The sequence below is a fragment of the Pseudomonas sp. AMR01 genome (assembly GCF_041946035.1).
In the GTDB taxonomy this organism is placed as follows: Bacteria; Pseudomonadota; Gammaproteobacteria; order Pseudomonadales; family Pseudomonadaceae; genus Aquipseudomonas; species Aquipseudomonas antarctica_B.
In genome coordinates this window covers 1-55,328 of record NZ_JAUTYR010000031.1, presented here as the reverse complement: position 1 = coordinate 55,328, position 55,328 = coordinate 1, and the positions used below count along the sequence as shown (strand labels likewise).

Sequence of the window (55,328 nt, the reverse complement as noted above, 5' to 3'; positions counted from 1 at the left end):
TAAATCGCGCAGGTATTGATCACCGTCGCCAGCCCCAAACAGGTGCTCACACAGGCTCACGTTGAAACGCGGCAGATGGGCCAGCACGCGCCAGGCGTCGGCCAGTTCCGCCGGCAAGGTACCGAGCAGCTCGTGTTGCAGATAATCGAGCAAGGTCTTGTCGGGGTGGCCGTCGCCGAGCATCGCGATGCGCACACCCGCGCACCAACCGGCGCTGAACTGCATGACGCTGTCGACGGTTTGCCCAGGGCTCAGCAGCTGTTGAATGTGCGCCGGGCTGAATGACAATTCGCTGCACTCCAGCAACTCATCGTCGAGCAACAGGCGCGGCCAATTGCACAGCGGTCGTCGTCGCGCGCCCAGCCACCAGGTCAGCGCGGGACTGGCGGTGGTGAGCAAACGGTCGAGCAAGGCGTCCAGCTCGGGGGCGGGCTGGCGGCAGAAATCATCGAGAAACACCCAGGCCGTGGCTTGCCAGCGGCTAAGGTCGAGCAGCAATGTGGCTTCATCCACAAAGGGCAGGCTCAGGTGGTGCGCCAAGCGCTGGCAGAAATCAGCCGGGCTGAGCGTGCCGCCATTGAGGGGCAGCCAATACACCGGGCAGCCGGCCGGCGCCTGCAACGCACACTCGGCGAGCAAGGCGCTCTTGCCACTGCCGCCCGGCGCACACAGCAACCTCACCCTGGCGGGCGCGGCGAGCAACGGCTCGGTCAGATGGGGGCGCAACACATGGTGGGCGGACAGCCGAGGCATGAATCCAGGACGATCCAGGAGGGGTGTCATGGCGGTCATTGCTGCATCCTGCTTTTTTATTGTTATGCAACCTGATGCCTACCCTAGTCCTGTGGTTGGCGGTTGTTGAAGAAGTATTCAGCGCAATGATTGAAAGGCATGCACAAAACTAAATGTGGGAGCCAGCTCCCACACAAGCCAGCTCCCACAGGTTGATTGCATTTCAAATGAAGATCAGCGAACGCCCTCGGACCTCAGCGCCGCAGGAGTGTAATCCGCCGCCTTTGCCGCAAAGCCAAACACGAAACTGTGCTTCTCCTCGTTCTTCATCCCCAGCGCGATGTAGCGCCCGGCGATGATGTCGTACAGCGTTTCCACGGTGTACGCCGGCACTTGATGGTCGTAGTAAAACTGCGCATGGCCCTCAGCGATGCGCCACAGTTGGCCACGGCCGTCGTAGTGATCCACCAGCGCAACCTGCCAGCTGTCTTCGTCGATGTACATGTGGCGCTTGGCGTAGATATGCCGCTCGCTCGGTTTCACGGTGCCTACCACTTCCCACACGCGGTGCAGCTCATAGCGGGTGAGGTCCTGGTTGATATGCCCGGCCTTGATGATGTCGTCGTATTTGAGCGTCGGCGAGTCGAGCTTGTAGCTGTTGTAGGGGATGTACATCTCCTTCTTGCCCACCAGTTTCCAGTCGTAACGGTCGGGGGCGCCGGAGAACATGTCGAAGTTATCGGTGGTGCGCAGGCCGTCCGAGGCGGTGCCCGGCCCGTCATACGACACTTGCGGCGCGCGGCGCACACGGCGCTGGCCGGCGTTGTAGATCCACGCCAGGCGCGGCTCCTTCACCTGGTCCAGGGTTTCGTGCACCAGCAGCACGTTGCCCGCCAAGCGTGCCGGCGCGGTAACCGATTGCTTGAAGAAACTCAGCACGTTGGCCGCCTTGGCCGGGTCGATATCCGGGATGGCCTGGGGCACCGCCACTTCTTCCTCAAAGCGGATTGGCGTGTAGCTGCCGTTGGTCTGCGGGGTGGCCTGGATGATGATGCGGCGCAGGTTGCCGCCGTGATAGCGGGTGATGTGGTTCCACAGCACCTCCACGCCAGTTTTCGGAATCGGAAACGCGTAGTAACGGTTGCCGGTGAAGTTTTCCAGGCCGTTGCCGTCGTTGATGGTTTTGACGTTCAGCGCGCTGCGCTTGATCGACTCGTAGATGTCCGGCGGCAGGTTGACCGTGCGGTGGCTCGGGTACACCGGGATCTTGTAGGTTTCGGGGTAGCGTTTGAACATCGCCACCTGGCCGTCGGAGAGCTTGTCCTTGTACTTGTCGACCGTGGCGGCGGTGATTACGAACAGCGGTTTCTCATTGGCGAACGGGTCGGCGAGGAAGCCCTTGCTGTCCACGGCGCCGGCGTTTTTCGGGATACCGCCGGTCCAGGCCGGGATCGAGCCGTCGGCGTTGCCGGCTTTTTCGGCGCCGACCGGGGTCAAGGTGGTACCGAGCTTGGCAGCCTCTTCGGGTGAGACCGCCGCCATTACCTGAGCGGCGAGCAAGCTCAGGGCCATCACTGCAAATAGCTTACGCATAGATTCTTGTCCTTGTTTAAGCCAGATCAGAAGTTCACGCCGAAGCTGAGGGCGAGGAAGTCGCGGTCGGTCAGGGTGTTGTAGTCGCCGCCAAAAAAGTCGGTGTAGCTCAGGCTCGCGGTGTAGGTGTTGCGGTAGTCCGCGTCCACACCGACGCTGATGGCCTTGGAGCCCTCGTTGAAAATGCCGTTGGGGCCATAGCCGCTGACGTCATGGGACCATGACAGGTTGGGCTTGAGGTTCACCCCGGCAAACACGTTGTTGTAGTCAAGGATGGCCCGGGCGCGATAACCCCAGGAGTTGGCCGTGACGAAACCGTCGGTATCGCCCTGAAACCCGTAGGCGCCGTACACCGAGTCGCGGCCGTAGCGCAGTTGGGATTTGTCTTCCAGCCCACCGACGTGCACGAACGCCGCCTCGCCCACCAACGTCAGGCGTGAGGCGCCCAGGACCTGGTCGAAGAATTGGGTCATGGTGCTCTGGATCTGGGTGATTTCCTTGCGGCGGTAACCGGCGTTATCCGAGCCGAACGAACTGCGGATTGGCGAGGCGGTGTTGCCGGAGATCGGGTTGACCAGCGCCAGAGTCAGGTCGGTGGTGTTGAGCTGCACCGGCGCATTCGGCCGATAGCTGATTTCGCCGGTCCATGCCGTACCGGTAGGCAAGGTGGTGGAGAAGCTCGCGCCGTACAGGCGAATGTCTTCCGGGTAATCGAGGTAGTACTGGCCACGCCCGAGCATGGTGCTTTGAGCCAGGCCTGCGCCGGAGCCGGGCGCGATGGCATTGGCGGTGGCGGCAATACGCCCGATGGTGGCCAGGCTGGTGTTGGCGGTGAGGGTGCCCACGGTGGGCGTGCGGCTGTGGTAATTCATGAAGTACAGGCCGTACTCGGTGTCATCGCCGAGCCAGCGCAAGGCCGCGCCGAACTGGCCGCCATCGCGCGCGTCGCGGTCCTTGGCACGCTGCACCACCACGCCTTCACGGGTGACCTGAAAGCCCTGGCCGAAGGCGGCTGCCACCGGTTGCAGCGGCGCAATCGCCGGGCTGCCGACGGTGTAGTTGTCGTTGCAGCCGTGGGCAGCCACATCGCCACCAAAAAAGGTGCCGCAGTTATCCAGTACGGTGTTTTCCCAGTTCAGTTGGTAGAACCCTTCAACGGATAACTGGTTGGTCAGACTTTGGGAAGCGAACAGCATGTTGACCGGAATCAGGCCTTCCTTGATTTCGGCGCCCGGGCGGCGAAACGCGGAGACGTCGATGGGGTTGATGCTGTTGATCGAGTTACCGATAAACGTACTCTCACCCCAGCTCACCACCTGCTTGCCCACGCGCACGTTGCCCGGCTGGTCGCCGATGGAATAGTTGTGATAGACGAAGGCGTCGAGCAGCTCGTAGCCGGACGAGCGCGCGCCCTCGTCGCGGTGGTTATTGCTGATTTGTTTGAATTCGCGGTCTTCGTCCTGCAACTCGAAGTCGTACCAGTACTTGCCGCGCACAAACACGCCGCTGTCGCCGTACTTGAGCTCCAGGTCGTGAATGCCTTTGAAGATTTTCGAGAAGGTCTCACCCTTCTTGAAGTTCAACCGCCCGTCATCCCCGGTGGACGCCTGCCCCGTGCCGCCGTTGGGAGTGCCCACCAACTTCTTGTCGGCATCGCGCATGCCCCAACTGGCGCCGACCGACAGCGAAGAATCGAATTGCCCTTCGATCTCGCCAATGTTGAACGACACAGCCTGCGCCTGGGCACAGCACCCCAGCGCAACCGCCGCAGCGAGCGCCTGTGGCGTGAAGATGGCGCGCATTGTTGTTTTTGTCATGCGTCTTCCCCGGTGAGTGACAGAAGGCCCCACCCTACTGCCGCCTTTCGGGAGGGATAAGCGCACCAAGGAGGTATTCGTGTTGTCGCTCGAAAGGATTAACAGGCCCTCTGGCCGGGGTTTGGGCGGGGCCATGGACCGGATAGATGAACCGGTATCAGGAGAATGGATAGCGCGCGCATGACCGCGCGCTGCCACGCCGTGCACGGGAACGATCGTTACGAATTGCGTAATAGTCCTTGTCCTGAACTGCTATTACTCATTTTGTTACAAGCGGATATTCTTGCCGGGCTTTCAGGGCAAATGGCCCGCTGGCACAACTGCCGGAAAAGTCTGATTCCAATAGATTGATCCATTTTTCAATCTATTACCGCTGTTCACTGACGTTGATTTGTCGCTCCTTGATCCAACGTCTTACTTCGGCCGCTGCCTTTGCAGCGGCCTTTTTTATGCCTGAAATAAAACGGGGCGCCATCAGCGCCCCGTGGGATTCAACATCGTTCAAGCAACGATCAAAAGCTGAATTTCTGCAAGTTGGCCATCATCTCCTTCAACGCTTCGATGGTGTCCTTGGGGTGAGCCGCGCCTTCAAAATCGCAAATCTGCGCCCAATGCGCCGCCACGTCATCCGGCGAGAAGCCCGCCTCAGGGTCAAACCCCACACCGAGGCTGCGTTCCCAGCGAGTCTTGCCGATCCAGCCACCGCCCACTTCAAACAGCCCTGAAGTTTCCTGGCAGGCTTCGCTGCCCAGGAACACCACCAGCGGGCTGACCAGTTCCGGCTTGAGGCGTTCGAACACTTGCGGCGGGATCAGGCCTTCGGTCATGCGCGTGCCGCCAGTGGGGGCAATGGCGTTGACCAGGATGTTGTTCTTGCGCCCTTCCAACGCCAGGGTGCGGGTTAAACCATACAGGCCAAGCTTGGCCATGCCGTAGTTGGACTGGCCGAAGTTGCCGTAGATGCCAGAGGTGGACGCGGTAAAAATCACCCGGCCATAACCCTGCTCGCGCAGGTGTGGCCAGGCAGCGCGGGTGACTTTGTACGCGCCTTCGACATGCACCCGGTAAACCAGGTCCCAGTCACCGTCTTCCATTTTGTGGAAGGTCTTGTCGCGCAGGATGCCGGCGTTGTTGACCACAACGTCGATGCGGCCGAACACGTCGAGGGCGTTCTGCACGATCTTGTCACCGTCGGTGACGGAATCGTGGTTGGCTTCGGCAATGCCGCCTGCCTCACGGATTTCAGCCACTACGCGGTCAGCCGCCGAGGCATTGGCGCCCTCGCCCTGGGTAGAACCGCCAAGGTCGTTGACCAGCACTTTGGCCCCGTGCCTGGCGAACAGCAGCGCATGGGCCCGGCCCAACCCGCCGCCGGCACCGGTGACGATCACGACCTTATCCTTGAACTGCACTGACTCACTCATACCGAACTCCGCTGGCGACAATGGGAATGGGGTGAGTGTCAGGCACACAGGCGCTGGTCACAATAAAGTCGGCCGAGGCTGAATGGTGCTTGATAAGGCAGCGGGATGATTGGGTGGGGGCCGCAATCAGGCATCACAAATACGCCAACTCCCTCACAGGCCCCGCGATCCGCTCGCGAAACGCCAGGTAATGCTTGAGCACCAGCACCGGCGCTTCAATCTGCGGGTAGTGGCCGATGTTCGCCAGCAATACCGTATCGGGATGCGGCACCAGCTCGTGATAACGCTCAACCATGTGCGCACCGGAGATCGGATCAACCTCGCCATCGATCACCCGCAACGGCACTTCGCCGCGCTGCATGGCGGCCACCCAGCGCTCACGCATCTGCCGGCGCTGAGGGATGTAGTTGATGAGTTTATGCAGGATGCGCGTCCCGTCGTTGCAGTTGATCAAACTCCAGAAATCATCCAGCGCGCTCTCGCTGGGCCGCGTATTCGGGCCGAAAATCTGGCTGAAGCTGTCCGATAACGCACTACGCCTGAAGGCGCGTCCGATCATCCAGCCCAGCGGGCTGAGCAACAGTTTTTGCACCAGCACCGAACGATGGGTTTCCGGAAACAGCCCCCCGTTAAGGAACACACAGCTGGCCATTTGAAAGCGGCCCTCGTAATGACGCGCCAACAATTCCTGAGCCACGCTGTCGCCGTAGTCATGGGCCAACACATGCACCGGTTGCTCCACGCGCAGGTGCTCGAGCAGCGCCTGCTGCAGGTCGGCCTGTTCCAGCAGGCAATAGTCGTGATCCACCGGCTTGGCCGACTCGCCGAAACCGAGCATGTCGCAGGCGATCACCAGGTTGCGCTGGGCCAGGGGTTGCCACAGGTAATGCCAGTCCCAGCTGGCCGTGGGGAAGCCATGGATCAACAGCAGCGGCTCGCCCTGCCCGGCCACCCAGTAACGAATGGTGCGACCACGAAAGACGAACGCCTGGCTGCGTTTGCGCCAGGCTCTGAGCGGAATTTCGGCGAGTGGCATCAGCTTTTATACCCGGGGTCTTGGCTGTCCAATTTACGCAGCAACGCCGGCCAGGCCAGCGCGCCTCCCATACCTTGAGCGCTCTTTGTGACAGCAGCCACCATTGCCCTGGCGCCGGCGAGAATCTGCGGCTCGATGGCGATCAACGCTGCCCCACCGTTCTGCGCCAGTACCTGGATATCGCAGGTGCGCTGGAAGGTGAACATCATCAGGAAGGTATCGGCGATGGTGCCGCCACAGGTCAACAGCCCGTGGTTGTGCAGCATCAGGAAATTGTTGTCGCCAAGGTCCGCCTGCAGGCGCGCCTTTTCTTCAGGGTTCAGCGCCACACCTTCGTAGGCGTGATACGCCAGGCTCGACAAGACAAAAATGGATTGCTGACTGATGGGCAGTACGCCCTGCTTCTGCGCGGAAACAGCGACGCCGGACGCCGTGTGGGTGTGGATGACGCACGTCACGTCGTGGCGCACTTCATGGATAGCGCTGTGGATGGTGTAGCCCGCCGGGTTGATCTCGTAGGGGCTGTCCATCAGTTTGTTGCCGGCCTGATCGACCTTGACCAGGCTCGATGCGGTTATCTCGTGAAACATCAGCCCGTAGGGGTTGATCAGGAAATCATCGGTGCCCGGCACCTTGGCCGAGATGTGCGTGAAGATCAGGTCGTCCCAGCCGTGCAACGCCACCAGGCGATAGCACGCGGCGAGGTCGACACGCGCTTGCCACTCGGCAGCGCTGACCTGATCTTTGACATTCTGTGACAACAGGATGGGGGCTAGACTCACGGCAACGACCTCCTTGGTGCTCGTTCTTATTGTTTTTTTGAGTGAGGGGTCAGTCTAGACAGGCGCCGTCACGCAAAGTAGTCGCCTTCGCAGCCAGCTTGATGACTGAGCGAGTCATCCATGAGCGTAGTCCATATAACGTCAGAGAAGCGCCGCCAATAAAGGCGCGGCGTGCCAGCGGCGTACGCAAGTGCAGCCACTTGAGCAACACGCTGCCCAGCATGGCTGGCATTGCTGCGCGAGTTTCCGGTCAACCGCGCAGTGCAGTAACCAGTTCAGCCAGCCACGGCTCGGCGTCGGACTCCGGGGTGACGCTTTCGCTGGCGTCCAGGCGCAGCATCGGCAGCACTTCACGCACGCCCAGCTCACCGAATAGTTCGCGCATCTGTTCGCCACCGCCACAGAAGGTGTCGCCGTAGCTCGCATCGCCCAGGCCGATCACGGCGCCCGGCAGGCCACGCCAGGCGGCGGGCAACTGGTCGCGAATCGTCGAATAAAGCGGTTGCAGGTTGTCAGGCAGCTCGCCCATGCCGGTGGTCGACGTCACCGCCAGAAATGCCTCTGGGGCGAAGGCATGCACATCAGCCAGGGTAGCGCGAGGGTTGTGCCAGGCTTCAAAACCGGCCGCGTTGAGGATACCGGCGGCGTGGCGGGCGACTTCTTCAGCCGTGCCGTAGACCGAGCCGGAAAGGATGGCGACTTTCATCAATCTGATCCTGTGGTTGAGCGAAAGCGTGGGATATTAGCAGCTGACGCAAATATTTCAGCGCGCTCGGCGCAACATTCAATAGTTGCCATACACTCCAAGCGCCGACACATGCAATGGACCGCTTTATGATTAACGCCACGCTGATGCAAATCGTCATTAACGCTTCCAACGACGGCATCGTCGTCGCCGAACGAGAAGGCCGGGACAAGCCGGTGATCTACGTCAACCCAGCCTTCGAGCGAATGACCGGTTACACCCTCGACGACATCCTGTATCAGGACTGCCGTTTTCTGCAGTCCGGTGATCGCGACCAGGTCGCTTTGAACGCCATTCGTGAAGCCCTCGACAAGGGCGGTTCCTGCCGGCAAACCCTGCGTAATTACCGCAAGGACGGCACGCACTTCTGGAACGAACTGTCGCTTTCGACGGTTTATAACGAGGCTGACAAGCAGACGTACTTCGTCGGCGTGCAAAAAGACGTCACCACACAGGTGAAGGCTCAACAGCGCGTGGCCCAGCTGGAAGCCCAGGTGGCGGAGCTGCAAGAGCAACTGGCAGCCCTGCAAGCGGCGAGCGCGATTAACAAGTTGTAGAAAATTCGGCCTTTACAGCGATAATGGCTTTTTAACGCCCACAGCCTTGAGCTACGTCAATGCACCGCGACACTCTCTTGACACAGGACGAACTGGATTTCATCCAGGACATGCAGCACAACCCGCAGCTTAACGTGCGGGATGCGTGGTCGAGCCTGACCGTCAACGGCGGTGCACAGATTCGCGATTTGCTCACCCGGCTCGCCGCTCACGACCACGTCACTATTCAAGCCCAGTTCGACAACCAGCAGCTCACCTTCCCGTTGCATTTGGTGGAAGACGAGTTTCATGCGGTGCATTTGCGGTTGGGCGTGCCGAGCATTTTCGAAGACGGGCCGATGATTCGGCCCTGGCGCCTGGTGCTGGAAACGCCGGTGGCTCTGGAGAACGTCAGGGGCAACCCGACGGCGCTGTGGGTGCATGAGGTGTCATTCAAGGGCGTGCTGATCGAGATTCGCGGCCGGATCAAGGCACCACAAACCTTTTCCCTGTGGTTTAGCCCGTCCGGGTACGAGCGCATTGCGCTGCGCGGCACACTGGAGCGGGAAACTGCGCGGGGTTTGTTTGCCTACCGCCTGAGCCAAAGTGATGCCGATGAAATCGAGCGCTTGCGCCAGTTCATCCTGCACCAGCATCGTTTGGTGCACCCGCACGTCCATGCCTGAAATCAGGTATCCAGTTGGCCATTCAGAAATTGCTGCAAACGGTGCTGCATTAACCGCGCGTCGTTGCCCAGGCAGCCAATTGATGACCCCGCCAGGCTGTCTTCTGCCAGGTCCGACGCATCCCCAGCCAGCAGTAACGGGCAATCCAGTGTTATTGCCAGACGCTTGAGCCGCGTCGGCAACTCGCTGACGGGGGCTCGATTGGAAAACAGCACAAGCGCTTGCGGCCGTGTCTTCTCACAGACCAGCGTCAACTCATCGAACGGCTGGCCAACCCCTAACACTTTGACGGCGAGCTTTTCGCTGCCGATCAATAAACCCGCAACCAGTAATTCCAGCTCACGGCACTCCCCGGCGATGGCAGCCAACAACACCCGCGGTGCCGCCGAAGCACAGGCCATTTGCAGACGATAGGCGGTGCGCGAGCGCAGGAAGTTGTCGAAGAACAGCCACTCGCTGGCCTGACCGAAGCCGCCGTGATGGCGCAACAGTTGCTGCCACAGCGGCATGAGGATGTCTTGAAACACCACGGCCGTTGAGTACGCAGAGAAAATCTGGCCGTACAACCGGTCGAGCTGGCGGTCATCGAATGCGTTGATCGCCAGGCGCAATTGCGTTTGCCACTGCTGCCACTCCAGTTCGGTATCAATACGCGAGGACGTGGGCGATTCGCTGTGCAATTCATCACGTGCGAGGATCTTGCCCACCTTGCTCACCGACACGCCGCGCTCGATCCAGTCGAGAACACGGTGCACGGTGTCGATATCGGCGCTTGAATACAGCCGATGCCCACTTTCGGTGCGCGTGGGCTGAATGAGTCCATAACGGCGCTCCCAGGCACGCAATGTCACGGGGTTGACGCCGGTCAGACGTGAAACCTCGCGAATAGGAAAGAGCTGTTCAGCGTCGAAGACACTGTCATGCGTCTTTTCACGCCGGGGAGCAATAATTTCGGCCATCAGAGATCGGATACGCTGGAGTCGGAGTGGGTGCTATTTAGCGCAGTTTCCGGCCTTCCATTCAAGGCCCAACGCCAATCGACGGATGCCGCTGGCGTATTTTGTCAAAACAGGAATAATCCTTGCCTGTCTTTTCCACGTCGCTGCAACACCCCGCAGCGTCGTTCGTGCGCCACCTACCCGGTTCAGCGCACCCGTCTTATATGGAGATACACAATGTCTACCTCCCCCGTCACTTTGATGGTTGCGCGCCGCGTGGCAAAAGGGCGCTACGAAGAACTGATGGCCTGGCTGCGCGAAGGCGAGCAATTGGCCACTGACTTCCCCGGCTATTTGGGTTCCGGTGTGCTGGCTCCGCCGCCCCATGACGATGAATTTCAGATTATTTTCCGTTTCGCCGACGAAAAAACCCTGCATGCCTGGGAGTTCTCCGCCTCGCGCAGTGCCTGGTTGAGCCGTGGCAGCGAGTTGTTTGCCGACCCGTCCGAGCACCGCGTCAGTGGCATCGATGGCTGGTTTGGCGCAGCAGGCGTACGCCCACCGCGCTGGAAGCAGGCGGTGGCAATCTGGCTGGCGTTTTTCCCGGTGTCGCTGCTGTTCAACTTCGGTCTGGGTTCATTGCTCAACGAACTGGACCTGTTCAGCCGCGTACTGGTGAGCACACTGGCACTCACGCCGCTGATGGTTTACTGCTTCATCCCGCTGTCCACGCACCTGTTGGCGAGCTGGCTGCACCCTGCGCCACCACCGGCCAAGGTTACCGAAGCCGCCGCTTGAGTACAGGGCCGCATGTCGCTGGTATAGTTTCCACCTGCCAGCGACGTGAGCCTCCCATGACTGCAACAGACGCCCCGATCCTGATCACCGGTGCCGGCCAGCGTGTCGGCCTGCACTGCGCCGAGCGCTTGCTCGACGAGGGCCACTCGGTGATTTTCAGCTACCGCAGCGAGCGCCCAGGCGTTGAAGCCCTGCGCAAGCGTGGCGCGGTCGGCGTGTTTGCCGACTTCTCCAGCGAAGCGGGAATTCTCGCGTTCATTGCAACGCTTAAAACCCGGACCGACAGCCTGCGCGCGATTATCCACAATGCCTCGGCGTGGGTCGCAGAAACGCCGGGCGACGAAAGCCGTGCGTTCACTGACATGTTCAGCGTGCATATGCTTGCGCCTTACCTGATCAACCTGCATTGTTCACCCTTGCTGCAACGCTCAACACCCGCCGATATCGTGCATATCAGCGACGACGTGGTGCGCAAGGGCAGCCGCCAGCACATTGCCTACTGCGCCACCAAGGCCGGGCTCGACAGCCTCACGTTATCGTTTGCTGCGCAATTCGCGCCGTTGATCAAGGTCAACGGCATTGCACCGGCGATGGTGATGTTTAATGAAGGCGATGACGCGGCTTACCGCGCCAACGTCCTGGCCAAGGCGGCACTGGGCATCGAGCCCGGGCCCGAGGTGATCTACCAGAGCGTGCGTTACCTGCTGGACACCCCCTATGTCACCGGTACCACCCTGACCGTTAACGGCGGGCGGCATATCAAGTAAGCCGTTTGTGAGGATGTTGTATGACCTTGACCCTGCCCCAACACTACCGCGAAATCCTCAAGGGCCTGGGCGAAGACCCGGAACGCGAAGGCCTGCTCGACACTCCCAAGCGTGCTGCCAAAGCCATGCAATACCTGTGTCATGGCTACGAGCAAAACCTGGATGAAATCGTCAACGGCGCGCTGTTTGCGTCCGACAATGACGAGATGGTGATCCTCAAGGACATCGAACTGTATTCGCTGTGCGAGCACCACTTGCTGCCCTTTATCGGCAAGGCCCACGTGGCCTATATTCCGACCGGCAAAGTGCTGGGCCTGTCGAAGCTGGCGCGCATTGTCGACATGTACGCGCGGCGCCTGCAGATCCAGGAAAACCTCACGCGGCAGATCGCCGACGCGATCCAGCAGGTCACCCAGGCCGATGGCGTCGCGGTGGTGATCGAAGCCAGGCACATGTGCATGATGATGCGCGGTGTGGAAAAACAGAATTCAACCATGAACACCTCGGTGATGCTCGGCGCGTTCCGCGAGTCGAACACCACGCGCATGGAGTTCCTGCAACTGATCGGACGGAGCAAGTAGCAATGCCACAACTTCAACCAGGCATGGCGCGCATCCGGGTCAAGGACCTGTGCCTGCGCACCTTTATCGGCATCAACGAAGACGAAATCCTCAACAAACAGGATGTGCTGATCAACCTGACCATCCTGTATGCCGCCCAGGAAGCCGTGCGCGACAACGATATCGACCACGCGCTGAACTATCGCACCATCACCAAGGCGATCATTGCTCACGTCGAAGGCAACCGCTTCGCCCTGCTGGAGCGCCTGACCCAGGAATTGCTCGACCTGGTGATGAGCAATGAGTCGGTGCTGTACGCCGAAGTCGAAGTGGACAAACCCCACGCGCTGCGCTTTGCCGAGTCGGTTTCGATTACCCTGGCGGCCAGCCGCTAACCCCGAATTTTCAGTGAGCCTTATGAACGATCAACAACGCCTCGAACTCGAAGCCGCCGCCTTCCGCCGACTGGTGGCGCACCTGGACAGTCGCAAGGACGTGCAGAACATCGACTTGATGAACCTCTCCGGTTTCTGCCGTAACTGCCTGTCCAAGTGGTACAAGGCCGAGGCCGACCAACGCCAGATCGAACTGAGCCTCGATGACGCCCGTGAAGTGGTGTACGGCATGCCGTACGCCGAGTGGAAAGCTCAATACCAGAAAGAAGCCAGCGCCGACCAACAGGCGGCGTTTGCCAAAGGAAAAACCCATGACTGATTTGAATGCCCTGCGTGCCAGCCTCAACAGCGGCGAACATGTTTTTGCTGACACACTGGCTTTTGTGGCCGCAGGTTACGACTACCAGCCGCAAGCCTTCACCAACGGCGACGTGGAAAATGCTGCCGGGCAGAACGAAGGCTCGTGCAAGACCCTGGGCCTAGCCCTGCTGGAGGGTTTGAGCGATCAGGAAGCGTTGCTGGCGTTTGGTGAGCATTACCGTTCTGTCGTGGCAACGCCGGAAGGTACTGACCACGCGAATATCCGCGCGCTGATTGCGCATGGTTTGGCCGGTGTGAAATTCACTGCACAACCCCTGACCCGAAAATCCTGAGTCAAACACACATCAAAATGTGGGAGCGGGCTTGCTCGCGAAGGCGGTTGATCAGTCGACTTATTCAGTGACTGACACTCAGCATTCGCGAGCAAGCCCGCTCCCACATTTGATCTGTGTTGGTCATCAAATCCCACACATAAAAAAACCGGCCTCTCAGCCGGTTTTTTTATTTCAACGGTTTAGAACGAAGCGTCCTTCAACCCGTCGAGGTAACGCTCGGCGTCCAGTGCCGCCATGCAACCGGCGCCGGCCGAGGTGATGGCCTGGCGGTACACGTGGTCAGCCACGTCACCGGCAGCAAAAATACCTTCGATGTTGGTCGCAGTCGCGTTGCCTTCACGGCCGCCCTGCACCACCAGATAACCGTCTTTGGCTTCCAGCACGCCCTCGAACAGCGAGGTGTTCGGGGTGTGGCCGATGGCGATGAACACGCCATCAACGGTAAGCTCGTCGAAGCTGCCATCGTTGTTTTTCAGGCGAGCACCGGTCACGCCCATGTTGTCGCCCAGGACTTCGTCCAGGGTGGCATTGAGCTTGAGGATGATCTTGCCTTCAGCGACACGGGCGTGCAGCTTGTCGATCAGGATTTTCTCGGCGCGGAAGGTTTCGCGGCGGTGAACCAGGGTCACGGTGCTGGCGATGTTGGCCAGATACAGCGCCTCTTCTACGGCCGTGTTGCCGCCACCGACTACAGCGACGGGCTTGTTGCGATAGAAGAAACCGTCGCAGGTCGCGCAGGCGGAAACGCCTTTGCCCATGAACGCTTCTTCCGACGGCAGGCCCAGGTAACGGGCGCTGGCGCCAGTGGCGATGATCAGCGCGTCACAGGTGTAGACGCCGCTGTCGCCGGTCAGGCTGTAAGGCTTCTTGGAGAAATCGACCTTGTTGATGTGGTCAAAGACGATCTCGGTCTCAAAGCGCTCGGCGTGTTCTTTCATGCGCTCCATCAGCACCGGGCCGGTCAGGCCGTGGACGTCGCCCGGCCAGTTGTCGACTTCGGTGGTGGTGGTCAATTGACCGCCCGCCTGCATGCCAGTGATCAGCAGCGGCTTGAGGTTGGCCCGGGCAGCGTAGACGGCAGCGCTGTAACCGGCAGGGCCGGAACCGAGAATAATCACTCGCGAATGACGGGTATCAGACATGACTCACTCCTATCGACCGCCCGGACAACAAGGCGGCTGGAATAAAAAAGGACCGCGAAACACTTGGGGAAGTGCTTGAACTCGCAGGCCCTGAAAAATAATGGGTGCAGCGTATCGAGGGGGGCAAGATTAAGGAAATACGCAATAACAATCCAGCTCATAGGCGGTCTCTATGCCGTCGGCCCCGTTAATCGAGGCCATTGTTACCGTTGATGTCGCCGCTTCCACCGCCAAGGCAAAGCCGGTAAGGTCGGCGCGTTCGCCCCATTGCTCGGAGTTATCCATGCCTGCCCCTGTTCTTTCCGGCCCGCAATACCTGCGCGAAGGCCTCAAACTGGTGTTGAGCCCCGGCCTGCGCGCCTTTGTGCTGCTGCCGCTGGCGATCAACCTGATGCTGTTCGTCGGCTTGATCTATTTCGCCGGCCACCAGTTCAGCCTGTGGGTCGACCACTTGATGCCGACGCTGCCGAGTTGGCTAAGCTTTTTGAATTACCTGCTGTGGCAATTGTTTGTGGTGCTGGTAGTGCTGATGGTGTTTTTTACCTTCACCATGCTGGCCAATATCATCGCGGCGCCGTTCAACGGCTTTCTCTCGGAGAAAGTTGAAGTGGTGGTGCGTGGCACCGACGATTTCCCGGCGTTCAGCTGGGGCGAATTGATCGCCATGGTGCCGCGTACTCTGTCCCGGGAAATGCGCAAACTGGGCTACTTCCTGCCACGGGCCATCGGCCTGTTTATCCTGTCGTTCATTCCGGTGGTCAACCTGATCGCGGCGCCGCTGTGGCTGCTGTTTGGCGTGTGGATGATGGCGATCCAGTACATCGACTACCCGGCGGACAACCACAAGCTGGGCTGGAACGAAATGCTCGCCTGGCTGCGCCAGAAGCGCTGGCAGAGCATGAGCTTTGGCGGCATCGTTTACCTGGTGTTGCTGGTGCCGGTGGTGAACCTGCTGATGATGCCGGCGGCCGTTGCTGGCGCCACCTTGTTCTGGGTGCGTGAGCAAGGGGCCGAGGCGATGACGCGGCAGGCTGTCGCCAAGTCATAAATCCATCATCCCGATGACACAATGACGACATGGCCCACAGTGACACTGTGGGTCATGACGACAGCCTCGCTCCACATCACCCTGATCACCGAAACCTTCCCGCCAGAGATCAACGGGGTGGCCAATACCCTTGGCCGCCTGTGTGACGGCTTGCGCGCACGCGGCCATCAGGTCGAACTGGTGCGCCCGCGACAGGGTGTCGATCAGAGCCGCCCCAGCGATGATGGCTTGCTGCTGTGCCGCGGCTGGCCGCTACCGGGTTACCCGGGCCTGCAATGGGGCCAGTCGTCGATGCACAAATTAATGCGACGCTGGACCCGTCAGCGCCCGGACGTGCTGTATATCGCCACGGAAGGGCCGCTGGGCTTGTCCGCCTTGCGTGCGGCACGGCGCCTGGGAATAGGCGTGGTCAGTGGGTTTCACACCAACTTTCAGCAGTATTCGAATCAATACGGCTTGAGCATGCTGAGCCGCCTGGTGACCCACTATTTGCGTTGGTTCCATAACCGCTCGACCTTGACTCTGGTGCCGAGCACGAGCCAGCGCCTGGAGCTGGAGCGGCGCAGTTTCGAGCGTCTGGGCATGTTGTCTCGCGGGGTCGACAGCCAATTGTTTCACCCGGCCAAGCGCGATCATGCGCTGCGTGAAAGCTGGGCGTTGAACAGTGAGCAAATCGCTGTGCTGCATGTAGGAAGACTGGCACAGGAAAAGAACCTGGGGCTGCTTAAACGCTGCTTCAAGACCTTGCAAGACACCTATCCCCAGCGCCAGATGAAACTCATCATCGTCGGCGATGGCCCGCAGCGGTCGATGCTGGAGAAGGAGTTGCCGGAGGCGATTTTCTGCGGCACGTTGCGCGGTGAAGAGTTGGCACGGCATTACGCGTCGGGCGACGTGTTCCTGTTCCCCAGCCTGACCGAAACCTTCGGCAACGTGGTGCTGGAAGCCATGGCTTCGGGTTTGGGCGTGGTCGCCTACGACCAGGCGGCTGCGACCCAGCATATTCGCCACGGCTACAACGGTGTGGTGGCGATGCCGGGGGATGAGGGGGCTTTTTGCGATGCGGCCAACTGGCTGCTGGAAGATGCGGAAGGCTTGCGCCGCATGCGCTTGAATGCTCGCCAACATGCGAGCCGTCAGGGTTGGCCGGCGATTATCGAGCAGTTTGAACGGCAATTGCGTGGCGTGTGCAAGGACGGGCACCCGGTGCCCGTCCTTTCGCCCCTTACACCAGGGTCGTCAACGCCTCACGACTGAAGGGCAGGATCTCGCCTTCACGACCTTCGCGCACCTTCACCGCCCAATCCGGATCCACCAGCAGGGCACGGCCCACTGCAACCAGGTCGAACTCGTCGTTGTTTAGGCGCTCCAGCAGTTTTTCCAGACTGGCCGGTTGCGCTACCTTGTCGGTATTGACCATGAACTGCAGGAACTCGCCGTCCAGGCCGACGCTGCCGACGGTGATGGTCGGCTTGCCAGTGAGCTGACGGGCCCAGCCGGCCAAATTGAGGTCGGAACCTTCGAATTCCGGCTCCCAGAAACGGCGCGTGGAGCAGTGGAAAATATCCACACCGGCGTCAGACAAAGGCTTGAGGAATTCACCCAAGGCTTGCGGGGTTTGCACCAGGCGCGCGGTGTAGTCTTGCTGCTTCCATTGGGAGAATCGGAAAATGATCGGGAAGTCCGGGCCGACAGCGGCGCGGGTGGCCTGGATCAGCTCGATGGCAAAACGCGAACGGTTGGCCAGGCTGCCGCCGTATTCGTCGGTGCGCTGGTTAGTGCCTTCCCAGAAGAACTGATCGACCAGGTAGCCGTGGGCGCCGTGAATCTCGACGCCGTCCATGCCAATGCTTTGGGCATCCTTGGCGGCTTGGGCGAAGGCGTTGATCACGTCTTTGATGTCTTGGGTGGTCATGCCGTGGACGACGACAGTGCCGTCCTTGAGTTTTTCCATCGGGCCGTAGGCCGGCACGCTGGCGTCCGGTTCAGTGCCGATACGGCGCACGCTGCCCACGTGCCACAGCTGCGGGACGATCTTGCCGCCTTCGGCGTGCACCGCGTCGACCACTTTCTTCCAGCCGGCCAGCGCGGCCTCACCGTAGAAATGCGGGACGTTCGGGTAGCCGTTGGACGCCGGATGGCCGACCACGGTGCCTTCGGTGATGATCAGGCCCACGCCTGCCGCGGCGCGGCGGCGGTAGTACTCGATGACCTTGGAATTGGGCACGCCACCTGGGGAGAACGAGCGGGTCATCGGCGCCATGACCACGCGGGTCGACAGTTGCAGTGCGCCGAGCTGGAAGGGTTTGAACAAAGCTTGGACAGACATGGGGGCACTCCACGGAACAGGGGTTTATGATGTGGATAATATGGTGAGCGCAGCGCGCTTGATAGCACTATTGATCTGGGTGATTAAGGGGTAAAAGCAGGAGAGCCCGGTTGGCATTGACTTGTGGAGAGCGGGCTTGTTGTGGCGAGCGGGCTTGCCCCGCGTTGGGGCGCGAAGCGGCCCCGAAAGCATGCACCTTGGAGTGTCTGGAGAATCGCGGTGGGTTTATTGGGGCTGCTGCGCAGCCCAACGCGGGGCAAGCCCGCTCGCCACAACAAGCTCGCTTGCCATACCAAGCCCGCTCGCCACAGCAAGCTCGCTTGCCAAAGCAGGCCCGCTGCCACGGCAAATCCGCTATTCAGGCCAGGGCTTTGTCGATGGCCTGGATGATGGTGAGATCATCCGGGGCAGTGCGGGGTGAGAAACGCGCCAACACGCGTCCGTCCTTGCCCAGCAGGAATTTCTCGAAGTTCCAGGTGATATCACCGGGAAACTCGGCGCCCTCGCCCGCCAGCAGGCGGTAAAGCTGGTGGCGATCAGGGCCATTCACGTCGAGCTTGCTGCCCAGCGGGAACGTTACGCCGTAATTCAGGCTGCAAAACGCCTGGATCTCTTCCTCGCTGCCTGGCTCCTGGCCGGCAAACTGGTTGCAAGGCAGGCCCAGCACGGTAAAGCCCTTGTCCTTGTATAGCTGGTAGAGGGTTTCCAGCGCCGCGTATTGCGGGGTCAAGCCACATTTGGAGGCCACGTTGACCACCAGCATAACTTGCCCCTTGAAGGGCGCCAGCGGCAGCTCATGACCGTCTAAAGCTTTGAGTTTCAGGTCGTGGAAAGCACTCATGACGAACTCCAGATATCCCATGTTCTTCGCATTGCGGCCTGTCGAGATTACAGACCACAAGCCTGCAATCATAGACGCCGAGTGAAAAACTCGCCCACCGGTTACTGCGCGGTTGGCCAAGGCAAAATAGGAATCGCAGTCACGGCGTTCTGTGGGCTGCCTTCGATCAAACGGTCGCTGTAGACCAGGTAAACCAGAGTGTTGCGCTTCTTGTCGAGGAAGCGCACCACCTGCATGGTCTTGAACACCAGCGACGTGCGCTCCTTGAACACTTCGTCGCCGTCCTTGAGTTCGCCCTTGAAGTGGATCGGACCTACCTGACGGCAGGCAATCGAGGCTTCAGCGCGGTCTTCAGCCAACCCAAGGCCGCCTTTAACGCCGCCGGTCTTGGCGCGCGAAAGGTAGCAGGTCACGCCGTCAACCTTGGGGTCATCAAACGCTTCAACCACAATCCGGTCGTTGGGGCCGACAAACTTGAACACCGTCGACACCTGGGCAATCTCTTCAGCCGACGCCAGCAAGGGCATCGCCAACAGCAGTCCGAGCACTAACTTCAATGAACGCATGGTTTATTCCCTTTGTTTTCAGACCAGGATCAGGTTGTCGCGATGAACCAGTTCCGGTTCCGCCATGTAACCCAATAGTCCGACAATCGCTTCTGAAGATTGTCCAATGATTTTCTGCGCTTCAAGGGCGCTGTAGTTGGCCAGGCCACGGGCAATTTCACGGCCGTCGGGCGCCACGCACACCACCATCTCGCCACGGCGGAAGCTGCCCTGCACCAGCTTGACGCCCACCGGCAGCAGGCTCTTGTTGCCCTCAGACAGCGCAGACACAGCGCCAGCGTCCAGCACCAGAGTGCCGCGGGTTTGCAGATGACCGGCCAGCCATTGTTTGCGCGCCGCGAGCATGCCGCGTTCCGGCGACAGCAGCGTTCCAATGCGTTCACCCGCCTTGAGGCGATCCAGCACGCGCTCAAGGCGCCCGCCGACGATGATGGTGTGCGCACCGGAACGTGCCGCCAAACGTGCTGCACGCAGCTTGGTCTGCATGCCGCCACGGCCCAGGGCGCCGCCGACACTGCCAGCCACGGCGTCCAGCGCCGGGTCATCGGCACGCGCCTCATAAATAAGCTGGGCTTGGGGGTTATTGCGCGGGTCGGCGTCGAACATGCCGTCGCGGTCGGTGAGGATCACCAACAGGTCGGCTTCGACCAGGTTGGCCACCAGCGCTGCGAGGGTGTCGTTGTCGCCGAAACGGATTTCGTCGGTGACCACCGTGTCGTTTTCGTTGATCACCGGGATGACCTTCAGCTCCACCAATGCGCGCAAGGTACTGCGGGCGTTAAGGTAGCGCTTGCGGTCGGACAGGTCGTCGTGGGTCAGCAGAATCTGCGCAGTGTGGCGGCCGTGCTCGGCAAAGCTGGATTCCCAGGCTTGCACCAGGCCCATCTGGCCGATGGCGGCGGCGGCTTGCAGCTCGTGCATCGCGCTGGGTCGCGCGGTCCAGCCGAGGCGGCTCATGCCGGCAGCAACGGCCCCGGACGACACCAGCACCAATTCCACACCGGCTTCATGCAAAGCCACCATCTGCTCAACCCAGACGCTCATGGCTGCGCGATCCAGACCTTTGCCATCCGCCGTCAGCAGCGCACTTCCGATCTTTACGACCCAGCGCTGCGCACCTGTCACTTTGCTCCGCATCATCTTCAACCTTAGAGTGAGGGCTGCGCGACCCAGCGCCGCCCAAAACGTTATTCGTGGCTACCGAATCCCAGATACCAAAACGCCGCTCCAGAGAGCGGCGCTTAAGTTTACTGCAACGAATCAGTCGCGCACGTAAATGATTTCCGGACCGTCTTCATCATCTACGTCTTCTTCGTCCCAATCGTCGTCACCGATGTCATGGACCGACTTCACGCCGCTGCGACGCAGGGCACGCTGGTCGTCCAGCGCCTGCAACTGGGCGCGGGCTTCGTCTTCGATCTGTTGGTCAAGCTCAGCCAGTTCGGCCTTGAATACCGGGTCAGCCGCCAGGCGGTCAGCACGGTCTTCGAGGTAGCGCATGATGTCGCGGGTCAGGCGCTCGGTGCCTTCTTTGGCGATGGCCGAGATCACGTAGACCGGGCCAGTCCATTCCAGGCGGTCGACGATTTCCTTGACGCGCGCGTCGTGCTCTTCTTCGAGGATCTGGTCGCACTTGTTCAGCACCAACCAACGATCACGCTCGGCCAGGGCCGGGCTGAACTTGGTCAGCTCGCTGACGATTACTTCGGCGGCATCCGGTGCACTGGTGTCATCCAGCGGCGCCATGTCCACGAGGTGCAGCAGCAAACGGGTACGCGACAAGTGCTTGAGGAAGCGAATGCCCAGGCCTGCGCCGTCGGAAGCACCTTCGATCAGGCCGGGAATATCGGCGATCACAAAGCTTTTCCAGCGGTCTACGCTGACCACGCCCAGGTTTGGCACCAGGGTGGTGAACGGGTAGTCGGCGACTTTCGGCTTGGCGGCCGAGACCGAGCGGATGAAGGTACTTTTGCCGGCATTTGGCAGGCCCAGCAGGCCTACGTCGGCGAGTACCTTCATCTCCAGCTTCAAGTCACGCTGCTCGCCCGGCTTGCCTGGCGTGGTCTGGCGTGGTGCACGGTTGGTACTGGACTTGAATCGGGTGTTACCCAGACCGTGCCAGCCGCCCTGCACAACCATCAGCTTCTGGCCAGCCTTGGTCAGGTCGCCAATGACTTCCTGAGTGGCCGAGTCGATGATCGTGGTGCCGACCGGTACGCGCAGCACCATGTCTTCGCCTTTTTTACCGGTGCAGTCGGTGCTGCCGCCGTTGGAGCCACGCTCGGCATCGAAGTGCCGGGTGTAACGGTAGTCGACCAGGGTGTTGAGGTTTTCGTCGGCCATCATGTAGATGGAACCGCCGTCACCGCCGTCACCGCCGTTGGGGCCACCGTTTTCGATGAATTTTTCGCGGCGGAAACTCATGCAACCGTTACCGCCGTCGCCTGCTTTTACTCGGATGGAAACTTCATCAACGAACTTCATAACAAAACGCCTCTCGTCGCACGGACGAGCTTAAAAAAACCAAGACATAAGACTCTTGCAAAAATGAGCGCAGCGACCTCAGAAAACGACCGCCTATCCAGCGCCTGAGCCCATCACAAACAGCTTTGCAAGAGACTCACTCCACAAACGAAAAAGCCCCGTCGCGAGACAGGGCTTTTCCAGCGATCGCGCAATTAAGCGGCGACAACGCTCACGTAACGGCGGTTGAAAGCGCCCTTTACTTCAAACTTGATCACGCCTTCGATTTTAGCGAAGAGGGTGTGATCTTTACCCATGCCAACACCGTAACCGGCGTGGAATTGGGTGCCGCGCTGACGCACGATGATGTTGCCCGGAATGATTTTCTGGCCGCCATACATCTTAACGCCAAGGCGTTTGGCTTCTGAGTCGCGACCGTTACGGGTACTACCACCAGCTTTTTTGTGTGCCATGAGTCAATTCTCCTAGTGAGGAATTAGGCTGAAATTAAGCCTGAATACCGGTGATTTTGATCTCGGTGTACCACTGGCGGTGGCCCATACGCTTCATGTGGTGCTTACGACGACGGAACTTGATGATGCGGACTTTATCGTGACGACCTTGGGAGATCACTTCAGCCACAACGGTAGCGCCAGCAACGACTGGAGCGCCGATGTTCACGTCATCGCCATTGGCGACCAACAGAACGCGATCAAAGGTAACGGATTCGCCGGTAGCGATTTCCAGTTTTTCGATCTTCAGGTATTCACCTGGGGCGACCTTGTATTGCTTGCCACCAGTAACAATTACTGCGTACGACATGGTATTTCTCCGATAATCCTGCTCACCCAGCTCTTTATAAGAAGAGGTATTGGCTGGCATGGCTGCATGGGATGGACGTCCCTAATGCAATTGCGTAAGGCAGGTGCTGCCCAGGAAGTTCAGGGTGCGCGATTGTACGCAAGGTAACGAAGCCTTGCAAGGGGCCGTCCATCGCGCCTTGACAGTGCCGGGCGTGGGTCCTAGCATGCCGCGCAACCCTTCTGGAGCGACTGTCGCTGATGCAACCCCAAGCCTTCTACCGCGCGGTCGCGGACGATTTTAGCGCCGTCGATGTCATCATCAAGAAGCAGCTGACTTCTAAAGTGCCGCTAGTCTCCAAAATTGGCGACTACATTACATCGGCTGGCGGCAAACGCCTGCGTCCTTTATTAGTGTTGCTGTGCGGCAAGGCCCTGGGCCGCGAAGGCGATGACCTGCGCCTGCTCGCCGCCACCATTGAATTCCTGCACACCGCCACCTTGCTGCATGACGACGTGGTCGACATGTCGGGCATGCGCCGTGGCCGCGAGACTGCCAACGCGATGTGGGGCAATGCGCCCAGTGTTCTGGTCGGCGATTTCCTGTACTCGCGCTCGTTCGAAATGATGGTCGAACTGGGTTCGATGCCGGTGATGAAAATTCTTTCACAGGCCACGCGCATCATCGCTGAAGGCGAAGTGTTGCAGCTGTCGAAGGTGCGCGACGCCAGCACCACCGAAGAAACCTACATGGAAGTGATCCGCGGCAAAACCGCGATGCTCTTCGAAGCCTCGACCCACAGCGCCGCGGCCCTGTGCGAAGCGACGCCAGAGCAACGCGAAGCACTGCGTACGTTCGGCGATCACTTGGGTGTTGCGTTCCAGCTGGTAGACGACCTGCTCGATTACAAAGGCGACGCCGAGACCCTGGGCAAGAACGTCGGTGACGACCTGGCCGAGGGCAAACCGACCTTACCGCTGATCTACACCATGCGCGAAGGCACGCCGGAACAGGCTGCCCTGGTGCGCAAGGCGATCCAGAAAGGCGGGATCGAAGACTTGGAAGCCATCCGCGCTGCGGTGGAAGCCTCGGGTTCCCTGGAATACACCGCACAACTGGCGCGTGACTACGTAGCGCGTGCCATCAAGTGCCTGGACGCCCTGCCTGCAAGCGAATACCGGGATGCACTGGTTGAGCTGAGTGAGTTTGCGGTCGCGCGTACTCACTGATACTCCCCTGCTTCATGTGGAAGCTGGCTTGCCTGCGATGACTTCAGTGAATTCACTGCCGCTATCGCAGGCAAGCCAGCTCCCACATTTAACCCCGTCCCACCCCGCCGGAATCTAAAACCCTATATAATGTGCGACTTTTAGCCATCCTGACTCTCAAGGAGCTTTAGTGAGCACGTTGCCACCCTGCCCGAAATGCAATTCCGAATACACCTACGAAGACGGCGCCCAGCTGATCTGCCCGGAATGCGCCCATGAGTGGTCCGCCAATGGCCAGGCCGAAGCAGCCAGCGATGAGACCGTGAAGAAAGACTCTGTGGGCAACGTCCTGCAGGACGGCGACACCATCACCGTGATCAAAGACCTCAAGGTCAAAGGCACTTCGCTCGTTGTGAAGGTCGGCACCAAGGTCAAAAATATCCGCCTGTGCGATGGCGACCACGATATCGATTGCAAGATCGACGGTATCGGCCCGATGAAACTCAAGTCCGAGTTCGTGCGAAAAGTCTGAATCTGCTGCCTCCATCCCGCGCCCGCCGCGGGATGGCGTTTCGCCCTCCGCCTTGATCGAACGCAATATCCACACAGAAAACTCAGGAAACCGCCAATAGGCACTTGCTATTCCACGAATAAGAATTATTCTCATTGAAACCCATCAAGGAGAATGCACCATGACGTATTTGATCGATGCCTGGCTGGACCGCCCACATCCTTACCTTCGAATCCTGCATCGGGAAACCGGCGAAGTTTGTGCGGTGCTGGAAGAAGAGGCGCTGAATGAACTGCAGGATCAGGGCGACCTGGATGTGAATGGCCTGAGTTCCAGCGAGCCTGGAGTGCTGAAGGAAGTAGTACGTAACCTGTTTCTGTTCTGCTATGCCCGAGCGTTGCGCCCGGCGACGGAGCTTAATGGCAAGTTTCATCCATGAGCGACCGCGCAAAACCTGAATGCACCGGCTCCCACAGGGAGCCAGGTGCAATTGTCAGCAGGTCTTACAGAACGTCGAGCAGCTCGACGTCGAACACCAGAACGCTGTGCGGCGGGATGCTGCCAACGCCTTGAGCGCCGTAAGCCAACTCGCTCGGCACGTACAGGCGCCATTTGCTGCCGGCATTCATCAGTTGCAGGGCTTCGGTCCAGCCGGCGATCACGCCACCCACCGGGAATTCTGCAGGCTGGCCGCGCTCGTAGGAGCTGTCGAACACAGTGCCGTCGATCAGGGTGCCGTGGTAGTGAGTGCGCACCTGATCTTCGCGGGATGGCTTGGCGCCGTCACCGGCAGTCAGCACTTCAAATTGCAGGCCGGAAGCCAACGTGGTGATGCCGTCACGCTTGGCGTTTTCAGCCAGGAAGGCCAGGCCTTCGCCAGCCGCTGCTTCAGCTTTGGCAGCCGCTTCGGCTTGCATGATTTCGCGGATAACCTTGAAGCTGGCAGCCATTTGCTCTTGATCAACACGGCTTGGCTTACCGGCGAAAGCGTCAGTCAGACCAGCCAGGATCGCGTCGATGCTAACGCCTGGTGGCGGGTTGTCGCGCAGTTGGTCGCCCAGTTGACGGCCAATGCCGTAGCTGACGCGGGTTTCGTCGGTGGACAGATTAACGTCGGACATGAAGGTGCTCCGCTGTAGGAAGGCATTCAAACCGCGCACAAGTGCCGCGCGTTGCGTGCCATCCAGAACTAAAAGGGCCAGCAGACTAGCACACAACACCCGGCGTTGATGAACACCCGGGCATACCTATCTACTGCCAGCCCCGGCCCGCACGTCTCCATGCTGGTGATTCAACTCATCACCCTTGGGGCTGTGCCAATGAGTACGCCGAACACCCTTCAATCTGCACCCACGCTTGATCAGATTCATGCCCATTTGATGGAGATTGACCCCAGCCTGCGTGCGCTCGGCAAGCAGACGGTCGCCTTGCCAGAAGAGCGCTTGGCGCTGGAGCAGATCAACACCACCTTGAAGCGCATCAACGGCGCATTCAAGAACAAGGCGCGCGACCTGTATCGAGACCTCGACAGAGCAGACCTCACCCAGCCTGCGGGTCAGCAATACCTTGCCCAACTAAAAACCAACCTGAACAAAAACCTTGAGGCCCTGGATGAAACAAGCGCCGTCGATGGCCAGAGCCGTAAAACGTACCTGGCCTTCAGCGCCGGCATCAGCGCCCTGGAGCAGGAGACCCGACTCAACGTCAGTGACTACCTGCTCTCCCCCGCCGACCTGCTGATGCTTGAAGACTGCTCCCGCGGGCCAGGTTTCCGGCCGGGCATGTACGCGCTCACGTTCAGCTACCAGGCGCATACCGTGGCATTCGCCGGAGCCTTCGTACTGACGCGCAAAGCCAGCCCGACCGTCGACAGCCTGAGCGCCACCGAGCCCGTCGGCCCGGTGTTGCTGTTCACGCCGTCACGCGGCCTGGAGGCTTTCTACTCGCTGCACGAACTTGAGAGAGGCTTGCAGTCAACGCTGGCGACGCGCGCCGGCCTGGCAGAATTCAACACTCACCTGCCCGTGCAGTATCAGCACCTCGACGCCATTGGCATTTTCCCGCTGGAACTGCTGCCCATTGAGGGCGAACCGCTGTTCGAATACACCTACCAGGCTCTGCTCGACAAACGCGCGAAAGACATCGAGTTCGCCCTGAGCCTTGCAGAAGACAACCTGTGCAACGCGGCTCAACTCAAGCAACACCTGGACAACGCCATCGACGCCGCCTTGCCCGACCTGACCCAACGCCTGGAACTCAGAGCTCAGCAGTTACTTGAGCGTCATTTATTCAACGCATTGCCCGACTGGTACCGCAGCGCGAGCAGCGTCCAACGAACCACGCTCGACCAACACCTGGTCCGCTATAACAGCGCCCGACAAACATTCCTTGACCTGTTTGGTCCTGCCGCAACGCCCCAGGCCCTCGCCCGCCATCAGTGGGCTGAGCAACTGGCGGATGAAATGGACATTCACGACCTGGACCCTGACCTGCTGCACATCACGACCCGTCGCACAGTGCCCCACGTTGGCACGTATGAGCAGAAACGCTCACTGGTGGAGCTTTCCCTGCGCGGCCTGCACACAGATGACAGCACGCCGGGCTCGGCCTTCCTCGAACACAGCACGCTGAGTTATGCCGACGCGCCGCTCAAGGCTGAACACGCCGAACTGACTGCGCAGAATGTGGTGACTCACGTACAAGCGCTGCAACCTCGCCTGGACTTCGCCACTGGCCAAAAAACCGCCCTGGCGACCCCGCAAATCAAACAGGCCGCGCGCGATTTTTTTGACCAGCGCCTGGTAACCCTCGCTTATGTCGCCACACTCAAAGGCCATCTGAGCCAGACCGATTTCGAACTGTTTGAACACCTGCGAGAAAAACCGCGCCCGCAGTTGTGCGCCCAAACCGTGCTGCTGCACGGTGCACAGTTCAAAGACCTGTGGCTGTTGCGCGAGAACGACGCCAGCGGCAAGGTCAAACGCCTGTTACTGTGCGCGCCGAACGCGCCGGGCACACAAGAGTTCTTCGCGTTCGACACCCTGCACGCCTGCCAAACGCACATCATCGGCTGGCTCGACAACACGCCCCACAGCAGCAAACCGACGATGCGCGATTACCTGCTGGAGCAATTGCCCCTGCGCTTTCGCCCAAAAATGCGCGCGTTCATGCAAGGCATCAGTTTGCGGCCCGATGCCGAGGAGCATCAGGAAGTCACCTTCGGCAAACCTCGCACTCACGCGGACTGCCTGGACGCTCTGGCTGCGCATCAGTTGGCGGTGCAGGGTGACGACTACGAGCAAAGCTCGCCAGCCTGGTATCGCGCGGCGTCCGCGGCAGACCGCGCGCGCCTGACGACCCTCGCGGATGATGCCGCCGGGGCGCTGCGCACCTACGATGCGAGGCCGGATGCCGAGGCTAGCTTTCCGACATTCGAACGTTACCTGCACCAACAGGCCACGCTCAGCCTGAATAAATTGTTGGGCCGCTCCCGGAACGATATCGACCCGGACAGCATCTTCGCCTACGCACCCAAGCCCTTGGTCGGAACCTCTGCGCTACCCATCTCCTACACCACCCTGTACCGCGATGGGTACGAAGACGGTATCGGGTTTCTCAACGAAAAATTCTCCGCAGCGGCCACCTTTCGCGGCCCGCCGGAAGTCGACCTGACACCCTTGACCCCACAGAACGTCGCACGCTCCGTTACCGGCGTCTGGATCGGCCGGCGCTATACCGACGAAGTGCGCCAGCGCCTGCAAAGCAGCACCAGCCCGGGGTACGCCGAACGTCGCGACGCCGTGCTGGCGATCCAGCAACTGCAGATGAAAAGCGCCGCATTGGAGTCGCGCCTGCAAGGGCATATCGCCAGCGTGGACCTGGCCTGGCTTGAACTGGCCATCGACAGCCTGGCGGCAACCGACGGCACCACGCGCACCCTGTATAAAGTCCATCGGCTGGTGATTGATGGCGACTGGGTGCTTGGCAATTACCTGTTCAGCCACGCCGACAAACCGGTGTTGCTGTACACACCCGATGCGCCGGATGGCGTGTGCTTTCGCGAGGCCAGGTTGTTCAACTACCTGTTGAAACAGGTTGAAGGCATGATCGGCTACTGGGCTGCACGGATGCCACAGCAGGCCATTTCGCGCGTCAGCGGTTTTCTTCAGAACGCCAAAAAGAGCCTGCCGGAGGATATCAACCGCACCACACCGAGCCCCGCCCGGCACGACGGGATCAGCCACATCAAGCCTCTGAGCGATTTGCGGCATGAGTTCTACAACATGCGCCTGCAGCGCAAGATTGATGACGTGCACGCCACCACGGTCAATCGCACCCAAATGATTACCGGCATCCTGTGGACCTGCATTGAATGGGTGACCGCCGTGGCAACCATGCCATTTCCTGTACTGAGCCTGGCCCTCGGCGGGTTGCTGGCCTTCAAGGACGCCATGCTCGCGCTGAATGCCTATCATCAGAACGACAAAGGCGCCGCCCTGGACCACTACATTGGCTACTTGGCGAACTTAGGGGGCGGCTTGTTATTTGATCTTCGCCCCGCATTTAAAACTACCTTCAAGGCGCTGCGTCCGACGATTCGCACCGGCCCCCAGGCGGCAAAAAGCGCATTTATCAGCCAACTCGACACGCTCGACCCCGAAGGCATGCAGCATGTGCTGTTTGACGGGCAATCGTTATGGGCGCCACAACAGCCCGATGCCTTGGGCCGCTACGTGCTGTATCGCCACGATCCACTGACCGGTCAGTTGCATTCAACCGCACGCCTGGCTAATCGCAACGCTGGCGGCGAGTGGGTGCGCACCGGAATGGCCGGTGGCGGGCGCAAGAAATATGAACAATTATTGGCCGATGACACCAGCCCACTGGACGCCTTTGACGTGGCGCCCGATGACGCCAAAACGTTTCGCACGTTGCTTGACCCTGAGTTCAAAAACAACCTGCTGTACAACGACGATTCCATTGAAGCCGCCATTCAAACCAATGCGAGAGTCGAGGTAGAACCACTGCGTCTGGCCTACAGTCAGAAAGTCGAGCAACTGCGCCTTAGCGCCGACGCCTTCTTCCAGAACCAGCCACTCCCTGGGCCTAAAGCGCAACTGCCGATGCTCGCCACCGATGCGACTCACGGCGATATCCTCAAGACGCTGTTCAGTCGGGATAAACGCTTGATCATCGGGGCCGCCAACAACTCCATCGCCAGCAAGCAGCTGCTGATAGAGCAACTGCCATTAATGGTCGAACAGGGACTCAAGCGGGTATATATCGAAAACCTGCCCCGCGACCTGTTCCACCGCAAGCTGAAAATCCTCAATAACCAACTTGAGGGTGATAAGGCACACGCGCTGAAGCAGATCAGCCATCATCTGAAATGGATCGACGAGACCTTGGAGCTCACCGAAGAGGCGCCCTTTACCTACCGCAAGCTGCTGCACGAAACCCAGCGTTTGAACATCGCAATCGACGGCCTGGATGCTGCCGCCTCCTACCATATGGAACATGTACTGGCCCTGGGTGATGGACCGCGCTTCATCCCCCGCAACAGCAAACTGCGCAACTTTTACTCACACACGGTCATTCAGCACAGGCTGAGAGACAACCCGGGTGAAGGCTGGATAGCCCTGGTGGAATCGAATCGCCTGGGCTCGTATGAACGGATTTCAGGGCTCGCTGACCTGCAAAATGCCCCGGCCCTGCGCATCAAGGATGCAGCGCCGGGACAGCCCACAGGGCTGCATCCCGACAGCGCCTCCAGCGGGCAATCCCGAGGGGATTACGCGTTATCGATATCGGCGCACACCGTGACGCTGCCAACATCGCGTACCGTTTCACCTGTGAGCGTTGCCGCGTCGCACTTCGCCGAGTTCGACATACCCCACGCCATTTACGCCCCCATTGAGGAAATGACGCAAATCCATCGCGGGCTGGATACGCGCTACACGCCGACCAAACCCGACCATATCGGCGCACAACGCAAGTTCTTCGAAATACGGCAACGCTTGGCGACGGCTGCAGAAAACGCCTTTGCCGACTTCACCCTGGCTCCGCGCGCACCTCTGACTCAACTCTCGACCCAGAGCGAGCAGGTCTTTATCGAGCAGCTGTATCGGCACAAAAACGGATTGATCATCGGCGAAATCCACATCCAGCAATCAGCCAAGCAGTTGTTGATCGGCGCCATGAAGCACCTGAAAAAACAGGGCGTGAAAACGTTGTACATGGAGCACCTGCTCACCGACCTGCATCAGGCAGCACTGGACACCTTTCACCGCACCTCGAAAATGCCGCCAGGCTTGAGAAGCTACCTGATGGCCCTCGATGCCGGACAAATGCCGGGGTACAAGGGCGCCCACACGTTTACCAACGTCGTCAAAACAGCGAATAAATACGGGATTCGAGTCAGGGCACTGGACTGCACGGCCAGCTATCACGTCAAAGGCCTCATCGGTGATATGAGCCGTAGTGAGTTATTCAACTATTTCGCCAACGAAGTGATCAAGGCCGACCAGCTGGCGGAAGGCGCCCATAAGTGGGTGGCCTTCATGGGCAATTCCCATACGGATATGCACCGGGGAGTACCAGGAGTTGCGCAGTTGCAGGATGCGGTCAGCCTGCATGTGCGCGATACCTACCCGGAGCAGGCCAAGAAGCTGCGCATCGGCGGTTGGCAATCACTCGGAGAACACTCGATTGTGGCCCTGCGCAGTGACTTCAGAATTGATGTGGGTAACCTCAAACAGCCAGTGCCACGACGCACGCCGCTGCCCGACCGTACTCGGCTGACCGAAGCGGGTTTGTTCTTCATCGAGCGCCCCAGTGAATTCGAAGTCAACCTGGTTCACCGCTCACGCAGCAATGACATCATCGCCACGCCGATTCAGATCAATGACAAAGGCCAGTACTTTATCGAACGGTGGGATGCACTCAAAAATGAACGTTTCTTTGACCTTTCGGAGCTGATCAACATCCTCAAAGCGAACCCTCCTGCAGGCATCGGGCTACGAGCAATCACCTGACCCACACCGCCTCACAACCCCGCCCGGTAATCGGGCGGGGTTCACCGTTCATCAGCCCACAAAAAAATAATTTCAGATCCACGCCTAGCCGCCGATACCAACCTACATACTTTGGCTGGCTCAAACAACAACACCGTCCAGCAGACAAACATCACCTTATGGAGCTTTCGATGAATAGCTGGTTCGGCAACATTAGCGTCAACCTAAAACTGGGCCTGGGCTTTGGCCTGGTACTCGTCCTCACTTCGATCCTGGCCCTCACCGGCTGGACCAGCCTGGGCGGCCTGATCGATCGCAGCAACTGGATGAGCGACATCACCCAGCTCAACGCCTCATTGACCAAGCTGCGCATCGTGCGCCTGCAGTACATGCTGGCCAACGGCGACGAAGCCGTGGCGCAAAACGTACAAACCAGCCTCGACGCCTTCGCTGCCAAGCAGCAAAAGCTGCTGGACAGCTTCAAGAGCCCGGAAAACCTCAAGCTGCTCAACCAGCAGAAGGCTGTGATTACGGCGTATCAGCAGTCATTGAACAAAATGCGCGAGGCCTACCGTAACGGCACCAGCGCACGCCAAGTGATGGGCGACAAGGCCGACATTGCCAATACCCAGATCAATGCACTGGTAGACAGCGTGCAGCAAATGCCCGAGAGTCCTGAGCGCTTCGCCCAGTACCAGGCCGTGAGCAATGCCAAGGAAGACTTCCAGTTGGCGCGCTACGAAGTGCGTGGCTACACCAATAACGTCAACGCCGAAACCGAAGCCCGCGCCGCCGCGCAAATCGACAAAGCCATCGCTAGCTTGAAAGGCCTCAACGCCACCTTTGGCAGCAGCCAACAAAGCGCGTTGGCCTCGCTGGACACCGCGCTCGGCGACTATCGCAGCGCCGTGCAAAGCTACAAGGCAGCCAACGCCAACATTGTCACCGCCCGTGCCGAAATGACCACCCAGGGTGGCGATATCGTGACGATCAGTGAAAAACTCTACGACATTCAACTGGACCGCCGTGACGCCGAAAGCGCCCAGGCCCGCAGCCTGCAATTAATCAGCACGCTGCTCGCCCTGCTGGTCGGCATCATCGCAGCGTGGGTCATTACCCGCCAGATCACCCGTCCGATCAGGGAAACCCTGGCCGTGGTCGAGCGCATTGCCTCCGGTGACCTGAGCCACAACATCCAGGTCACCCGCCGTGATGAACTGGGCGTGCTGCAACAAGGTATCCAGCGCATGGGCACCACCTTGCGTGAACTGATCAGCGGTATTCGCGACGGTGTGACGCAAATCGCCAGCGCCGCCGAAGAGCTGTCTGCCGTCACCGAGCAAACCAGTGCCGGTGTGAACAGCCAGAAGATCGAGACCGATCAAGTCGCCACCGCGATGCATGAAATGACCGCCACCGTGCAGGAAGTCGCACGCAACGCCGAACAAGCCTCCCTCGCCGCTGCCGACGCCGATAGCCAAGCCCGTGCAGGCGACAAAGTGGTGGCCGAGGCCATCGCCCAGATCGAACGCCTGGCCGCCGAAGTGGCGCGCTCTACCGACGCGATGACCCACCTGCAACAAGAGAGCAACAAGATCGGCAGCGTGATGGACGTGATCAAAGCGGTAGCCGAACAGACCAACCTGCTCGCGCTCAACGCTGCGATTGAAGCGGCACGTGCCGGTGAAGCCGGTCGCGGGTTTGCCGTGGTGGCGGACGAAGTACGCGGCCTGGCCCAGCGCACGCAAAAATCCACCGAAGAAATCGAAGGCCTGGTCGCCGGTTTGCAGAACGGCACCCAGCAAGTGGCAGCGGTGATGAACAACAGCCGCAGCCTCACCGACAGCAGTGTCGAGCTGACGCGCAAGGCGGGCGTGTCGCTGGAAAACATCACCCGTACGGTGTCGAATATCCAGTCGATGAACCAGCAGATTGCAGCGGCGGCGGAGCAGCAAAGTGCCGTAGCGGAAGAGATCAGCCGCAGCATCGTGAATGTGCGTGATGTGTCGGAACAGACCGCTACGGCGAGTGATGAGACGGCCAAATCGAGTGTGGAGCTGGCGCGGTTGGGTAGCCAGTTGCAACAGATGGTCAGCCATTTCCGGGTGTAAGAACACGCCCTTTCAGGGTTTTTGAAAGCCGACGGTATTTCGAACCCGATCAGTCAAGTCCAGACACTGTCACTGTCACTGTCACTGTGGCGAGCGGGCTTGTCCCGCGTTGGGTTGCGTAGCGACCCCAAAAAATGGGACTGCTGCGCAACCCAACGCGGGCGGTGCGACGATTCGACAAGCCCGCTCGCCACAGGTGCAAACCTAGACATACTCGGCCCTCCGTGAGTTGGGCCTTACCACTCAGCCCTCGCCTTCTTCAACAAACACCAGCCGATTCCCAAATGGATCGTTGATGCTCATCTCCCGCGAGCCCCAAGGTGTTTGCTCAACCCCGGGTTTGGCATATCGGTATTCCTTGCCCAGCAATTGCTGCTGATACGCGTCCACGCCCTGCGCCTGAATTCGCACCGCCGAACCCGGCGACGCATCGCCGTGATGCTCGGACAAATGCAGCACGCACTCGCCCAGCGAGACCTGCAGGTACAACGGGAAATTCGCTTCAAAGCGATGCTGCCAATCCACCTTGAACCCCAGAAACTCCACATAGAATTCCAACGCCTTGGCCTCGTCGAAAATCCGCAGAATGGGGACTACTTTTCCTAAGTGCATGTATCCGCCTCCTTGTCTGAAAACCACAACTATAGAGGGTTTCCCGTGTTAAATGGCAGATCGCAATCGCAGGCAAGCCAGCTCCCACAGTTGACCGAGTTCCAGCGTTGGAATGCAGTTAGCTGTGGGAGCTGGCTTGCCTGCGATGAGCGATAACCCGGTCTACCGTCCTGCCACGAATCCACGACGCAAATCGCCACTGCGCGCCAGAAACCGGCCCGGTCGCTGACCGTTCGCCTGCCCTTCGCTATAGCTCAACACCCCGTTGATCCACACGCCATCAATCCCCTCCGCCGCACACTGCGGCTGGTTGAAGTCCGCCACATCGCGCACAAGCAGCGGGTCGAACAACACCAGGTCGGCCCAGTGCCCCTCGCGAATTTCACCGCGCTCGGCCAAGCCAAAACGAGCGGCCGACAACCCTGTCATTTTGTGCACGGCGGTGTGCAGCGAAAACAAGCCAACATCCCGGCTGAAATGCCCCAGCACCCGTGGAAACGCGCCCCACAAACGCGGGTGCGGAAACGGGTCTTCGGGCAAGCCGTCCGAACCCACCATCGACAGCGGATGCGCCAGTATGCGTCGCACATCCGCCTCATCCATGCCGTAATACACCGCCCCCGCCGGTTGCAGACGACGCGCTGCGTCCATCAGCGAAACATCCCACTGGGCAGCGATATCCTGCAAGTCACGCCCGCCCACTTCCGGGTGCGGCGTCGACCAGGTAATGGTGATGCGAAACGCATCGGTGACCTGCTTCAAATCCAGCGTCGAAGAGCTGGCGGCATAGGGATAACAATCACACCCCACCGGATGGGTCTTCGCCGCCCGTTCCAGCGACGCCAACAACTGCGGGCTGCGCCCCCAGTTGCCTGCGCCCGCACATTTGAGGTGGGAAATGATCACCGGTACCTGCGCATGCCGGCCAATCTGAAACGCCTCATCCATCGCCTCCAGCACCGGTTCGAATTCACTGCGCAAATGGGTGGTGTACACCGCGCCGAACACCGTCAATTCTTCACTCAGTTGCAGCACCTCGTCAGTCTCGGCATTGAACGCGCTGGCGTAGGCCAGGCCTGTGGATAAACCGAGGGCGCCGGCTTCGAGGCTCTCTTGCAACTGCACGCGCATGGCAGCAATTTCATCCGGCGTGGCGGTGCGGTGCAGGTCGTCCATATGGTTGCTGCGCAGCGCCGTATGGCCGATCAGCGCGGCGACGTTGACCGTTGGATGGGCGCTTTCCACCGCCGCGCGATAGTCGGCAAAACGCGGATAAGTGAACGCCTCACGCTTGCCCAGCAGGTTCATCGGGTCCGGCGGATCGCTGCGCAGCGTCACCGGCGATGCGCTGATGCCACAGTTGCCGACGATCACCGTGGTCACACCCTGGCTGAGCTTGGGCAGCATCTGCGGATGACGAATCACCACCGTGTCGTCGTGGGTGTGCACGTCGATAAAGCCCGGCGCCAGCACGCGGCCGTTGGCCTCGATTTCATGCTCGGCTACGGCTGTCGACAAGTCCCCGATGGTCTCGATGCGCCCGGCAAGAAGCCCCACATCGGCCACATACCCAGGCGTGTTACTGCCATCAATGATCAACGCCTGGCGAATCAACGTGTCGTACTTCATGTCAGTCTCCAAGCGGCAGGCTGTCAGGGCCGCCGCGATAATCGTCCAGGGCCAGCTTGATCCGGCGCAGGCGTTCCTGGTTGTCGTCCGGCAGGGCCAGTGCCAGCTCGGTGGCGAGCAGGTCGATGGCCAGCAGCATTCCATAGCGCGCCGCGGTGGGCTTGTAGATAAAACTGGTTTCGGCCGGTTGCAGGGTCACGTCGAGTTGGTTGTGAAACTCATAAATCATTACCGAAGACTACTTTCAATTTTTATGTAAGTAATTTTCGCGCACAGACAAGCGCTGTCGCCTGGGGATATGTCTGGCGCCACCGCATGAAAATTCGGGGGGTGTTCTTACACGCAATTCAAGCGACGCGGAACCCGGAAACGACAGGTCCAGTCATAGAAGACGGAAGCACTGTCACCTGCCCGTCAATAAGGAAAACCCACAATGAATCGTCAAACCCTGCTCGCTCCTTTCATCGCCAGCGCCCTTTTTCTTGGGCTGAGCGGTATGGCGTCTGCCGAAGACAGCCCGGCACTGACCAAATGCATGAATGGCGCCAATAGCGACTCCGAGATGGTTGCGTGTAACGCCAAGGAACTGAGGGTGCAGGACGCGCGACTGAACAAGGTTTACCAAGCTGTGATCAAATTCGAGGAAGGCGATGCAAAGCGGCAATTGCAGAACGCTCAGCGCTTGTGGACCAAATACCGTGACGCCAACTGCAGCTTCTGGGGCAATGCCAGCGGCGGCACTATCGATCGGGTCAACGGCGTCGGCTGCATGGTGGAAATGACCCAAACCCGCGCCGACGAACTGGAGAGGCTGTTGCCGATGTAATCAATCGTGCTGCACGCGGGCGCGCTTGAGCAACTTCTTGCAGCGCTCCGACAAATGCAGCACCCGCACATGCTTGCCAGCCTTGGCATAGCGCTCGCGCAGGGTCATCAGCGCAGCAATCGCCGAGTAGTCGACAAAGCTCAGGTGACGGCAATCCAGCGTCACGTGGGCCGGGTCGTTGGCCGGGTCGAATTGATTCAAAAACGGCGTGGTCGAGGCAAAAAACAAGGTGCCGTGCAGGCGATACAACTTGCTGCCGTCGGCTTCCAGATGCTCGTCCGCGTACAGCTCACGGGCCTGTTGCCAGGCGAAGTTCAGCGCCGCAATCACGATGCCGCACAGCACTGCCGTGGCGAGGTCGGTGAATACCGTAATCACGGTGACCGCCACAATTACCAGCACATCGTTGAGCGGCACCTTGTTGATCACCCGCAACGAGGCCCAGGCGAAGGTCTGCTGGGACACCACGAACATCACGCCCACCAGCGCCGCCAGCGGAATGCGCTCGATCAGCGGCGACAAGAACAGAATGAACAACAGGATCATCACCCCGGCAAACACCCCGGAGAAACGCCCGCGCCCGCCGGAGCTGAGGTTGATCACGGTTTGCCCGATCATCGCGCAACCGCCCATGCCGCCGAACAGGCCCGAGACCATATTCGCCGCGCCCAGCGCCACACTCTCGCGGTCGGGGTAGCCACGGGTTTCAGTGATTTCGTCGGTGAGGTTGAGGGTCAGCAGGGTTTCCAGCAGGCCGACCATCGCCATCAAAAACGCGTAGGGCGCGATGATGCCGAGGGTTTCCAGGGTCCACGGAACCTGCGGCAAAGCGAACGTCGGCAGGCCGCCGGCGATGTGAGCCATGTCGCCCAGGGTGCGCGTCGGCAGGCCGAGCAGGTACACCGCCAGGCCCACGCCCAAAATCGCCACCAACGCAGGCGGTACCGCACGCGTCAGGCGCGGCAGCAGGTAGACGATGGCCATGGTCAGCGCCACCAACCCGGTCATCACGTACAGCGGCATGCCGCTGAGCCAGGTGTCACCGCTTTTGAAATGCTCCAGTTGCGCCAGCGCAATGATGATCGCCAGGCCGTTGACGAAGCCAAGCATCACCGAGTGCGGCACCATGCGCACCAGCTTGCCCAGGCGCAGCACGCCGAAGGCGATCATGATCAGCCCGCCCAGCAGCACCGTCGCCAGTAAATAGTCGACGCCGTGCTGCACCACCAGCGCGACGATCACCACCGCCATCGACCCGGCGGCGCCGGAGACCATGCCCGGCCGCCCGCCAAACAATGCGGTGAGCGTACAAATGATGAACGCGCCGTAAAGGCCCATCAGCGGGTTTAGGTGGGCCACCAGAGCAAAGGCAATGCATTCAGGCAACAGGGCAAAAGAGGTGGTGAGGCCAGCCAAGGCATCGGCGCGCAGACGAGTGAGCTTCATGAGGTACCGGGGTCATGCGGGGGATAAGGCTGGGGATGGTACGGAATTGCGGTAGATGGGGCTAGTCTGGAGAACCGAGGTGCAGCCATCGCAGGCAAGCCAGCTCCCACATTTAACCGCGTTCCACAGCTGGGAATGCAATCAAATGTGGGAGCTGGCTTGCCTGCGATGCAGACGACGCGGTGCTAAGTGAACATCACACCATTTCGTTGCGAATCCACTCCACCACCGAGGTCCGCTTCGGCGCCCAACCCAGCAACTCACGAATCAGCAGGCGTAGCGCGCCAGCTTGGTTTGAATGAAGTCCAGAAAGCACTGGATGCGCAACGCCAGTTGCGAGTTGCGGTAGAACACCGCGTGGATCGGCTGGCGATAGCCGCTGTTGAACGCTTCCAGCACCGGCACCAAGCGCCCGGCGTTGATGTCTTCGACGGTCATGAAGTTAGACAGGCAGCAAATGCCCTGCCCCTCCAGCGCCAATTGGCGCACGGTTTCGCCGCTGGAGGCGGCGATACTCGGCTGGATCAGCCAGCGATCGCCTTCCACATGGCGCAGCGGCCAGTGGTTAAGGGTTTCAGTTTGGGTAAAACCCATCAAGGTGTGCGCCGCCAACTCCGCCACCGTGGTCGGTGTACCGTGTTTTTTAAGGTAGTCGGGGCTGGCGAGGATATGCAGCGGCGTGCAACCGAGCGACCGCGCATGCAGGGTCGAGTCGGCCAGCACACCGATACGAATCGCAATGTCGGTGCTCTGCTCCAGCAGGTCGATGATCAAGTCATCGCTGTTCAGCTCCAGCTGGATCTCGGGGTAGAGGCTGCGAAACTCGGCAATGTACGGCACGATCCCGTGCAGCATGAACGGCACGGCGGCGTTGATGCGCAAACGCCCGGCGGGTTTTTTCTGGCGCGACGACAGGCGCTCTTCCAGGTCGTCCATCTGCGCCAGGATCACCTTGGCCTGCTCGAAGAAGTATTTGCCCTCCTCGGTCAGGTCCATGCGCCGCGTGGTGCGGTTGATCAGCGTCGTGTCGAGCTTGGCTTCCAGGCGCGACAACGTGCGGCTGACCGCCGACGGCGTCTGCCCGACCTGCTCCGCCGCGGCGGAAATCGAGCCGCACTCAATCACGCTGACGAAGATCTGTAGCTCATCGGATCGGGCTTTCACGGGAGGTCCTCATTATCGGTTGCTGGCAGCTTACACCGAGAATTTGAACACCTGCGCCAGATGCGCTTCGTAACGCGCCACGTCGGCTTCGATGGCCGGGCGTTTCATCACGTCCACGCAGAGGAAGGTCGGCAGGCCGGTCATGCCAAGAAATTCGTTGGCCTTGTGGAACGGGAAGTACACAGCGTCGACGCCCTTGGCTTCGAAGAAATCCGTGGGGTCGTCGAAGGCTTGCTGCGGCGCGTTCCAGGTCAGCGAGAGCATGTACTGCTTGCCCTGAATCAGGCCGCCGCTGCCGTACTTCTGCGACGCATCGGAACGGGTGCGGCCATCGCTGGCGTACAGGCTGCCGTGGCCTTCGGTGAAGACCTCGTCGATGTACTTCTTCACGATCCACGGCGCGCCCATCCACCAGCCGGGCATCTGGTAGATGATCACGTCGGCCCAGAGGTATTTCGCCACTTCCTCGGCCACGTCGTAGCCTTCGTCGATATGGGTGACTTTGACGTCGATGCCCGCGCGGTCAAGCACGGCCACGGCGGCGTCGTGCAGGGTGGTGTTGTAACGACCGTCGGAGTGAGCGAATTTCTTGCCGCCGTTAAGCAGGAGGACTTTTTTCATGGGAAAGATCCAGAGGGTTGAGAATGTCTGCCGGCAGGCTATCGACATCTACCCCGAGGAATAAGCGGCGGCGCGGCAAAATACATTTGACCAAAACGCACGAATAAGCCCGCACTCTTGATTTAGCCGCTAATCAGCAAGTGGCCGCCCAACAGCGCCACGCCAATAAAAAACACCCGCTTGAACAGCACGGCACTGATGCGTTCACGCAGCGCCTGGCCCAGCCACATGCCCAGCAACGCGGGAGCCAGCGCCAACACGGACGCATTGAGTTCGCCGCTGCCCAAGGTGCCGCGCCAGGCCAAGCCAGCAGCCAGCGCCAGGGTAGAAGCCGTGAACGACAACCCCAGTGCCTGCACCAACTGATCACGATTCAAGCCCAGCGCCTGCAGATACGGCACCGCCGGAATCACGAACACGCCGGTGGCCGAGGTGATCACGCCGGTAATCACGCCACACAACGGGCCCAGCCAGCGTTCGGTGGCGGGCTTTACCTGAAACGTGGGCAAGAACAAACCGCTCAACGCGTACATCAGCAATGCCCCGCCCAGGGCGCGCACCACCCAGTGCTCGCCGCCCATGCCCAGCCCCAGCGTACCGAGCCCGGTGCCGAGGAAGATCAGCAGCAGCATCGGCCACAGGCGTTTGATCAATGCGCTCAGGTGACCGCCGAAGGCCAGTTGCCAGAGGTTGGTGACAGTCGAAGGAATGATCAGCAATGCGGCAGCCTGCGCCGGCAGCATAGCCAGGCCAAGCAAGCCCACGGCGACGGTGGGCAGGCCAAGGCCGATGATGCCTTTGACGGTACCGGCCAGCAGGAAGGTGCCGAACACCAGCAGGGTCAGGGCGGGGCCGATGTCTGTGTAGAACCCGAGGAAGGTATTCATGGGGGGATTGTGGGGGTTTTCGCTGATCTCGAAAATTCGCCATATACTGAGACAGCCTCTTGTTTTGCGTGAGGCTGATGCCGCCATCGCAGGCAAGCCAGCTCCCACAGTTGACTGCATTTCAATGTTGGAACTCGGTCAACTGTGGGAGCGGGCTTGCTCGCGAAGGCGCCAGTCCAGCCACAGGAGTTTCCAGCCATGCACTTTGACCTGATCGACCTGCGCCTCTACCTGCATATCCTCGACACCGGCAACATCACCGCCGGCGCCAGCCGCAGCCATCTATCCCTGGCCGCCGCCAGCGCGCGCATCCGCGCAATGGAAGCCTCATTGGGCATCGAGTTTCTCGAACGCAACCGCCGAGGCGTCACGCCAACTCCCGCCGGCAAGGCCCTGGCCCGGCACGCGCGCCTGCTGCTGCAACAGGCCGAGCACCTGCAACAGGACCTCGCGGAATACGCCAACGGCGTCAAAGGCCAGGTGCGCCTGCTGTGCAACACCACGGCGCTCAGTGAATACCTGCCGGAATTGCTCGCGGACTTTCTGCGCAAACACCCCAACCTCGATATCGACCTGCAGGAACTGCCCAGCCTGCGCATCACTCACGCATTGCGCCAAGGCACGGCAGACTTGGGCATCATCTCCGACGCCGTAGATACCCACGGCTTGCAAACCCAGCCCTTTCGCGCCGACCCGCTGGTGCTGATCGCGCCGCTGGATCATCCGTTCAGCCAGGGGAGTTTTATCGACAGCCTGCAACACGACTTTGTGGGCCTGACCGCCAACAGTGCCCTGACGGTTTACCTCGAAGAGCAAGCGTTGCACGCGGGTTTCCGCCTGCAAACACGCATCCGCGCCGAGGGGTTTGACGGGTTGATTCGCATGGTCGCCGGCGGCGCAGGGCTGGGGATTGTTCCCCAGGCCGCGCTGGCGCGTTGGCCGTTGGAACCCAACTTCAAGACCCTGGCGCTGCAAGAAGACTGGGCCTGCCGAACACTGCTGCTGTGCGCGCGCTCGTTCGATCAATTGCCCGGCTATGCCAAAGCCTTGCTTGACGCCCTGGCCCTGCCCTTGCGGAAAACCCCGTAATACAGCGCCGACAGAATCAACAGGAACGGCACGCCGAACGCCTCGGTGAAGTACGTTGTGATCATCACAGCGCCCATCAGCACCAGCCCCGACAGCGTGATGTGCCCCTTTATTATTGTGATTACACGGTCTGAATATTGACGCTGATCCCCTGTGGGAGCGGGCTTGCTGTGGCGAGGGAGCTTGCTCCCGCACGACAGCGCAGCTGGAGCCGGCTTTTTGGGGGCGCTTCGCACCCCAGCGCAAGCAAGCTTGCTCGCCACAAAAAGCCAGCTCCCACATTGGATGTGTGTAGTGCTTAAGTGACGCTATTGCGCACTTTGAATTGCGGCTGGTCCCACGTGCCGTTGTCGAGGATTTCGCCGAGGATTTCCACCGCGTCAAACACCTCGGTGAAGCTGGTGTACAGCGGCGTAAACCCAAAACGCATGATGCGCGGCTCGCGGTAATCGCCGATTACGCCACGGGCGATCAGGGCCTGAATCACCGCATAACCTTCGGGGTGTTCAAAACTCACGTGACTGCCGCGCCTGGCGTGTTCGCGTGGGGTGATCAGTTCCAGCCCATGGGCGGCGCAACGGCTTTCCACCAACGCGATAAACAGGTCCGTCAGCGCCAGGGATTTTGTGCGCAAACTGGCCATATCGGTCTGGGCGAAAATCTCCAGACCGCACTCCACCATCGCCAGCGAGGTGATCGGCTGGGTGCCGCACAGGTAACGCGCGATACCCGCACTCGGCGCGTAGCTGGATTCCATGGCGAACGGGCGGGTATGCCCAAACCAGCCCGACAAAGGCTGGCGCACCATGTCTACCAACGCCGGGTTGACCCACACAAACGCCTGGGAGCCCGGGCCGCCGTTGAGGTATTTGTAGGTGCAGCCAATCGCGTAATCCGCGCAGGCCGTGTGCAGGTCGATGGGCACCGCACCTGCCGAATGCGCCAGGTCCCAAATGCTCAACGCGCCGCATTCATGGCTCAGGGCGGTGAGCGCCTGCATGTCATACATGTAGCCGGTTTTGTAGTTGACGTGGGTGAGCATCACTACCGCCACGTCCGAATCGACGGCCTGCGGCAGTTCGTCCGGGCTGTTGATCATGCGCAGGGAATAACCCTGTTGCAGCAGCTCGGTCAGGCCTTCGGCGATGTACAAATCGGTGGGGAAATTGCTCGCTTCGCTGACGATCACCTTGCGGCCGGGCTGACGTTGGCGCTGCACGCTCAACGCGGCGCTGAGCACTTTGAACAGGTTGATGGAGGTGGTATCGGTGATCACCACTTCACCGTCGCGCGCGCCGATCAGCGGTGCCAGCCGGTCTCCCAGGCGCTGGGATAAATCTGCCCAGCCGGCGCTGTTCCAGCTGCGGATCAAGCCATTGCCCCACTCCTCGCTGATGACCTGTTGCGCCCGCGCAAGCGACGCCACAGGGCGGGCGCCGAGGGAGTTGCCATCGAGGTAGATCACGCCCTGGGGCAACGCGAACTGGTCACGCAAGGGCGCCAACGGGTCCTGCGCGTCGAGGGCTTGGCAATGCCGGCGGGTGGTCATGAGCAATCCTGCTTTTTATCAGTAGAGTTGGCCTAAATAATGAACGAAGATTTAAAGAATTTTCGTGCAAAGTGCCGCGCAACAGGCTAACTAAGCGCCAGGAAATTCGAATTTAACCTCCAAACACGCGGATTTATTCTAACCATGATTCTCGACGCCACCGACCTGCGCCTCCTGCATTTCCTGCAACAGGATGGCCGTATCAGCAACCAGGAATTGGCCGAAAAAGTCGCGCTGTCGCCCTCCGCGTGCCTGCGCCGTTTGCGCCTGCTGGAGAGCGAGGGAATCATCAGCGGCTACCGCGCGGTGTTGAATGCCGAGCAATTGGGGATCGAGCTGGAGGCGATTGTGCACCTGTCGTTGCGCCAGGACGTGGAGGACTGGCACGAGACGTTTATCAAGAAGGTGCAAAGCTGGCCGGAAGTGGCCAGTGCGTACGTGATTACCGGCGCGAGTAACTATGTGCTGCGTGTGCAAGCGCGAAACTTGAAGCACTTTTCGGACTTCATCGTGAACCACCTGAACCGCACGGCGGGGGTGGTGGATATCCGTTCGGAGATCGTGTTGCAGAAGATCAAGGACCGGGATGAAGTGCTGGACCTGGTTATCCGCAAGTAAACAGCCACACCACAAAACCCATGTGGAAACTGGAACCTGTGGGAGCTGGCTTTCTGTGGCGAGCGGGCTTGCCACGACGTCAGCAACAAAATCAGTTACGCCTGCGAAACGGCATCAAGATCCCGCGGCCCCCCGCCAATGGTCGAATCCATACAGCAATGGCTGGCGGATCAGGCACTTGATAGCGTTCAGCTGTATTACGAAAAGTTTACGCAGAGTAATATCTGACCCCTCAGCAGTTCTGAGGGGCTGATGCTGCGCGCACTCAACCCTGAGAAAAACAAGTAGAAGGGAATGTTAATGGCGGATGACATGGTTAACCCGGTGGGCCTCAAGCGTGGCCTGAAAAACCGGCACATTCAGCTGATCGCCTTGGGAGGGGCGATCGGCACAGGGTTGTTCCTCGGTTCGGCCGGGGTGCTCAAGTCGGCTGGGCCGTCGATGATCCTCGGCTACGCGATCGCCGGGTTTATCGCGTTCCTGATCATGCGCCAGCTTGGCGAGATGATCGTCGAAGAGCCGGTGGCCGGCTCCTTCAGCCACTTCGCGCACAAATACTGGGGCGGCTACCCAGGCTTCCTGGCGGGCTGGAACTACTGGGTACTTTACGTGCTGGTGGGCATGGCCGAGCTGACGGCGGTAGGCAAATACATCCAGTTCTGGTGGCCGGAAATCCCGACCTGGGTCAGCGCGCTGGTGTTCTTTGTCGCGGTGAACCTGATCAACACCCTGAACGTGAAGTTCTTCGGCGAGACCGAATTCTGGTTCGCGATCATCAAGGTGGTGGCGATTGTCGGCATGATCGTGCTCGGCTGCTACCTGCTGTTCAGCGGCACCGGCGGCCCGCAAGCGAGCGTCAGCAACCTGTGGAGCCACGGCGGGTTCTTCCCGAATGGCGGCATGGGGCTGTTGATGTCCATGGCGTTCATCATGTTCTCGTTTGGTGGCCTGGAACTGGTCGGCATCACTGCCGCCGAGGCCAGCGAGCCGCGCAAAGTCATCCCCAAAGCCATCAACCAGGTGGTCTACCGGATCCTGATTTTCTACGTCGGCGCCCTCACCGTGCTGCTGTCGCTGTACCCGTGGGATCAACTGCTGCAAACCCTCGGCGCCTCAGGCGATCCCTACAGCGGTAGCCCGTTTGTACAGATTTTCTCGCTGATCGGTAACGACACCGCCGCGCACATCCTCAACTTCGTGGTGCTGACCGCGGCGTTGTCGGTGTACAACAGTGGCGTGTACTGCAACAGCCGCATGCTGTTCGGCCTGGCCGAGCAAGGCGACGCGCCAAAAGCACTGATGAAGCTGAACAAACAAGGCGTGCCATTGCGAGCCCTGGGGATTTCGGCGTTGGTGACGTTGCTGTGCGTGGTGGTCAACTACGTCGCGCCGCAAAGTGCGCTGGAGTTGTTGTTCGCGCTGGTGGTTGCCTCGCTGATGATCAACTGGGCGCTGATCAGCATCACTCATATCAAGTTCCGCAAGGCCATGGGCGAGCAAGGCGTGACGCCATCGTTCAAGACCTTCTGGTTCCCGTTCAGCAACTACCTGTGCCTGGCGTTCATGGTGATGATTGTGAGCGTGATGCTGGCGATTGAGGGTATTCGTGAGTCGGTGTACGCGATGCCGGTGTGGGTGGGGGTTATCTATGTGGCCTATCGGCTGCGGATGAGAAACACGAAAGTAGCCGTGGCGCAGTAACCCCTGTGGGAGCGGGCTTGTGTGGCGAGGGAGCTTGCTCCCGTTCGACTGCGTAGCAGTCGCCAGCTTTTGGGGGTGCTTCGCACCCCAGCGGGAGCAAGCTCCCTCGCCACAAAAGCCAGCTCCCACAGTTGGATGTATTCCAAAATGAGAAGCCCCGGTTATCCGGGGCTTTTTGTTTAGAGCGTTGAACGCACTCGCCACAGCTCCGGGAACAGCACGGTGTCGAGCATCTTGCGTAAATACCCCACGCCTTCAGTGCCACCGGTGCCAGGCTGGAAGCCGATAATCCGCTCCACCGTGGTCACATGGCGGAAGCGCCATTGGCGGAACGAATCTTCCAGGTCGATAAACTTCTCGGCCAACTGATACAAATCCCAGTAACGGCTTGGATCGCGATACACCTCGCGCCACGCCGCCTCCACGGATTCATCATGAACGGTGGCCGCCGCAGGGTCGCGTTCGGCACGTGTGGGGTTAATCGCCAAGCCCGCTTTGGCCATCAAATTGATCGCCTCGTCATACAGCGACGGCGTGGCAATCGCCACTTTCAACTGGTTCAACAACTCCGGCCGATGGGCGTGCGGCCGCAGCAGTGCCGCGCTTTTGTTACCGAGGATAAATTCGATCTCGCGGTACTGGAACGACTGGAACCCCGACGACTGCCCCAGGAACGGGCGAATCGCCTTGTATTCCGACGGCGTCATGGTCGCCAGCACCGCCCAGGCATGCACCAGTTGATCGAAAATCCGCGACACCCGCGCGAGCATTTTGAACGCCGGCGGCAACTCGCCCAGGCGCAGGTGTTCGCGGGCGGCCTTGAGTTCGTGGAGCATCAGTTTCATCCACAGCTCAGAGGTCTGGTGCTGAATGATAAAGAGCATTTCGTTGTGGTTCGGCGACAGCGGGTGCTGGGCGCTGAGCACTTTGCCCAAATCCAGGTAGTCGCCGTAGCTCATGGACTCGGAAAAATTCAGTTCGGCGTTATGCCATTCTTCGGACGGCTGATAGTCAGCAGAGAAAGGGCATTGGCTCATCGCGTGGGCTCCTTGAGCGGGCGCAGGATTGCGCGGACCGGGCTGGCATCGAGGTGGGCAAACCGCAGCGGCAGCGCGATCAGTTCATAGTCGCCCTCGGGCACATCATCGAGCACGATGCCTTCGAGAATCGCCATGCCATGGCGCGCCACGGCGTTGTGGGAATCCATGGTCTTGGACTGTTGCGGGTCCAGCGACGGCGTGTCGATACCGATCAGACGCACGCCCAGGCTGGCAAGCAGCTCAATGGTTTGCGGGGCGATGGCGGTGAAGTTCGAATCCCATTCGGTCAGCGGCGCCTGTGCATAAGTGCGCAGCAGCACGCGCTCCGGCAAGTTATCCACACGCCCTTGCAACTGATGGGGTTGCACCAGCGCGCCACTGCCCAGGCAATGCAGCACCCGGCACGGGCCCATGTACACGTCCAGCGACACCTCGCCAATCGGCGCGCCGTCCGCGCTGTAATGCAGCGGCGCATCCACATGGGCGCCGGTGTGCGGCGAGAAGGTGACGCGCCCCACGTTCACCGGGCACTCGGGGCCAAACTGCCACACGCGCTCTTCCTGGAACGGCGTGTCGCCCGGCCAGGTCGGGGTGGCCGTGCTCAAGGGCGGGCTGATGTCCCACCACGTTTTTATTGGGTTCATTTGAAGGCTCTCACTCGTTCTTGGGTGAATGATACGAGGGCCGGTTACGAATTTTCTTGCGAATTCTGGCGCCGAGTGGGAAATCTTTCGCACTTACTGCGAAGAAAGGTCTGATTGACGCCTGGAAATGTCGTCTGACGACGATAGCCCAATCACCAACGATCAAATGTGGGAGCGGGCTTGCTCGCGAATGCGGTGTATCAGCCACACATAAGTTGACTGACCCACCGCATTCGCGTTCAAGCCCGCTCCCACATGGATCGCGCCGTGCCTGACCAATCGCCTTGCCCTGCGCTTCTGGGCATCCCGATGTCGAGTTCAGACCACTGACACAACGCCCCAAGCCGTAGGGTTCACCTTTCCCTTTCTTGCCTCGGAGCCATCATGACCCAGCCCATCACCGTACTGCGCGACACCCACCCCTTGCCGGTACTGGATGCCTGCAAATGGGAAAAACTCGAAGGCGACCCGCATACCGTCAACCTCAACGCCTACACCAGCGAAGACGGCAGCAAGATCATGGGCACCTGGATCTGCACACCCGGCAAGTGGTACGTGGACTACGTGAAGTGGGAATACTGCCACTTTCAGGAAGGCTACTGCATCATCACACCTGAAGGCATGGAGCCGATTCACTTGCGGGCTGGGGATATCTTTGTGGTGGAACCGGGGATGAAAGGCACGTGGGAAGTGGTCGAGACGGTGCGTAAGTATTTTGTGTTTGCTTGATTAACCTCTACATCGAGCCGCTTTCCTGTGGCGAGCGGGCTTGCCCCGCGTTGGGCTGCGCAGCAGCCCCAATGAAAACGCCGCATTCTTTCAGGAAGAATGCGGCGTCTGGTTTTAGGGCTGCTGCGCAGCCCAACGCAGGGCAAGCCTGCTCGCCACAACAATCAAGCTCACATGATCATTCAGGTTTGCGATAGCTGTTGATGATCGCCGAGAAGTCTTTACCGCCTTCCCCGCGCTGGCTCATCGATTGATACAGCTGCTGGGCCACAGCGCCCAAAATCACCGGCTGTTTCACCTGACGTGCTGCCTCGGTGGCCAGGCCCAAGTCCTTGAGCATCAAGTCGGCACCAAACCCGCCGGTGTAACCTCGGGACGACGGCGCGGTTTCGATCACGCCGGGCCACGGGTTGTAGGTGTCCGAACTCCAGCAGCGCCCGGTGGAGCTGTTGATAATGCCTGCCAGCACTTGGGTGTCGATGCCCAGCGCATCGCCGAGGGCCATGGCTTCGCTGACGCCGACCATGCTGATGCCCAGCAACAGGTTGTTGCAGATCTTGGCGATCTGCCCGGTGCCGACATCGCCGCAATGCACGATGTTGCGGCCCATCTGCGCCAGCACCGGTTGCAGCGTCGCGAACAGCTCCGGGGTGGCGCCGACCATGAAGGTCAACGTGCCCGCCTGCGCGCCGCCTGTGCCGCCGGAGACCGGAGCATCAGCCACGGTCACACCTTGTTTCGCCGCCGCAGCCGCGACGTCGCGGATGGTTTGCGGGTCGATGGTGCTGCAATCCACCGCCGGCACGCCTTGGCCGATGCCGGCCAGCACACCGTCTTCATTGAGCCACACGCTGCGCACGTGGGCAGCGGCGGGCAGCATGGTGATCACCAGCTCTGCGCCGCTGGCCGCATCACGCGGCGAGTCGCTGATGCTGCCGCCCAGCTCGGCGAGCTCCTTGAGCACCGCCTGGTTCAGGTCGAACAGGTTCAGCGCGTGGCCAGCCTTGATCAGGTTGCAGGCCATGGGCGCGCCCATGTTGCCCAAGCCGATAAATGCAATCTTCATGGTCGTCTCCCGAAATCAGCGCAGGTTGATGGTGGTGTTCACGCCATCGTTGACCGTGTCGTCGTCGAACCAGCGGCTGGTGACGGTTTTGGTCTGGGTGTAGAACTGCACCACTTGCTTGCCGTACGGGCCGAGGTCGCCGAGTTTGGAACCCCGCGAACCGGTGAAACTGAAGAACGGCACAGGCACCGGAATAGGGATGTTGATGCCGACCTGGCCCACGTCGATTTCGCTCTGGAACTTGCGTGCCGCCGCACCGCTTTGGGTGAACAGGCCGGTGCCGTTGCCGAACGGGTTGGCGTTGACCAGTGCGATGGCCTCGTCCAGCGTATCGACTTCCAGCACCACCAGCACCGGGCCGAATATTTCCTGGGTGTAGATTTGCATGTCGGTGGTCACGCCCGAGAACAACGTCGGGCCGACGAAGTTGCCTTGCTCGAAGCCCGGCACCTTGATGTCGCGGCCGTCCAGTTCCAGCGTGGCGCCTTCCTTCACGCCGCTTTCGATCAGCTCCAGAATCCGCGCCTTGGCGCGCTTGGAAATCACCGGGCCGACATCCGTGCCGGCTTCGCTGCCCGCGTTGACCTTGAGCTTTTGCGCCAGCGCCTTGAGGTCCGGCAACCATTGCTTGGCCGCGCCCACCAGCACCACCACCGAGGTGGCCATGCAACGCTGGCCCGCCGCGCCGAAACCGGCGCCGACCAAGGCATTGAGGGTGTGTTCGCGGTTGGCGTCCGGCAGCACCACGGCGTGGTTCTTGGCGCCCATCATCGACTGAACGCGCTTGCCGTGTTTGCCGGCCAGGTCATACACATGAGTGCCGACGGCGGTCGACCCGACGAAGGACACGGCCTTGATGTCTTTGTGCGTGCACAGCGCATCCACCACGTCTTTGCCGCCGTGCACCACGTTAAGCACGCCAGCCGGCACACCGGCTTCCAGCGCCAGCTCTACCAGCAGCATGGTCGACAGCGGGTCTTGTTCGGACGGTTTGAGCACGAAAGTGTTGCCGCAGGCGATGGCCATCGGGAACATCCACAGCGGAATCATCGCCGGGAAATTGAACGGAGTAATGCCCGCGCACACGCCGATCGGCTGGCGCAGGGTGTAGGTGTCGACGCCACCGGCAACGTTTTCAGCGAATTCGCCCATCTGCAAGGTGCCGATGGAGCACGCGTGTTCGACCACTTCCAGGCCACGGAAAATATCGCCTTCGGCATCGGCAATGGTCTTGCCCTGTTCGGCGCTGAGGACTACGGCAATACGCTTGGAATGTTCGCGAATCAGGGCTTGCAGCTTGAGCATGATGCGCATGCGTGCGCCGATGGGCGTCAGCTTCCAGGTCTGGAAGGCGCGATGGGCTGCGTCGATGGCGGCGTTGACTTCATCGGCGGTGGCGAACGGGACTTTGGCCAGCACCTCTTGGGTGGCCGGGTTGACGATGTCTTGCCAGTGGGTGGTCTTTGACTCGACCCACTCACCATTGATCAACAACTTGACCTGTTGCACGGAAATATCGGCAGAAGCGTTCATGTGGTCTCCAATCTTGTTGTTATCCAGAGACAAGGCGCGTGAATCGCCTTGGAAATGAGGCGTTCGGACTGTTTTTCGAGTATAGATGTGCAAATCTCTAATAAGAACGCACATAAAAGCCGGTCCAATATGCAAAAAAACATCACGTCGTTAGGCTCCCTGAACTGGGATGACCTGAAGTTTTTCCTAGAAGTGGCCCGCACCCGCAAAGCCAGCGTGGCCGCCAAGCGCCTGGCGGTGGACTACACCACCGTGTCGCGGCGCATCAGTTCACTGGAAGTGTCCCTCGGCACGTTGTTGTTCGAAAAATCCCGGACCAACGGCTTTGTGCTCACCCCCGAAGGCCAGCGTTTGCTGGGGTATGCGGAGTCCATCGAAAGCACCTTGCACATGGCCTGCGAGCAGGTATCCGGCTCCGGCGTGGCGCTGTCCGGGCATGTGCGCATGGGCTGCACCGAGGGGTTTGGCAGTTTTTTTGTTACGCCGCAGTTGAGCCATTTCGTCGACACCTACCCGGCCATCTCGGTCGACATCCTGCCCCTGCCCCACTTCATCAGCCTGTCCAAACGCGAAGCCGACATCGTCATCGCCCTGGAACGCCCGGAACATGGGCCGTATGTGTGCTGCAAATTGTGCGACTACACATTGCAGCTGTACGCGACCCAGGAGTATCTGGACCAACACCCGCCTATCCGCAAACCGGCGGATTTGGCTGAGCATCCGTTTATCAGTTATGTGGATGACCTGGCGTTCAGTTCGGAGCTGTTGTATTTGGCGAATGTGGTGCCCGGCGCCAGCGCGAGTTTGCGCAGTACCAGCGTGATCGCGCAGTACGTGGCGGCGCAGCAAGGGCGGTCAATGGCGATATTGCCGTGCTTTTTGGCGGCGCAGGATTCGCGGTTATTGCCGGTGTTGGGGGAGCAGATTTCGATTACGCGGCAGTTCTGGATGTATTGCCGCGAGGATCTGAGGAAGTTGAAGCGGATTACGTTGCTGTGGGACTACATCCGGGAGGTGACGGAGCAGAATCAGGGGTTGTTGATGGGGGAAACGCGGGAGATGCGGTTTGCGGATTAAAGGGCCATCAACGACGATTCGCTTTAAATTGCAGGACGTTTCCTAGAGACTCTCCAACCTATTGCGCCTTAGGGTTCGAGCCACTAGCCTCCGTGTCTCGCTGACATCAGCGAACGGGTTTAGCGACCCGAACCCGGACACAGCCACCAACGGCAAGCGTTTATGCTCGCCGTTATCGTGTTATGGCGGCTGTGCGTGGGAGACCTTCGGGTCTGCCGGGTCCTGGGTCCGGTTCGCTAACCTGCGTACAGCTGCCACCCTTTCATGTTTAGCGACATGAATGGGTGGTTCCTAAAACTCCCAGGTATAGATCATGACTAAAATCGTCCCCGATCCACCGCTCTCCTCCATCACCACCCTCGGCGTCGTCACCTTCGGCGATTACGGCGAAAACGAAAAACCCCTGTTCCGCATCAATCCCGGCATGCCGATTGAACAAGCCCTGGAACACGCCTCCACCCTGCTCTTCTACTCCAAAAAACTCGCCATGGAAGCCGCCATGGATGTACGCGGCGAACACTACGCATGGGCCGCGCATTACCTGTGCGAGATGGGCAAAGCCGTGGTGGATGACCTGACGCAGGCGATGACGCCAGCTAACTAAACGAAAGATCGTTCCCGCGCTCTGTGTGGGAACGATCGCAGAGGCTCGGTCCCGTTCCTACATCTAAACCGCGCCAGCCCCGGCTATTTGCGGATGCCGAGCCCGAACGTCCTGCAAAAACTCAGCCGCACTGATCTTGAGCCACTCAATCAACCGAGCAATATCCGGCTCCAGCTCCCGTCCGTTTCGACAAATCACGTAATACGCTGCTGGCGACATCATCACGGGGCTATTCAGCGCAACCAACGCACCGTCTTCGAGTTGGTCATACACCAACGCAGTCCTTCCCAGCGCGATGCCTCCGCCCTTCACCGCCAGACTGATCGCCAGGCTCGAATCCGGAAATCGCGGCCCATGGTGATAAGGCGGCGCCACCAGCCCCTGGAATGCAAACCAGCTTTCCCAACCCGGGCATACCTGATCGTCTACCCGATGAATCAGCGGATATCGGGCAACATCCTCTAGCGCAATATCACCTTTCAGCCGCAAAAACTCCGGCGAACAAACCGGAAACACCGCGTCGCGCATCAGCAATTCAACATGATGATCCGGGTAGTCACCGTATCCCATCACCACCGCCACATCGTATTGATGAGCCTCCAGATTGGCGCTGTTCATATCGGCGCTGGTCAACACCAAATCAAGGTTGAACGACGCCTCAGTGTGAGAGCCGTGCATTCGGGGGATCAACCAAGTCGAACAGAGGGAAGACGTGCATGAGAGGTACAACGGTTGGGATTTACCGGGATTGAGTGAATGCAATACCCCATCCAGCGCCTTGAAAAATCCATCGGTGACCGGCAACAAGGCTTGCCCCGCAGATGTCAGCTTGACGCCGCGCGAGTGCCGCTCAAATAACTGTACGCCCCACCACTCCTCCAGCCCTGCAATTTGATGGCTGATGGCACTGGCGGTGAGGTTCAGCTCAGACGCTGCGCGCGCAAAACTACCGGTTTGCGCAGCGCTGACGAACGCTTGAAGCATCGGTGTAGGAGGCGGTCGCTGGGCCATCAGGTGCTCACTTTGATCAAGATGATCCCGCAAACAATGACGAATGCCGACAGCATTCGTCGCCAACCGAACCGTTCATGAAAGAACAGCGCGGCAATAATGGCGCCGATAATAACACTGGTTTCCCGCAGGGCTGAGACCTTGGCTACCGCGTCCAGCGACAACGCAAATAACACCAATCCGTATGAGGCCAGGTAAAAAACACCCCCTAACAAGCCGACTCGCCAATGACAGCGTATCGCCTGAGCCAAGGCCGAACGCTTCTTGGAAAAAGCCAATACCGGGATCGGAATACTTTGGAACACCGTCAGGTAGATGATGTACTGCAGCACTGTCTCACTGGCTCTTACACCCTTGGCATCAACTACCGTGTAAGACGCAATGAAAGCCCCGGCACATACCGCCATCAGAATGGGCTTGAACATCTGTGCTGTCATCCTGCGGACAAAAGTCAGGCTGATAATCCCCACACAAATCAGCGCCACCCCTGCCAACGCTAGTATTGACAGTTGCTCATGCAAGAGGAAGTAGGAAAAGAGCGCGACCAACACCGGCGGCACGCCACGCATTACGGGGTAAACCTGGCCGAAGTCCCCCGTCTCATACGCTTTAACTAGAAACAGCCGATAAACCGTATTGAGCACGACGGAGACAAGTATGTAGCCCCACACCTCCAGGCTCGGCACACTGACAAGCGGCAACGCCAACAGGCATATCACCAGCGCGGTGCCATCAACCATGGCCAAGGTCATAAAGCGACTGCTACCGGCGCGGACGACAGCGTTCCAAGTGGCGTGCATGAAGGCAGAGATCAAGACCAGCGTGATCGCGATATCGGAATTGTCCATGGGGCTCGGCTTTTTTCTTTTGGAGACAGGGAGGCATGGAATGATTGGCAAGCCGCATCTGAAACCTGGCACATCTCAATACCGGGATAACGCTCAAGAAAAATCGAAATGCACAGCTCGGGGGGCTTTTTTCGAGAGAGCTAAACGTTCGATGTGATCAACCATCGTTGCATTTCGGAACGTAACTTGGCTCTTCGAATCCCGAGCGGCTATTGCCTGGCTATCACGTTGCAACGCCGAGAACATCGACGAATCAACTGTTACATCAGCTCCGGAATAAATCAGTGCCAGCACCTCGGGATTACTGATCGACATCTGCTGTTTTTCCGAAAAGTTAGTTTGTGCGCCGTGTAGTTCATCATGCAGGGGTATTGAACGCCTGACTTTAGGTGCCTCTTGGCCAAAAACAATGAAATTCATGCTCATTGCAATCCTTTACGGCAGTTAGTCAGAGCGGCCATTTAACTAAGTTCGCCAGTTCTAAAGAAGAGAATCCTCATCACCCCAGCCATCAAGATTCGTCATGCCAGACCATTCCTACAATCAAAAAATTGATGGCTTGCGCAGGCGATTGGTCATGAACACACCTCCGCTCCTGCTGTTTTTTCTTAAGAAATTCATCATGGAAGCTGCTGTAGATATGCGCGCCGAGCCGTTAAGCGCGCAACGTTAAAATGTGGGGAGCTTGCTCGCGAAGGCGGTGTGGCAGGCAATAGACCCTTGGCTGAACGACCGCACTCGCGGGCAAGCCCGGCTCCCACAGTTGAGCTGCGCCGAGCACAAAATTCAGGCTCTACACACATAAGTGTGGGAGCTGGCTTGCCTGCGATGGCGGTGGGTCAGGCAATAGATTCTTGGCTGAATGACCGTATTCGCGAGCAAGCCCGCTCCCACAGTTGGACTGCGCCGGGCACAAAATTCAGGCCTTGCACAAATAGGTGTGGGAGCTGGCTTGCCTGCGATGGCGGTGTGTCAGGCAATAAATCCTTGCCTGGATGACCGCCATCGCGAGCAAGCCCGCTCCCACAGTTGAGCTGCGCCGAGCACAAAATTCAGGCCCTACACACATAAGTGTGGGAGCTGGCTTGCCTGCGATGGCGGTGGGTCAGGCAATAGATTCTTGGCTGAATGACCGT

General features: G+C 59.8%; 55 protein-coding genes and 3 pseudogenes (1 of these 58 running past the window's edge). 24 read left to right on the top strand and 34 right to left on the bottom strand.

From position 1 onward, the window contains the following. The 7 genes from Q7C20_RS21590 to Q7C20_RS21560 all read right to left on the bottom strand — a co-directional run. A protein-coding gene (locus Q7C20_RS21590) for a LuxR C-terminal-related transcriptional regulator (protein WP_375070063.1) crosses the window boundary here: on the bottom strand, nt 1–792 show its beginning. Its footprint begins 1,704 nt before the window's first position; only the first 792 of its 2,496 coding nucleotides appear in the window; it begins with the start codon at nt 790–792; the stop codon falls past the left edge of the window. 174 nt (nt 793–966) lie between these two features. After that, a complete protein-coding gene (locus Q7C20_RS21585; protein ID WP_375070062.1) occupies nt 967–2,325 on the bottom strand; it encodes a DUF1329 domain-containing protein in 1,359 nt (452 codons plus the stop codon). Nucleotides 2,326–2,351: 26 nt separating this feature from the next. Further along, a complete protein-coding gene (locus Q7C20_RS21580; protein WP_375070061.1) occupies nt 2,352–4,142 on the bottom strand; it encodes a DUF1302 domain-containing protein in 1,791 nt (596 codons plus the stop codon). A 512-nt stretch (nt 4,143–4,654) separates the two neighbouring features. Further along, a complete protein-coding gene (locus tag Q7C20_RS21575; protein WP_375070059.1) occupies nt 4,655–5,566 on the bottom strand; it encodes an SDR family oxidoreductase in 912 nt (303 codons plus the stop codon). Nucleotides 5,567–5,699: 133 nt separating this feature from the next. Beyond that, nucleotides 5,700–6,602: an alpha/beta fold hydrolase gene (locus Q7C20_RS21570; protein WP_375070058.1), complete on the bottom strand. Its 903-nt coding sequence runs from the start codon at nt 6,600–6,602 to the stop codon at nt 5,700–5,702. Then, nucleotides 6,602–7,384, bottom strand: coding sequence for a class II aldolase/adducin family protein (locus tag Q7C20_RS21565; protein WP_375070056.1), 783 nt, complete (start codon nt 7,382–7,384; stop codon nt 6,602–6,604). Before Q7C20_RS21565 ends, Q7C20_RS21570 begins: the two co-directional genes overlap by 1 nt. A gap of 250 nt (nt 7,385–7,634) precedes the next feature. Further along, nucleotides 7,635–8,090, bottom strand: a complete 456-nt coding sequence (locus Q7C20_RS21560) for a flavodoxin (RefSeq protein ID WP_375070054.1) — start codon at nt 8,088–8,090, stop codon at nt 7,635–7,637. Between the two features lie 128 nt (nt 8,091–8,218). Between Q7C20_RS21560 and Q7C20_RS21555 the strand changes: the two genes are divergently transcribed. Together Q7C20_RS21555 and Q7C20_RS21550 are read left to right on the top strand one after the other, a co-directional pair. Then, nucleotides 8,219–8,686 (top strand): PAS domain-containing protein, encoded by a 468-nt coding sequence (locus Q7C20_RS21555; protein ID WP_375070053.1) that lies wholly within the window; start codon nt 8,219–8,221, stop codon nt 8,684–8,686. Nucleotides 8,687–8,745: 59 nt separating this feature from the next. Beyond that, complete coding sequence (locus tag Q7C20_RS21550; RefSeq protein WP_375070052.1) at nt 8,746–9,351, top strand: hypothetical protein; 606 nt, start codon at nt 8,746–8,748, stop codon at nt 9,349–9,351. Nucleotides 9,352–9,353: 2 nt separating this feature from the next. Here Q7C20_RS21550 and Q7C20_RS21545 read toward each other — a convergent pair whose 3' ends face one another. After that, the gene (locus Q7C20_RS21545) at nt 9,354–10,310 is read right to left on the bottom strand and encodes a MerR family transcriptional regulator (protein ID WP_375070050.1); all 957 of its coding nucleotides are present in this window, start codon (nt 10,308–10,310) and stop codon (nt 9,354–9,356) included. 216 nt (nt 10,311–10,526) lie between these two features. On the opposite strand from Q7C20_RS21545, the gene Q7C20_RS21540 reads away from it, so the two are divergent. From Q7C20_RS21540 to Q7C20_RS21515, 6 genes are read left to right on the top strand one after another with little or no spacing between them, the layout of a single operon-like run. Next, the gene (locus tag Q7C20_RS21540) at nt 10,527–11,087 is read left to right on the top strand and encodes an antibiotic biosynthesis monooxygenase (protein ID WP_348060035.1); all 561 of its coding nucleotides are present in this window, start codon (nt 10,527–10,529) and stop codon (nt 11,085–11,087) included. Between the two features lie 56 nt (nt 11,088–11,143). Next, complete coding sequence (folM, locus tag Q7C20_RS21535) at nt 11,144–11,854, top strand: dihydromonapterin reductase (RefSeq protein WP_375070049.1); 711 nt, start codon at nt 11,144–11,146, stop codon at nt 11,852–11,854. 20 nt (nt 11,855–11,874) lie between these two features. Continuing rightward, nucleotides 11,875–12,435, top strand: a complete 561-nt coding sequence (folE, locus tag Q7C20_RS21530; RefSeq protein ID WP_375070047.1) for a GTP cyclohydrolase I FolE — start codon at nt 11,875–11,877, stop codon at nt 12,433–12,435. Between the two features lie 2 nt (nt 12,436–12,437). Continuing rightward, complete coding sequence (folX, locus tag Q7C20_RS21525; RefSeq protein ID WP_003194073.1) at nt 12,438–12,809, top strand: dihydroneopterin triphosphate 2'-epimerase; 372 nt, start codon at nt 12,438–12,440, stop codon at nt 12,807–12,809. Nucleotides 12,810–12,831: 22 nt separating this feature from the next. Further along, nucleotides 12,832–13,128, top strand: a complete 297-nt coding sequence (locus tag Q7C20_RS21520) for a DUF1244 domain-containing protein (protein WP_375070045.1) — start codon at nt 12,832–12,834, stop codon at nt 13,126–13,128. Continuing rightward, nucleotides 13,121–13,462 carry a HopJ type III effector protein gene (locus tag Q7C20_RS21515; RefSeq protein ID WP_375070043.1) on the top strand — a complete coding sequence of 114 codons (342 nt, stop codon included), beginning with the start codon at nt 13,121–13,123 and terminating at the stop codon, nt 13,460–13,462. Before Q7C20_RS21520 ends, Q7C20_RS21515 begins: the two co-directional genes overlap by 8 nt. A gap of 182 nt (nt 13,463–13,644) precedes the next feature. Here the strand turns inward: Q7C20_RS21515 and trxB are convergent, their stop codons facing one another. Beyond that, nucleotides 13,645–14,607, bottom strand: a complete 963-nt coding sequence (trxB, locus tag Q7C20_RS21510) for a thioredoxin-disulfide reductase (protein ID WP_065885058.1) — start codon at nt 14,605–14,607, stop codon at nt 13,645–13,647. Nucleotides 14,608–14,736: 129 nt separating this feature from the next. Beyond that, a complete protein-coding gene (locus Q7C20_RS21505) occupies nt 14,737–14,892 on the bottom strand; it encodes a hypothetical protein (protein ID WP_375070042.1) in 156 nt (51 codons plus the stop codon). Here Q7C20_RS21505 and cysZ point away from each other — a divergent pair. Both cysZ and Q7C20_RS21495 read left to right on the top strand, forming a co-directional pair. Then, a complete protein-coding gene (gene cysZ, locus Q7C20_RS21500) occupies nt 14,891–15,655 on the top strand; it encodes a sulfate transporter CysZ (RefSeq protein WP_375070041.1) in 765 nt (254 codons plus the stop codon). The two genes, Q7C20_RS21505 and cysZ, sit on opposite strands and share 2 nt — an antisense overlap. Before the next feature lie 54 nt (nt 15,656–15,709). Further along, on the top strand, nt 15,710–16,912 hold the full coding sequence (locus tag Q7C20_RS21495; protein ID WP_348060048.1) for a glycosyltransferase family 1 protein: 1,203 nt from the start codon (nt 15,710–15,712) through the stop codon (nt 16,910–16,912). Here the strand turns inward: Q7C20_RS21495 and Q7C20_RS21490 are convergent. The 7 genes from Q7C20_RS21490 to rplU all read right to left on the bottom strand — a co-directional run bounded on the left by Q7C20_RS21490 (nt 16,881) and on the right by rplU (nt 22,676). After that, complete coding sequence (locus tag Q7C20_RS21490) at nt 16,881–17,984, bottom strand: NADH:flavin oxidoreductase (protein WP_375070038.1); 1,104 nt, start codon at nt 17,982–17,984, stop codon at nt 16,881–16,883. The two genes, Q7C20_RS21495 and Q7C20_RS21490, sit on opposite strands and share 32 nt — an antisense overlap. A gap of 358 nt (nt 17,985–18,342) precedes the next feature. Beyond that, a complete protein-coding gene (locus Q7C20_RS21485; protein WP_375070037.1) occupies nt 18,343–18,825 on the bottom strand; it encodes a glutathione peroxidase in 483 nt (160 codons plus the stop codon). Between the two features lie 101 nt (nt 18,826–18,926). Continuing rightward, nucleotides 18,927–19,391 carry a CreA family protein gene (locus Q7C20_RS21480; protein ID WP_348060054.1) on the bottom strand — a complete coding sequence of 155 codons (465 nt, stop codon included), beginning with the start codon at nt 19,389–19,391 and terminating at the stop codon, nt 18,927–18,929. 18 nt (nt 19,392–19,409) lie between these two features. Continuing rightward, the gene (proB, locus tag Q7C20_RS21475; protein ID WP_375070065.1) at nt 19,410–20,528 is read right to left on the bottom strand and encodes a glutamate 5-kinase; all 1,119 of its coding nucleotides are present in this window, start codon (nt 20,526–20,528) and stop codon (nt 19,410–19,412) included. 123 nt (nt 20,529–20,651) lie between these two features. Then, nucleotides 20,652–21,875: an Obg family GTPase CgtA gene (gene cgtA, locus Q7C20_RS21470; protein ID WP_375070035.1), complete on the bottom strand. Its 1,224-nt coding sequence runs from the start codon at nt 21,873–21,875 to the stop codon at nt 20,652–20,654. Between the two features lie 194 nt (nt 21,876–22,069). After that, nucleotides 22,070–22,327: a 50S ribosomal protein L27 gene (gene rpmA, locus Q7C20_RS21465; RefSeq protein WP_003176049.1), complete on the bottom strand. Its 258-nt coding sequence runs from the start codon at nt 22,325–22,327 to the stop codon at nt 22,070–22,072. 34 nt (nt 22,328–22,361) lie between these two features. Beyond that, on the bottom strand, nt 22,362–22,676 hold the full coding sequence (gene rplU, locus Q7C20_RS21460) for a 50S ribosomal protein L21 (RefSeq protein ID WP_003176051.1): 315 nt from the start codon (nt 22,674–22,676) through the stop codon (nt 22,362–22,364). Between the two features lie 239 nt (nt 22,677–22,915). Here rplU and Q7C20_RS21455 point away from each other — a divergent pair, with 239 nt between their 5' ends. The 3 genes from Q7C20_RS21455 to Q7C20_RS21445 all read left to right on the top strand — a co-directional run bounded on the left by Q7C20_RS21455 (nt 22,916) and on the right by Q7C20_RS21445 (nt 24,813). Beyond that, nucleotides 22,916–23,884 (top strand): polyprenyl synthetase family protein, encoded by a 969-nt coding sequence (locus Q7C20_RS21455; protein WP_348060382.1) that lies wholly within the window; start codon nt 22,916–22,918, stop codon nt 23,882–23,884. A 169-nt stretch (nt 23,885–24,053) separates the two neighbouring features. Beyond that, a complete protein-coding gene (locus Q7C20_RS21450; RefSeq protein WP_375070031.1) occupies nt 24,054–24,395 on the top strand; it encodes a zinc ribbon domain-containing protein YjdM in 342 nt (113 codons plus the stop codon). A 160-nt stretch (nt 24,396–24,555) separates the two neighbouring features. Further along, complete coding sequence (locus tag Q7C20_RS21445; protein ID WP_003194088.1) at nt 24,556–24,813, top strand: hypothetical protein; 258 nt, start codon at nt 24,556–24,558, stop codon at nt 24,811–24,813. Nucleotides 24,814–24,877: 64 nt separating this feature from the next. Here the strand turns inward: Q7C20_RS21445 and Q7C20_RS21440 are convergent, their stop codons facing one another. Next, nucleotides 24,878–25,495: an FKBP-type peptidyl-prolyl cis-trans isomerase gene (locus tag Q7C20_RS21440; RefSeq protein ID WP_348060379.1), complete on the bottom strand. Its 618-nt coding sequence runs from the start codon at nt 25,493–25,495 to the stop codon at nt 24,878–24,880. Between the two features lie 198 nt (nt 25,496–25,693). Between Q7C20_RS21440 and Q7C20_RS21435 the strand changes: the two genes are divergently transcribed. The 3 genes and pseudogenes from Q7C20_RS21435 to Q7C20_RS21425 all read left to right on the top strand — a co-directional run bounded on the left by Q7C20_RS21435 (nt 25,694) and on the right by Q7C20_RS21425 (nt 33,498). Next, the gene (locus Q7C20_RS21435; protein ID WP_375070029.1) at nt 25,694–31,408 is read left to right on the top strand and encodes a toxin; all 5,715 of its coding nucleotides are present in this window, start codon (nt 25,694–25,696) and stop codon (nt 31,406–31,408) included. 158 nt (nt 31,409–31,566) lie between these two features. Next, nucleotides 31,567–32,595, top strand: a pseudogene (locus Q7C20_RS21430) (methyl-accepting chemotaxis protein); the annotation flags it as partial. A gap of 39 nt (nt 32,596–32,634) precedes the next feature. Next, entirely contained in the window at nt 32,635–33,498 is an 864-nt protein-coding gene (locus tag Q7C20_RS21425) for a methyl-accepting chemotaxis protein (RefSeq protein ID WP_375070064.1), read from the top strand. 243 nt (nt 33,499–33,741) lie between these two features. Here the strand turns inward: Q7C20_RS21425 and Q7C20_RS21420 are convergent, their stop codons facing one another. The 3 genes and pseudogenes from Q7C20_RS21420 to Q7C20_RS21410 all read right to left on the bottom strand — a co-directional run. Then, nucleotides 33,742–34,110, bottom strand: coding sequence for a glyoxalase superfamily protein (locus Q7C20_RS21420; RefSeq protein ID WP_375070027.1), 369 nt, complete (start codon nt 34,108–34,110; stop codon nt 33,742–33,744). Nucleotides 34,111–34,272: 162 nt separating this feature from the next. Continuing rightward, a complete protein-coding gene (locus tag Q7C20_RS21415; RefSeq protein ID WP_375070025.1) occupies nt 34,273–35,739 on the bottom strand; it encodes an amidohydrolase family protein in 1,467 nt (488 codons plus the stop codon). Nucleotide 35,740: 1 nt separating this feature from the next. Further along, a pseudogene (locus Q7C20_RS21410) lies at nt 35,741–35,932 on the bottom strand (MurR/RpiR family transcriptional regulator); the annotation flags it as partial. Between the two features lie 240 nt (nt 35,933–36,172). On the opposite strand from Q7C20_RS21410, the gene Q7C20_RS21405 reads away from it, so the two are divergent. Then, nucleotides 36,173–36,565, top strand: a complete 393-nt coding sequence (locus tag Q7C20_RS21405) for a lysozyme inhibitor LprI family protein (protein ID WP_375070024.1) — start codon at nt 36,173–36,175, stop codon at nt 36,563–36,565. On the opposite strand, the gene Q7C20_RS21400 is transcribed toward Q7C20_RS21405, so the two are convergent. The 4 genes from Q7C20_RS21400 to Q7C20_RS21385 form a co-directional block, all read right to left on the bottom strand. Continuing rightward, nucleotides 36,566–38,011, bottom strand: coding sequence for a SulP family inorganic anion transporter (locus Q7C20_RS21400; RefSeq protein ID WP_375070022.1), 1,446 nt, complete (start codon nt 38,009–38,011; stop codon nt 36,566–36,568). A gap of 267 nt (nt 38,012–38,278) precedes the next feature. Further along, nucleotides 38,279–39,175 carry a LysR substrate-binding domain-containing protein gene (locus Q7C20_RS21395; RefSeq protein ID WP_375070020.1) on the bottom strand — a complete coding sequence of 299 codons (897 nt, stop codon included), beginning with the start codon at nt 39,173–39,175 and terminating at the stop codon, nt 38,279–38,281. Nucleotides 39,176–39,205: 30 nt separating this feature from the next. Then, the gene (locus tag Q7C20_RS21390) at nt 39,206–39,796 is read right to left on the bottom strand and encodes an NAD(P)H-dependent oxidoreductase (RefSeq protein WP_348062385.1); all 591 of its coding nucleotides are present in this window, start codon (nt 39,794–39,796) and stop codon (nt 39,206–39,208) included. A 122-nt stretch (nt 39,797–39,918) separates the two neighbouring features. Continuing rightward, nucleotides 39,919–40,683 (bottom strand): sulfite exporter TauE/SafE family protein, encoded by a 765-nt coding sequence (locus Q7C20_RS21385; protein WP_375070018.1) that lies wholly within the window; start codon nt 40,681–40,683, stop codon nt 39,919–39,921. Between the two features lie 198 nt (nt 40,684–40,881). Here Q7C20_RS21385 and Q7C20_RS21380 point away from each other — a divergent pair, with 198 nt between their 5' ends. Beyond that, on the top strand, nt 40,882–41,772 hold the full coding sequence (locus Q7C20_RS21380) for a LysR substrate-binding domain-containing protein (protein WP_375070017.1): 891 nt from the start codon (nt 40,882–40,884) through the stop codon (nt 41,770–41,772). On the opposite strand, the pseudogene Q7C20_RS21375 reads toward Q7C20_RS21380, so the two are convergent. Next, a pseudogene (locus Q7C20_RS21375) lies at nt 41,718–41,870 on the bottom strand (amino acid permease); the annotation flags it as partial. The gene Q7C20_RS21380 and the pseudogene Q7C20_RS21375 overlap by 55 nt on opposite strands. Before the next feature lie 200 nt (nt 41,871–42,070). Further along, a complete protein-coding gene (kynU, locus tag Q7C20_RS21370) occupies nt 42,071–43,321 on the bottom strand; it encodes a kynureninase (RefSeq protein ID WP_375070016.1) in 1,251 nt (416 codons plus the stop codon). Between the two features lie 144 nt (nt 43,322–43,465). On the opposite strand from kynU, the gene Q7C20_RS21365 reads away from it, so the two are divergent. After that, a complete protein-coding gene (locus Q7C20_RS21365) occupies nt 43,466–43,939 on the top strand; it encodes an Lrp/AsnC family transcriptional regulator (protein WP_078739088.1) in 474 nt (157 codons plus the stop codon). A gap of 300 nt (nt 43,940–44,239) precedes the next feature. After that, on the top strand, nt 44,240–45,640 hold the full coding sequence (locus Q7C20_RS21360; RefSeq protein WP_348059311.1) for an amino acid permease: 1,401 nt from the start codon (nt 44,240–44,242) through the stop codon (nt 45,638–45,640). A 179-nt stretch (nt 45,641–45,819) separates the two neighbouring features. Here Q7C20_RS21360 and kynA read toward each other — a convergent pair whose 3' ends face one another. Together kynA and kynB are read right to left on the bottom strand one after the other, a co-directional pair. Beyond that, nucleotides 45,820–46,677, bottom strand: coding sequence for a tryptophan 2,3-dioxygenase (gene kynA, locus Q7C20_RS21355; protein ID WP_375070013.1), 858 nt, complete (start codon nt 46,675–46,677; stop codon nt 45,820–45,822). Next, nucleotides 46,674–47,324: an arylformamidase gene (gene kynB, locus Q7C20_RS21350; RefSeq protein ID WP_375070011.1), complete on the bottom strand. Its 651-nt coding sequence runs from the start codon at nt 47,322–47,324 to the stop codon at nt 46,674–46,676. Before kynB ends, kynA begins: the two co-directional genes overlap by 4 nt. Nucleotides 47,325–47,708: 384 nt before the next feature. On the opposite strand from kynB, the gene Q7C20_RS21345 reads away from it, so the two are divergent. Beyond that, nucleotides 47,709–48,053, top strand: coding sequence for a cupin domain-containing protein (locus Q7C20_RS21345; protein ID WP_375070009.1), 345 nt, complete (start codon nt 47,709–47,711; stop codon nt 48,051–48,053). A 178-nt stretch (nt 48,054–48,231) separates the two neighbouring features. Here Q7C20_RS21345 and mmsB read toward each other — a convergent pair whose 3' ends face one another. Both mmsB and Q7C20_RS21335 read right to left on the bottom strand, forming a co-directional pair. Then, nucleotides 48,232–49,119 carry a 3-hydroxyisobutyrate dehydrogenase gene (gene mmsB / locus Q7C20_RS21340; protein WP_375070008.1) on the bottom strand — a complete coding sequence of 296 codons (888 nt, stop codon included), beginning with the start codon at nt 49,117–49,119 and terminating at the stop codon, nt 48,232–48,234. A 15-nt stretch (nt 49,120–49,134) separates the two neighbouring features. Further along, nucleotides 49,135–50,652 carry a CoA-acylating methylmalonate-semialdehyde dehydrogenase gene (locus Q7C20_RS21335; protein WP_375070007.1) on the bottom strand — a complete coding sequence of 506 codons (1,518 nt, stop codon included), beginning with the start codon at nt 50,650–50,652 and terminating at the stop codon, nt 49,135–49,137. Nucleotides 50,653–50,781: 129 nt separating this feature from the next. Between Q7C20_RS21335 and Q7C20_RS21330 the strand changes: the two genes are divergently transcribed. Further along, entirely contained in the window at nt 50,782–51,729 is a 948-nt protein-coding gene (locus tag Q7C20_RS21330) for a LysR family transcriptional regulator (protein ID WP_375070005.1), read from the top strand. 313 nt (nt 51,730–52,042) lie between these two features. After that, complete coding sequence (locus Q7C20_RS21325; protein WP_375070003.1) at nt 52,043–52,333, top strand: DUF3077 domain-containing protein; 291 nt, start codon at nt 52,043–52,045, stop codon at nt 52,331–52,333. Between the two features lie 63 nt (nt 52,334–52,396). Here the strand turns inward: Q7C20_RS21325 and Q7C20_RS21320 are convergent, their stop codons facing one another. The 3 genes from Q7C20_RS21320 to Q7C20_RS21310 form a co-directional block, all read right to left on the bottom strand. Then, nucleotides 52,397–53,344, bottom strand: coding sequence for a LysR substrate-binding domain-containing protein (locus Q7C20_RS21320; protein WP_348059295.1), 948 nt, complete (start codon nt 53,342–53,344; stop codon nt 52,397–52,399). Then, entirely contained in the window at nt 53,344–54,192 is an 849-nt protein-coding gene (locus Q7C20_RS21315; RefSeq protein ID WP_375070001.1) for an EamA family transporter, read from the bottom strand. Before Q7C20_RS21315 ends, Q7C20_RS21320 begins: the two co-directional genes overlap by 1 nt. 93 nt (nt 54,193–54,285) lie before the next feature. Beyond that, nucleotides 54,286–54,612: a hypothetical protein gene (locus Q7C20_RS21310; RefSeq protein WP_375069999.1), complete on the bottom strand. Its 327-nt coding sequence runs from the start codon at nt 54,610–54,612 to the stop codon at nt 54,286–54,288. A gap of 103 nt (nt 54,613–54,715) precedes the next feature. On the opposite strand from Q7C20_RS21310, the gene Q7C20_RS21305 reads away from it, so the two are divergent. Then, entirely contained in the window at nt 54,716–54,865 is a 150-nt protein-coding gene (locus tag Q7C20_RS21305; RefSeq protein WP_375069998.1) for a hypothetical protein, read from the top strand. Nucleotides 54,866–55,328: the final 463 nt, after the last annotated feature.

What these genes read in the sequence shown, in the direction of transcription:
- Q7C20_RS21585 (WP_375070062.1), bottom strand. Translation starts at nt 2,325, where the DNA reads ATGCGTAAGCTATTTGCAGTGATGGCCCTGAGCTTGCTCGCCGCTCAG.
- Q7C20_RS21580 (WP_375070061.1), bottom strand. Translation starts at nt 4,142, where the DNA reads ATGACAAAAACAACAATGCGCGCCATCTTCACGCCACAGGCGCTCGCT.
- Q7C20_RS21575 (WP_375070059.1), bottom strand. Translation starts at nt 5,566, where the DNA reads ATGAGTGAGTCAGTGCAGTTCAAGGATAAGGTCGTGATCGTCACCGGT.
- Q7C20_RS21570 (WP_375070058.1), bottom strand. Translation starts at nt 6,602, where the DNA reads ATGCCACTCGCCGAAATTCCGCTCAGAGCCTGGCGCAAACGCAGCCAG.
- Q7C20_RS21560 (WP_375070054.1), bottom strand. Translation starts at nt 8,090, where the DNA reads ATGAAAGTCGCCATCCTTTCCGGCTCGGTCTACGGCACGGCTGAAGAA.
- Q7C20_RS21555 (WP_375070053.1), top strand. Translation starts at nt 8,219, where the DNA reads ATGATTAACGCCACGCTGATGCAAATCGTCATTAACGCTTCCAACGAC.
- Q7C20_RS21550 (WP_375070052.1), top strand. Translation starts at nt 8,746, where the DNA reads ATGCACCGCGACACTCTCTTGACACAGGACGAACTGGATTTCATCCAG.
- Q7C20_RS21545 (WP_375070050.1), bottom strand. Translation starts at nt 10,310, where the DNA reads ATGGCCGAAATTATTGCTCCCCGGCGTGAAAAGACGCATGACAGTGTC.
- Q7C20_RS21540 (WP_348060035.1), top strand. Translation starts at nt 10,527, where the DNA reads ATGTCTACCTCCCCCGTCACTTTGATGGTTGCGCGCCGCGTGGCAAAA.
- folM (WP_375070049.1), top strand. Translation starts at nt 11,144, where the DNA reads ATGACTGCAACAGACGCCCCGATCCTGATCACCGGTGCCGGCCAGCGT.
- folE (WP_375070047.1), top strand. Translation starts at nt 11,875, where the DNA reads ATGACCTTGACCCTGCCCCAACACTACCGCGAAATCCTCAAGGGCCTG.
- folX (WP_003194073.1), top strand. Translation starts at nt 12,438, where the DNA reads ATGCCACAACTTCAACCAGGCATGGCGCGCATCCGGGTCAAGGACCTG.
- Q7C20_RS21520 (WP_375070045.1), top strand. Translation starts at nt 12,832, where the DNA reads ATGAACGATCAACAACGCCTCGAACTCGAAGCCGCCGCCTTCCGCCGA.
- Q7C20_RS21515 (WP_375070043.1), top strand. Translation starts at nt 13,121, where the DNA reads ATGACTGATTTGAATGCCCTGCGTGCCAGCCTCAACAGCGGCGAACAT.
- trxB (WP_065885058.1), bottom strand. Translation starts at nt 14,607, where the DNA reads ATGTCTGATACCCGTCATTCGCGAGTGATTATTCTCGGTTCCGGCCCT.
- cysZ (WP_375070041.1), top strand. Translation starts at nt 14,891, where the DNA reads ATGCCTGCCCCTGTTCTTTCCGGCCCGCAATACCTGCGCGAAGGCCTC.
- Q7C20_RS21505 (WP_375070042.1), bottom strand. Translation starts at nt 14,892, where the DNA reads ATGGATAACTCCGAGCAATGGGGCGAACGCGCCGACCTTACCGGCTTT.
- Q7C20_RS21495 (WP_348060048.1), top strand. Translation starts at nt 15,710, where the DNA reads ATGACGACAGCCTCGCTCCACATCACCCTGATCACCGAAACCTTCCCG.
- Q7C20_RS21490 (WP_375070038.1), bottom strand. Translation starts at nt 17,984, where the DNA reads ATGTCTGTCCAAGCTTTGTTCAAACCCTTCCAGCTCGGCGCACTGCAA.
- Q7C20_RS21485 (WP_375070037.1), bottom strand. Translation starts at nt 18,825, where the DNA reads ATGAGTGCTTTCCACGACCTGAAACTCAAAGCTTTAGACGGTCATGAG.
- Q7C20_RS21480 (WP_348060054.1), bottom strand. Translation starts at nt 19,391, where the DNA reads ATGCGTTCATTGAAGTTAGTGCTCGGACTGCTGTTGGCGATGCCCTTG.
- proB (WP_375070065.1), bottom strand. Translation starts at nt 20,528, where the DNA reads ATGCGGAGCAAAGTGACAGGTGCGCAGCGCTGGGTCGTAAAGATCGGA.
- cgtA (WP_375070035.1), bottom strand. Translation starts at nt 21,875, where the DNA reads ATGAAGTTCGTTGATGAAGTTTCCATCCGAGTAAAAGCAGGCGACGGC.
- rpmA (WP_003176049.1), bottom strand. Translation starts at nt 22,327, where the DNA reads ATGGCACACAAAAAAGCTGGTGGTAGTACCCGTAACGGTCGCGACTCA.
- rplU (WP_003176051.1), bottom strand. Translation starts at nt 22,676, where the DNA reads ATGTCGTACGCAGTAATTGTTACTGGTGGCAAGCAATACAAGGTCGCC.
- Q7C20_RS21455 (WP_348060382.1), top strand. Translation starts at nt 22,916, where the DNA reads ATGCAACCCCAAGCCTTCTACCGCGCGGTCGCGGACGATTTTAGCGCC.
- Q7C20_RS21445 (WP_003194088.1), top strand. Translation starts at nt 24,556, where the DNA reads ATGACGTATTTGATCGATGCCTGGCTGGACCGCCCACATCCTTACCTT.
- Q7C20_RS21440 (WP_348060379.1), bottom strand. Translation starts at nt 25,495, where the DNA reads ATGTCCGACGTTAATCTGTCCACCGACGAAACCCGCGTCAGCTACGGC.
- Q7C20_RS21435 (WP_375070029.1), top strand. Translation starts at nt 25,694, where the DNA reads ATGAGTACGCCGAACACCCTTCAATCTGCACCCACGCTTGATCAGATT.
- Q7C20_RS21425 (WP_375070064.1), top strand. Translation starts at nt 32,635, where the DNA reads ATGGGCACCACCTTGCGTGAACTGATCAGCGGTATTCGCGACGGTGTG.
- Q7C20_RS21420 (WP_375070027.1), bottom strand. Translation starts at nt 34,110, where the DNA reads ATGCACTTAGGAAAAGTAGTCCCCATTCTGCGGATTTTCGACGAGGCC.
- Q7C20_RS21415 (WP_375070025.1), bottom strand. Translation starts at nt 35,739, where the DNA reads ATGAAGTACGACACGTTGATTCGCCAGGCGTTGATCATTGATGGCAGT.
- Q7C20_RS21405 (WP_375070024.1), top strand. Translation starts at nt 36,173, where the DNA reads ATGAATCGTCAAACCCTGCTCGCTCCTTTCATCGCCAGCGCCCTTTTT.
- Q7C20_RS21400 (WP_375070022.1), bottom strand. Translation starts at nt 38,011, where the DNA reads ATGAAGCTCACTCGTCTGCGCGCCGATGCCTTGGCTGGCCTCACCACC.
- Q7C20_RS21390 (WP_348062385.1), bottom strand. Translation starts at nt 39,796, where the DNA reads ATGAAAAAAGTCCTCCTGCTTAACGGCGGCAAGAAATTCGCTCACTCC.
- Q7C20_RS21385 (WP_375070018.1), bottom strand. Translation starts at nt 40,683, where the DNA reads ATGAATACCTTCCTCGGGTTCTACACAGACATCGGCCCCGCCCTGACC.
- Q7C20_RS21380 (WP_375070017.1), top strand. Translation starts at nt 40,882, where the DNA reads ATGCACTTTGACCTGATCGACCTGCGCCTCTACCTGCATATCCTCGAC.
- kynU (WP_375070016.1), bottom strand. Translation starts at nt 43,321, where the DNA reads ATGACCACCCGCCGGCATTGCCAAGCCCTCGACGCGCAGGACCCGTTG.
- Q7C20_RS21365 (WP_078739088.1), top strand. Translation starts at nt 43,466, where the DNA reads ATGATTCTCGACGCCACCGACCTGCGCCTCCTGCATTTCCTGCAACAG.
- Q7C20_RS21360 (WP_348059311.1), top strand. Translation starts at nt 44,240, where the DNA reads ATGGCGGATGACATGGTTAACCCGGTGGGCCTCAAGCGTGGCCTGAAA.
- kynA (WP_375070013.1), bottom strand. Translation starts at nt 46,677, where the DNA reads ATGAGCCAATGCCCTTTCTCTGCTGACTATCAGCCGTCCGAAGAATGG.
- kynB (WP_375070011.1), bottom strand. Translation starts at nt 47,324, where the DNA reads ATGAACCCAATAAAAACGTGGTGGGACATCAGCCCGCCCTTGAGCACG.
- Q7C20_RS21345 (WP_375070009.1), top strand. Translation starts at nt 47,709, where the DNA reads ATGACCCAGCCCATCACCGTACTGCGCGACACCCACCCCTTGCCGGTA.
- mmsB (WP_375070008.1), bottom strand. Translation starts at nt 49,119, where the DNA reads ATGAAGATTGCATTTATCGGCTTGGGCAACATGGGCGCGCCCATGGCC.
- Q7C20_RS21335 (WP_375070007.1), bottom strand. Translation starts at nt 50,652, where the DNA reads ATGAACGCTTCTGCCGATATTTCCGTGCAACAGGTCAAGTTGTTGATC.
- Q7C20_RS21330 (WP_375070005.1), top strand. Translation starts at nt 50,782, where the DNA reads ATGCAAAAAAACATCACGTCGTTAGGCTCCCTGAACTGGGATGACCTG.
- Q7C20_RS21325 (WP_375070003.1), top strand. Translation starts at nt 52,043, where the DNA reads ATGACTAAAATCGTCCCCGATCCACCGCTCTCCTCCATCACCACCCTC.
- Q7C20_RS21320 (WP_348059295.1), bottom strand. Translation starts at nt 53,344, where the DNA reads ATGGCCCAGCGACCGCCTCCTACACCGATGCTTCAAGCGTTCGTCAGC.
- Q7C20_RS21315 (WP_375070001.1), bottom strand. Translation starts at nt 54,192, where the DNA reads ATGGACAATTCCGATATCGCGATCACGCTGGTCTTGATCTCTGCCTTC.
- Q7C20_RS21310 (WP_375069999.1), bottom strand. Translation starts at nt 54,612, where the DNA reads ATGAATTTCATTGTTTTTGGCCAAGAGGCACCTAAAGTCAGGCGTTCA.
- Q7C20_RS21305 (WP_375069998.1), top strand. Translation starts at nt 54,716, where the DNA reads ATGCCAGACCATTCCTACAATCAAAAAATTGATGGCTTGCGCAGGCGA.